General features: G+C 51.4%; 61 protein-coding genes and 1 tRNA gene (1 of these 62 only partly in view). 34 read left to right on the top strand and 28 right to left on the bottom strand.

What is annotated here, in order from left to right; genetic code table 11:
- The 10 genes from csrD to tldD all read left to right on the top strand — a co-directional run.
- Positions 1–70 carry the 3' end of an RNase E specificity factor CsrD gene (csrD, locus tag BZG73_RS10350; RefSeq protein ID WP_046073885.1) on the top strand. Its footprint begins 1,910 nt before the window's first position, so the window shows 70 of its 1,980 coding nt (coding positions 1,911–1,980); its start codon lies beyond the left edge, outside the window; the stop codon is at positions 68–70.
- Positions 67–561: a hypothetical protein gene (locus tag BZG73_RS10345; protein WP_077668242.1), complete on the top strand. Its 495-nt coding sequence runs from the start codon at positions 67–69 to the stop codon at positions 559–561. Before csrD ends, BZG73_RS10345 begins: the two co-directional genes overlap by 4 nt.
- A 173-nt stretch (positions 562–734) precedes the next feature.
- Entirely contained in the window at positions 735–1,778 is a 1,044-nt protein-coding gene (locus BZG73_RS10340; RefSeq protein WP_046073887.1) for a rod shape-determining protein, read from the top strand.
- Between the two features lie 33 nt (positions 1,779–1,811).
- Positions 1,812–2,741 carry a rod shape-determining protein MreC gene (mreC, locus tag BZG73_RS10335; RefSeq protein ID WP_077606033.1) on the top strand — a complete coding sequence of 310 codons (930 nt, stop codon included), beginning with the start codon at positions 1,812–1,814 and terminating at the stop codon, positions 2,739–2,741.
- Positions 2,741–3,229, top strand: a complete 489-nt coding sequence (mreD, locus tag BZG73_RS10330; RefSeq protein WP_046073888.1) for a rod shape-determining protein MreD — start codon at positions 2,741–2,743, stop codon at positions 3,227–3,229. Before mreC ends, mreD begins: the two co-directional genes overlap by 1 nt.
- A gap of 23 nt (positions 3,230–3,252) precedes the next feature.
- On the top strand, positions 3,253–3,819 hold the full coding sequence (locus tag BZG73_RS10325) for a Maf family protein (protein ID WP_046073889.1): 567 nt from the start codon (positions 3,253–3,255) through the stop codon (positions 3,817–3,819).
- 47 nt (positions 3,820–3,866) lie between these two features.
- The gene (gene rng / locus BZG73_RS10320; RefSeq protein ID WP_046073890.1) at positions 3,867–5,336 is read left to right on the top strand and encodes a ribonuclease G; all 1,470 of its coding nucleotides are present in this window, start codon (positions 3,867–3,869) and stop codon (positions 5,334–5,336) included.
- A 3-nt stretch (positions 5,337–5,339) separates the two neighbouring features.
- Positions 5,340–9,197 carry a YhdP family protein gene (locus BZG73_RS10315; protein WP_077668241.1) on the top strand — a complete coding sequence of 1,286 codons (3,858 nt, stop codon included), beginning with the start codon at positions 5,340–5,342 and terminating at the stop codon, positions 9,195–9,197.
- A gap of 2 nt (positions 9,198–9,199) precedes the next feature.
- Entirely contained in the window at positions 9,200–10,018 is an 819-nt protein-coding gene (locus BZG73_RS10310; RefSeq protein WP_046073892.1) for a carbon-nitrogen hydrolase family protein, read from the top strand.
- Between the two features lie 66 nt (positions 10,019–10,084).
- Positions 10,085–11,533 (top strand): metalloprotease TldD, encoded by a 1,449-nt coding sequence (gene tldD / locus BZG73_RS10305; protein ID WP_077606036.1) that lies wholly within the window; start codon positions 10,085–10,087, stop codon positions 11,531–11,533.
- 35 nt (positions 11,534–11,568) lie between these two features.
- On the opposite strand, the gene yjgA is transcribed toward tldD, so the two are convergent.
- On the bottom strand, positions 11,569–12,096 hold the full coding sequence (gene yjgA, locus BZG73_RS10300; RefSeq protein WP_046073894.1) for a ribosome biogenesis factor YjgA: 528 nt from the start codon (positions 12,094–12,096) through the stop codon (positions 11,569–11,571).
- A gap of 128 nt (positions 12,097–12,224) precedes the next feature.
- On the opposite strand from yjgA, the gene pmbA reads away from it, so the two are divergent.
- Positions 12,225–13,565 carry a metalloprotease PmbA gene (gene pmbA / locus BZG73_RS10295; RefSeq protein ID WP_046073895.1) on the top strand — a complete coding sequence of 447 codons (1,341 nt, stop codon included), beginning with the start codon at positions 12,225–12,227 and terminating at the stop codon, positions 13,563–13,565.
- 65 nt (positions 13,566–13,630) lie between these two features.
- Here the strand turns inward: pmbA and BZG73_RS10290 are convergent, their stop codons facing one another.
- From BZG73_RS10290 to folB, 3 genes are read right to left on the bottom strand one after another with little or no spacing between them, the layout of a single operon-like run.
- On the bottom strand, positions 13,631–14,428 hold the full coding sequence (locus tag BZG73_RS10290; RefSeq protein WP_077578657.1) for an undecaprenyl-diphosphate phosphatase: 798 nt from the start codon (positions 14,426–14,428) through the stop codon (positions 13,631–13,633).
- Positions 14,429–14,433: 5 nt separating this feature from the next.
- Positions 14,434–14,931, bottom strand: coding sequence for a 2-amino-4-hydroxy-6-hydroxymethyldihydropteridine diphosphokinase (gene folK, locus BZG73_RS10285; RefSeq protein WP_077578658.1), 498 nt, complete (start codon positions 14,929–14,931; stop codon positions 14,434–14,436).
- Positions 14,928–15,281, bottom strand: coding sequence for a dihydroneopterin aldolase (folB, locus tag BZG73_RS10280; protein ID WP_046073898.1), 354 nt, complete (start codon positions 15,279–15,281; stop codon positions 14,928–14,930). The genes folK and folB overlap by 4 nt, the downstream gene beginning before the upstream one ends.
- Before the next feature lie 170 nt (positions 15,282–15,451).
- On the opposite strand from folB, the gene plsY reads away from it, so the two are divergent.
- Positions 15,452–16,051, top strand: coding sequence for a glycerol-3-phosphate 1-O-acyltransferase PlsY (plsY, locus tag BZG73_RS10275; RefSeq protein WP_046073899.1), 600 nt, complete (start codon positions 15,452–15,454; stop codon positions 16,049–16,051).
- 88 nt (positions 16,052–16,139) lie between these two features.
- On the opposite strand, the gene tsaD is transcribed toward plsY, so the two are convergent.
- Positions 16,140–17,165 (bottom strand): tRNA (adenosine(37)-N6)-threonylcarbamoyltransferase complex transferase subunit TsaD, encoded by a 1,026-nt coding sequence (tsaD, locus tag BZG73_RS10270; protein ID WP_046073900.1) that lies wholly within the window; start codon positions 17,163–17,165, stop codon positions 16,140–16,142.
- Between the two features lie 253 nt (positions 17,166–17,418).
- On the opposite strand from tsaD, the gene rpsU reads away from it, so the two are divergent.
- The 4 genes from rpsU to rpoD all read left to right on the top strand — a co-directional run bounded on the left by rpsU (position 17,419) and on the right by rpoD (position 21,877).
- Entirely contained in the window at positions 17,419–17,634 is a 216-nt protein-coding gene (gene rpsU / locus BZG73_RS10265; RefSeq protein WP_046073901.1) for a 30S ribosomal protein S21, read from the top strand.
- A gap of 24 nt (positions 17,635–17,658) precedes the next feature.
- A complete protein-coding gene (locus BZG73_RS10260) occupies positions 17,659–18,102 on the top strand; it encodes a GatB/YqeY domain-containing protein (protein ID WP_077578659.1) in 444 nt (147 codons plus the stop codon).
- An 82-nt stretch (positions 18,103–18,184) separates the two neighbouring features.
- Complete coding sequence (gene dnaG / locus BZG73_RS10255) at positions 18,185–19,936, top strand: DNA primase (protein ID WP_077578660.1); 1,752 nt, start codon at positions 18,185–18,187, stop codon at positions 19,934–19,936.
- 93 nt (positions 19,937–20,029) lie between these two features.
- On the top strand, positions 20,030–21,877 hold the full coding sequence (rpoD, locus tag BZG73_RS10250; RefSeq protein ID WP_046073904.1) for an RNA polymerase sigma factor RpoD: 1,848 nt from the start codon (positions 20,030–20,032) through the stop codon (positions 21,875–21,877).
- A gap of 97 nt (positions 21,878–21,974) precedes the next feature.
- Here the strand turns inward: rpoD and mgtE are convergent, their stop codons facing one another.
- From mgtE to BZG73_RS10190, 12 genes are all read right to left on the bottom strand, one after another.
- Entirely contained in the window at positions 21,975–23,342 is a 1,368-nt protein-coding gene (gene mgtE / locus BZG73_RS10245; RefSeq protein WP_046073905.1) for a magnesium transporter, read from the bottom strand.
- A gap of 134 nt (positions 23,343–23,476) precedes the next feature.
- Entirely contained in the window at positions 23,477–23,752 is a 276-nt protein-coding gene (locus BZG73_RS10240; protein ID WP_077606039.1) for an HPr family phosphocarrier protein, read from the bottom strand.
- Positions 23,749–24,600 (bottom strand): RNase adapter RapZ, encoded by an 852-nt coding sequence (gene rapZ / locus BZG73_RS10235; RefSeq protein ID WP_046073907.1) that lies wholly within the window; start codon positions 24,598–24,600, stop codon positions 23,749–23,751. Before rapZ ends, BZG73_RS10240 begins: the two co-directional genes overlap by 4 nt.
- A 25-nt stretch (positions 24,601–24,625) precedes the next feature.
- The gene (gene ptsN / locus BZG73_RS10230) at positions 24,626–25,069 is read right to left on the bottom strand and encodes a PTS IIA-like nitrogen regulatory protein PtsN (protein WP_046073908.1); all 444 of its coding nucleotides are present in this window, start codon (positions 25,067–25,069) and stop codon (positions 24,626–24,628) included.
- 3 nt (positions 25,070–25,072) lie between these two features.
- Positions 25,073–25,360 (bottom strand): ribosome hibernation promoting factor, encoded by a 288-nt coding sequence (hpf, locus tag BZG73_RS10225; RefSeq protein ID WP_046073909.1) that lies wholly within the window; start codon positions 25,358–25,360, stop codon positions 25,073–25,075.
- Between the two features lie 25 nt (positions 25,361–25,385).
- The gene (locus BZG73_RS10220; RefSeq protein WP_046073910.1) at positions 25,386–26,861 is read right to left on the bottom strand and encodes an RNA polymerase factor sigma-54; all 1,476 of its coding nucleotides are present in this window, start codon (positions 26,859–26,861) and stop codon (positions 25,386–25,388) included.
- A 172-nt stretch (positions 26,862–27,033) separates the two neighbouring features.
- Positions 27,034–27,759, bottom strand: a complete 726-nt coding sequence (gene lptB / locus BZG73_RS10215; RefSeq protein WP_046073911.1) for an LPS export ABC transporter ATP-binding protein — start codon at positions 27,757–27,759, stop codon at positions 27,034–27,036.
- An 8-nt stretch (positions 27,760–27,767) separates the two neighbouring features.
- Positions 27,768–28,301: a lipopolysaccharide transport periplasmic protein LptA gene (lptA, locus tag BZG73_RS10210; protein WP_046074202.1), complete on the bottom strand. Its 534-nt coding sequence runs from the start codon at positions 28,299–28,301 to the stop codon at positions 27,768–27,770.
- Entirely contained in the window at positions 28,282–28,845 is a 564-nt protein-coding gene (lptC, locus tag BZG73_RS10205; RefSeq protein WP_046073912.1) for an LPS export ABC transporter periplasmic protein LptC, read from the bottom strand. The genes lptA and lptC overlap by 20 nt, the downstream gene beginning before the upstream one ends.
- Complete coding sequence (gene kdsC, locus BZG73_RS10200) at positions 28,842–29,402, bottom strand: 3-deoxy-manno-octulosonate-8-phosphatase KdsC (RefSeq protein WP_077668240.1); 561 nt, start codon at positions 29,400–29,402, stop codon at positions 28,842–28,844. The genes lptC and kdsC overlap by 4 nt, the downstream gene beginning before the upstream one ends.
- Positions 29,402–30,376 carry a KpsF/GutQ family sugar-phosphate isomerase gene (locus tag BZG73_RS10195; protein WP_077668239.1) on the bottom strand — a complete coding sequence of 325 codons (975 nt, stop codon included), beginning with the start codon at positions 30,374–30,376 and terminating at the stop codon, positions 29,402–29,404. The genes kdsC and BZG73_RS10195 overlap by 1 nt, the downstream gene beginning before the upstream one ends.
- 12 nt (positions 30,377–30,388) lie before the next feature.
- Complete coding sequence (locus BZG73_RS10190) at positions 30,389–31,351, bottom strand: calcium/sodium antiporter (protein WP_077668238.1); 963 nt, start codon at positions 31,349–31,351, stop codon at positions 30,389–30,391.
- Between the two features lie 385 nt (positions 31,352–31,736).
- Here BZG73_RS10190 and mlaF point away from each other — a divergent pair, with 385 nt between their 5' ends.
- Genes mlaF through murA form a run of 7 tightly spaced genes read left to right on the top strand, consistent with a single transcriptional unit; the run spans position 31,737 to position 36,312 of the window.
- On the top strand, positions 31,737–32,534 hold the full coding sequence (gene mlaF / locus BZG73_RS10185) for a phospholipid ABC transporter ATP-binding protein MlaF (protein ID WP_046073916.1): 798 nt from the start codon (positions 31,737–31,739) through the stop codon (positions 32,532–32,534).
- Positions 32,534–33,313 carry a lipid asymmetry maintenance ABC transporter permease subunit MlaE gene (gene mlaE, locus BZG73_RS10180; protein ID WP_369795692.1) on the top strand — a complete coding sequence of 260 codons (780 nt, stop codon included), beginning with the start codon at positions 32,534–32,536 and terminating at the stop codon, positions 33,311–33,313. The genes mlaF and mlaE overlap by 1 nt, the downstream gene beginning before the upstream one ends.
- A gap of 2 nt (positions 33,314–33,315) precedes the next feature.
- Complete coding sequence (mlaD, locus tag BZG73_RS10175) at positions 33,316–33,795, top strand: outer membrane lipid asymmetry maintenance protein MlaD (RefSeq protein WP_046073918.1); 480 nt, start codon at positions 33,316–33,318, stop codon at positions 33,793–33,795.
- A 5-nt stretch (positions 33,796–33,800) separates the two neighbouring features.
- Complete coding sequence (gene mlaC, locus BZG73_RS10170; protein WP_046073919.1) at positions 33,801–34,475, top strand: phospholipid-binding protein MlaC; 675 nt, start codon at positions 33,801–33,803, stop codon at positions 34,473–34,475.
- Positions 34,472–34,786 (top strand): STAS domain-containing protein, encoded by a 315-nt coding sequence (locus BZG73_RS10165; RefSeq protein ID WP_046073920.1) that lies wholly within the window; start codon positions 34,472–34,474, stop codon positions 34,784–34,786. The genes mlaC and BZG73_RS10165 overlap by 4 nt, the downstream gene beginning before the upstream one ends.
- 2 nt (positions 34,787–34,788) lie before the next feature.
- A complete protein-coding gene (ibaG, locus tag BZG73_RS10160; protein WP_077578666.1) occupies positions 34,789–35,043 on the top strand; it encodes a BolA family iron metabolism protein IbaG in 255 nt (84 codons plus the stop codon).
- A gap of 9 nt (positions 35,044–35,052) precedes the next feature.
- Complete coding sequence (murA, locus tag BZG73_RS10155) at positions 35,053–36,312, top strand: UDP-N-acetylglucosamine 1-carboxyvinyltransferase (RefSeq protein WP_077668237.1); 1,260 nt, start codon at positions 35,053–35,055, stop codon at positions 36,310–36,312.
- Between the two features lie 84 nt (positions 36,313–36,396).
- Here the strand turns inward: murA and degS are convergent, their stop codons facing one another.
- From degS to zapG, 3 genes are all read right to left on the bottom strand, one after another.
- Entirely contained in the window at positions 36,397–37,467 is a 1,071-nt protein-coding gene (gene degS, locus BZG73_RS10150) for an outer membrane-stress sensor serine endopeptidase DegS (protein WP_077578668.1), read from the bottom strand.
- 149 nt (positions 37,468–37,616) lie between these two features.
- A complete protein-coding gene (locus BZG73_RS10145; protein WP_101494493.1) occupies positions 37,617–38,981 on the bottom strand; it encodes a Do family serine endopeptidase in 1,365 nt (454 codons plus the stop codon).
- 71 nt (positions 38,982–39,052) lie between these two features.
- A complete protein-coding gene (zapG, locus tag BZG73_RS10140; protein ID WP_069363320.1) occupies positions 39,053–39,460 on the bottom strand; it encodes a Z-ring associated protein ZapG in 408 nt (135 codons plus the stop codon).
- Positions 39,461–39,727: 267 nt separating this feature from the next.
- On the opposite strand from zapG, the gene zapE reads away from it, so the two are divergent.
- The 8 genes from zapE to sspB all read left to right on the top strand — a co-directional run bounded on the left by zapE (position 39,728) and on the right by sspB (position 46,169).
- Entirely contained in the window at positions 39,728–40,834 is a 1,107-nt protein-coding gene (gene zapE, locus BZG73_RS10135; protein ID WP_077668235.1) for a cell division protein ZapE, read from the top strand.
- A 278-nt stretch (positions 40,835–41,112) separates the two neighbouring features.
- Positions 41,113–41,541, top strand: coding sequence for a 50S ribosomal protein L13 (rplM, locus tag BZG73_RS10130; RefSeq protein ID WP_046073927.1), 429 nt, complete (start codon positions 41,113–41,115; stop codon positions 41,539–41,541).
- Positions 41,542–41,554: 13 nt separating this feature from the next.
- Positions 41,555–41,944, top strand: coding sequence for a 30S ribosomal protein S9 (gene rpsI, locus BZG73_RS10125; protein WP_046073928.1), 390 nt, complete (start codon positions 41,555–41,557; stop codon positions 41,942–41,944).
- Between the two features lie 379 nt (positions 41,945–42,323).
- Complete coding sequence (gene petA, locus BZG73_RS10120; protein WP_046073929.1) at positions 42,324–42,914, top strand: ubiquinol-cytochrome c reductase iron-sulfur subunit; 591 nt, start codon at positions 42,324–42,326, stop codon at positions 42,912–42,914.
- Complete coding sequence (locus tag BZG73_RS10115; protein WP_046073930.1) at positions 42,914–44,182, top strand: cytochrome b; 1,269 nt, start codon at positions 42,914–42,916, stop codon at positions 44,180–44,182. Before petA ends, BZG73_RS10115 begins: the two co-directional genes overlap by 1 nt.
- Positions 44,179–44,916, top strand: coding sequence for a cytochrome c1 (locus tag BZG73_RS10110; RefSeq protein WP_077668234.1), 738 nt, complete (start codon positions 44,179–44,181; stop codon positions 44,914–44,916). Before BZG73_RS10115 ends, BZG73_RS10110 begins: the two co-directional genes overlap by 4 nt.
- 87 nt (positions 44,917–45,003) lie before the next feature.
- On the top strand, positions 45,004–45,642 hold the full coding sequence (gene sspA, locus BZG73_RS10105; protein ID WP_046073932.1) for a stringent starvation protein SspA: 639 nt from the start codon (positions 45,004–45,006) through the stop codon (positions 45,640–45,642).
- Complete coding sequence (sspB, locus tag BZG73_RS10100) at positions 45,642–46,169, top strand: ClpXP protease specificity-enhancing factor (RefSeq protein ID WP_077639270.1); 528 nt, start codon at positions 45,642–45,644, stop codon at positions 46,167–46,169. The genes sspA and sspB overlap by 1 nt, the downstream gene beginning before the upstream one ends.
- Before the next feature lie 130 nt (positions 46,170–46,299).
- Here the strand turns inward: sspB and pyrI are convergent, their stop codons facing one another.
- The 3 genes from pyrI to argF form a co-directional block, all read right to left on the bottom strand.
- The gene (gene pyrI / locus BZG73_RS10095) at positions 46,300–46,767 is read right to left on the bottom strand and encodes an aspartate carbamoyltransferase regulatory subunit (protein WP_077606047.1); all 468 of its coding nucleotides are present in this window, start codon (positions 46,765–46,767) and stop codon (positions 46,300–46,302) included.
- Positions 46,764–47,708 (bottom strand): aspartate carbamoyltransferase, encoded by a 945-nt coding sequence (pyrB, locus tag BZG73_RS10090; RefSeq protein ID WP_077606048.1) that lies wholly within the window; start codon positions 47,706–47,708, stop codon positions 46,764–46,766. Before pyrB ends, pyrI begins: the two co-directional genes overlap by 4 nt.
- A 214-nt stretch (positions 47,709–47,922) precedes the next feature.
- Positions 47,923–48,930 carry an ornithine carbamoyltransferase gene (gene argF / locus BZG73_RS10085; RefSeq protein ID WP_077668233.1) on the bottom strand — a complete coding sequence of 336 codons (1,008 nt, stop codon included), beginning with the start codon at positions 48,928–48,930 and terminating at the stop codon, positions 47,923–47,925.
- Between the two features lie 319 nt (positions 48,931–49,249).
- Here argF and BZG73_RS10080 point away from each other — a divergent pair, with 319 nt between their 5' ends.
- From BZG73_RS10080 to BZG73_RS10070, 3 genes are all read left to right on the top strand, one after another.
- Positions 49,250–49,468, top strand: coding sequence for a hypothetical protein (locus BZG73_RS10080; protein ID WP_131825349.1), 219 nt, complete (start codon positions 49,250–49,252; stop codon positions 49,466–49,468).
- Between the two features lie 154 nt (positions 49,469–49,622).
- Positions 49,623–49,698, top strand: a tRNA-Ile gene (locus BZG73_RS10075).
- A 1,089-nt stretch (positions 49,699–50,787) separates the two neighbouring features.
- Entirely contained in the window at positions 50,788–51,555 is a 768-nt protein-coding gene (locus tag BZG73_RS10070; RefSeq protein ID WP_077668232.1) for a hypothetical protein, read from the top strand.
- Between the two features lie 33 nt (positions 51,556–51,588).
- Here the strand turns inward: BZG73_RS10070 and BZG73_RS10065 are convergent, their stop codons facing one another.
- From BZG73_RS10065 to BZG73_RS10045, 5 genes are all read right to left on the bottom strand, one after another.
- A complete protein-coding gene (locus BZG73_RS10065) occupies positions 51,589–52,473 on the bottom strand; it encodes a DNA-methyltransferase (RefSeq protein ID WP_077668231.1) in 885 nt (294 codons plus the stop codon).
- Between the two features lie 92 nt (positions 52,474–52,565).
- Positions 52,566–53,759 carry a site-specific integrase gene (locus tag BZG73_RS10060; protein WP_201247897.1) on the bottom strand — a complete coding sequence of 398 codons (1,194 nt, stop codon included), beginning with the start codon at positions 53,757–53,759 and terminating at the stop codon, positions 52,566–52,568.
- Positions 53,760–53,769: 10 nt separating this feature from the next.
- The gene (locus BZG73_RS10055) at positions 53,770–54,129 is read right to left on the bottom strand and encodes a hypothetical protein (protein ID WP_077668229.1); all 360 of its coding nucleotides are present in this window, start codon (positions 54,127–54,129) and stop codon (positions 53,770–53,772) included.
- A gap of 99 nt (positions 54,130–54,228) precedes the next feature.
- A complete protein-coding gene (locus BZG73_RS10050) occupies positions 54,229–54,726 on the bottom strand; it encodes a hypothetical protein (protein ID WP_077668228.1) in 498 nt (165 codons plus the stop codon).
- Positions 54,727–54,733: 7 nt separating this feature from the next.
- A complete protein-coding gene (locus tag BZG73_RS10045) occupies positions 54,734–55,681 on the bottom strand; it encodes an endonuclease/exonuclease/phosphatase family protein (RefSeq protein WP_235606053.1) in 948 nt (315 codons plus the stop codon).
- Positions 55,682–55,914: the final 233 nt, after the last annotated feature.

Genomic DNA, 55,914 nt, shown 5'->3' with positions numbered 1-55,914 from the left:
GCGGCTGCTTGGGGCGGAAATGTCTCCGCACCCAGCACAGAAAAAACGCCGCCGATGGGGGAAGCGATGAGTCAAGTCATCAAGCTCTCCCATCAACAAGGACGCGGGTGGTTAGAAGCCTTACTAGTGGTCAGTATTTTGTCGGTGCTGGTGGTGATTGCGATCCCTAAGTTCTACGATTATGAGGCGGATGCTAATGTATCCGCGTTAAAAGGTTTAAAAAGCGGCATCGACAGCGCCATGACGCAAACACACGCGTTGGCCGAGAAGAAAAAAGTCAGTGATCAGGCGGAACAATCACTGACCGTCAACGGCACGTCCATTCGTGTGTCTTATGGCTACCCTGAGGCAAGTGCTTTGCCTGAGTTAGTGACGGCGCTGAAGGATGCAACGCGTTGGCAGTTGCGACGCTATCCAGAGAAAAATCGGGTCGACTTTATCTGGCGGCTCCCTGATCAGCCAGCGACGGATTGTTACTTAACGTATTACGAGGCAACGGCGTCAACGAAGGCATCGACGCAGTTGGTGATTCATCAGTCATGCCAATCACCGACCCGATAAAGATAAAAGGAATAATGCGTTTTTGATGGAAAAACCATCAAAATGACAGCGCATTGAAAAAAAACACAGATCTCATTCAGGTTTACAGCACCGTATCTTGCCGCTTACCTTGCGCGTTGATACATTTAGCTCAATTTGTCTGATTTCATAGCTTGCAGGATTAATCGACCATCATGTTTAAGAAACTTCGCGGGATGTTTTCCAACGATCTATCCATTGACTTGGGAACCGCCAATACACTGATTTACGTAAAAGAACAGGGCATTGTTCTGGATGAGCCGTCTGTTGTCGCTATTCGCCAAGACCGTGCAGGCTCTCCCAAGAGTGTGGCTGCTGTGGGTCATGATGCGAAGCAGATGCTGGGTCGAACACCGGGGAACATTGCCGCGATTCGTCCAATGAAAGACGGTGTGATTGCTGATTTCTACGTCACCGAAAAAATGCTGCAGCACTTTATTAAATCGGTGCACGATCACAGCTACATGCGTCCAAGCCCGCGCGTCTTGGTGGCCGTACCTTGTGGCTCAACCCAAGTTGAACGCCGAGCTATCCGTGAGTCGGCATTAGGTGCCGGTGCACGTGAAGTCTATTTAATTGATGAGCCCATGGCAGCGGCGATTGGCGCAGGCTTGCCGGTATCAGAAGCAACGGGTTCGATGGTGATCGATATCGGCGGTGGTACCACAGAAGTGGCGGTCATTTCGCTTAATGGCGTGGTGTATTCATCGTCGGTACGTATTGGTGGTGACCGTTTCGATGAATCGATTATCAACTACGTTCGCCGAAATTATGGCAGCTTGATTGGTGAAGCCACCGCAGAGCGCATCAAGCATGAAATCGGCTCCGCTTACCCAGGCGATGAAGTGCGTGAAATTGAGGTACGTGGTCGTAACCTTGCTGAAGGGGTGCCGCGTAGCTTCACACTTAATTCCAATGAGATCCTAGAAGCGCTGCAAGAGCCCCTAACTGGGATTGTCTCTGCGGTGATGGTGGCGCTAGAGCAATGCCCACCAGAGCTGGCGTCTGATATTTCTGAGCGTGGCATGGTGATCACCGGTGGTGGTGCGCTGCTGCGCGATCTTGACCGTTTGCTTACCGAAGAAACCGGCATTCCAGTCGTCGTTGCCGAAGATCCGCTGACTTGTGTCGCACGTGGCGGAGGTAAAGCGCTAGAAATGATCGATATGCACGGCGGTGATCTTTTTAGCGAAGATTAACGTGACTGCGCCTACAAACAGGTCGTTTTCATTATGAAACCTATGTTTGGCAGAGGACCCTCTCTGCAACTGCGCCTGTTTTTCGCTCTTTTACTATCAGTCAGCCTTATGCTGGCTGATAGTCGTCTTGATGCGTTCGCAGGAGTGCGTTATTTCCTAAACACGCTGGTGGCACCGCTACAGTATGCGTCCAACGTCCCGCGCGACACCTTAGATGAACTGGTGATGCAGTTTCGCTCTCATCAACGTTTAGTGGCAGAGAACCGCGCATTGCGAAAACAGGTGTTACAACTGGAAAGTGACCAGCTTCTTTTAGCGCAGACAGAGCGCGAAAATCAGCGCCTACGCGAGCTACTGGGCTCGTCGTTTATTCGTGACGAACGGAAAATGGTGGCTGAAGTCATGGCCGTTGACTCGGACCCTTATAAACATCAAGTCATGCTAGATAAAGGGCGGACCAATGGGGTTTATGAAGGGCAACCGGTAATCAACGAGCACGGGGTGGTTGGCCAAATTGCGTATGTGGGCGCCCACAATAGCCGCGTTCTGCTGCTGACCGATCCCACCCATGCGATCCCGGTTCAGGTCATGCGTAATGATATACGGGTAATTGCCTCTGGGCGCGGGTCGACCCACTACATTGGTTTAGACAATATTCCTAGCAGCACGGATATCAAGGTGGGTGACAAGTTAGTTACCTCGGGACTGGGCGGTGTCTTTCCTGAAGGCTACCCGGTTGGTACGGTGACGGAGTTTTCGTTTGATAATAAGCGCCCATTTGCGCAAGTGCGAGCCACCACAGCAGTGAAGTTTGATCGCCTGCGTTATCTGCTTTTGGTGTGGCCAACACCTGAAAAGGGCGAGAATGCACGCCCGGATCAACCTGTCGCGCAGCCGCCATCAGACACCGCACCATCACCTGATACAGCGCCATCTCCAGATGGTGAGGGAGAATCGCCGTAATGGCAAATGTGACATTTCGCGGCCAGTTTGTAATTTGGCTCTCTTTTATCATAGCGCTGATTTTGCAAGCCGCGCCCTGGCCGGGGGAGCTTGCACCCTTTCGTCCTTCTTGGGTATTGCTGGTGACGTTTTATTGGGTGCTGGCATTGCCCCACCGGGTTAATGTCGGTACCGCGTTAGTACTCGGCCTCTTATGGGATTTGATGTTGGGCTCGACCCTTGGGGTGCGTGGCTTGATGATGGCGATTTTGGTTTACATCGTCGCGCTGAACTTTCAATTGTTACGCAACATGTCTTATTGGCAGCAGGCACTCTTATTGGCATTGCTGACCTTGGCGGGAAAATTGATCGAGTTCTGGGCGGAGTACTTGGTGTCTAACGTACAGTTTAATCCAGAGCAGCTTTGGGCGGGTGTGCTCAACTTTATACTCTGGCCTTGGATCTTCCTATTATTGCGCCGTTTACGTCGTCGCTTTGCCATTCGCTAACGCACTAATCGTAAAGAGGTATCATGAGCTTTGATTTATATCTGGCCTCGGGGTCGCCTCGGCGTCATGAACTGCTCACCGAGATGGGCGTGAATTTCTCCCGTGTCGTGGTCGATGTGGAGGAGCAACAACAGGCCGGTGAGTCGCCTTATGCTTACGTGTCTCGCTTATCGCAAGACAAGGCACGGGCAGGGGTCGTGCAAACCGGTGGCCATACCCCAGTGCTCGGTGCTGATACCATTGTGGTTGACGGTGAACAGGTCCTCGAAAAGCCTCATGATAAAGCGGAGGCGATCCGAATGCTTAAGCAACTGTCAGGGCGCGAACACCAAGTGATGACAGCGGTCACTGTCGCCAATGCCATGAAGCAGATCACCACTGTGGTGACCACCAAGGTGTGGTTTTGTACGCTAAGTGACGAACAGATTGAGGCTTATTGGCAATCGGGCGAGCCAGTCGATAAGGCTGGCGCCTATGCGATTCAAGGGCTGGGCGGTAAATTTGTCACCCGGATTGATGGAAGCTATCACGCCGTGGTTGGTTTGCCACTGTATGAAACCGAGCAGCTGCTCAAACAATTTTCGGTCTGAGCGCACATCTGTCGCTAGACCTCACTTTTGAGAGATTCGGGGAAACCATGAGTGCGGAACTGCTAATAAACGTCACCCCCAGCGAGACCAGGGTGGCGATGATTGAGGGGGGGAACCTCCAAGAGATCCATATCGAGCGAGAAGCCAAACGCGGTATTGTAGGCAATATCTACAAAGGCAAAGTCAGTCGTGTGTTGCCTGGCATGCAGGCAGCCTTTGTCGATATTGGCCTAGAGAAGGCCGCGTTTTTACATGCCTCAGATATTGTTCCCCATACCGAGTGTGTGTCGGAAAATGAGAAGCAACAATTCCAAGTGCGCGATATCTCCGAGCTGGTTCGCCAAGGGCAAGATATTGTGGTGCAAGTGGTCAAAGATCCGCTGGGCACCAAGGGCGCGCGCCTTACCACCGATATTACCTTGCCTTCGCGTTATCTGGTCTTCATGCCAGGTGCGGCCCATGTTGGGGTATCACAACGCATTGAAAGTGAAGACGAGCGTAAACGTCTCAAAAGTATTGTCAGTGATTATTGCGACGAGCTCGGTGGCTTTATTATCCGTACCGCCGCTGAAGGGGCAACAGACAATGAAATGGCGCAAGATGCTGCCTTTTTAAAGCGTTTGTGGAATAAGGTGTTAGAGCGCCGCACGCGTTATCCAGCCAAATCCATGCTGTATGGTGAGCTGGCACTGGCACAGCGCATCGTGCGTGACTTTGTGGGTACCGAGCTGGATTTAATTCGGGTTGACTCCAAGCAAGCCTATGAAAAGCTCCAAGAGTTCACCTCTGAGTTTGTGCCGGAGCTGGCCGACAAGCTGGTGTATTACGACGGTCAGGTGCCGATTTTCGATATGTATGATACCGAAAATGAAATCCAACGCTCGTTGGAGCGCAAAGTCCAGCTCAAGTCTGGCGGCTACCTGATTATCGATCAGACCGAGGCGATGACCACCATTGACATCAATACAGGCGCGTTTGTTGGGCGGCGGAATCTGGATGAGACTATCTTTAATACCAATATTGAGGCCACACGCGCGATTGCTCGCCAATTACGGCTGAGAAACCTCGGTGGGATCATCATTATCGATTTTATCGATATGAGCACGGATGAGCACCGGCGTCGCGTGTTGCACTCTCTTGAGCAAGCGCTCAGCCAAGACAGAGTGAAAACCAACATCAATGGTTTCACTCAGCTAGGGCTGGTGGAAATGACACGCAAACGCACGCGAGAAAGTATTGAACATGTACTGTGTGGTGGCTGTCCAACCTGTGATGGGCGAGGGTCGGTTAAAACCGTGGAAACCGTCTGCTATGAAGTGCTACGTGAAATTACTCGCGTTAACCGCATTTATGAAGCGGATAAATTTGTGGTGTACGCGGCCCCTGCGGTGATTGAGGCATTGGCAGAGGAAGACTCGCACCTTGTGGCGGAGTTAGAAGTGTTTATCGGTAAGCAAGTGAAAGTGAAATCCGAGCCGTTATACACGCAAGAACAGTTTGACGTAGTAATGATGTAATCCATGACCTGGGTGAGAAGGGGTATGCGCTGGCTTACGGTCAGCGTGATCAGTGTGATAGTGATAACCGCCCTACTAGTCGGCGGTTTGCGCTTTCTATTGCCCAATATGGAGATCTTGCAAGCGCCGCTCCGGCAGTGGGTATCGGCGCAAACCGGCTTTAGCGCACAACTGGATGGTATTGCGGGCCAGTGGCGCAATCTGACGCCGTCACTGCGACTCGAAAACGTCGCGCTCGCCACCAGCGACAACGGCCCCCCGCTGTTAACCGCTCGCGCAATCAGTTTGCAACTGGATGTCTCTGCCACCCTCATTCGGCGTCAGCCGGTATTCTCCCATGTCACACTCGACGGCTTGGTGTTTGATACCGGTCAGCTACCAGATAAAAATACCCAAGCGGGCGTACGCGAGCGGCTAGAAGACTTATTCCTGGCGCGGTTAGGGCAATTTTCGATCCCCAATGCCAAGGTGATCCTGGTCACCCCTTCGCTGGAAACGCAGACTCTGGTGATCAGTGACTTGTTTTGGCGCAATAACCAAGGTGAGCACCAAGTACAAGGGCGACTAGGCATGCAAGGCACGCAACTGGAAAAGGTGCGTGTTAATGCTGCCTTCCGCGAAACCGACGGCTTGAGTACGTTAACGGGAGATTTTTATTTGGCCAGTGAGGCGATGGATATTGCCCCTTGGCTGACCCAACAGCTCACACCATCCGCCACCATCAACACCGCGCGTTTAGATGCAAAAGCCTGGGTCAGGGTGGAGCAGGGGCGTGTCGACAATGGACTGTTGTCGATTGATCATTTCGCGTTAGCGTGGCAAGAGGATGAGCGTCAAGCGAAGCAATGGGCGATAAAAGATAGCCATGTTCAGTTGCAGGCCTTGGATGAACAGACATGGCGCCTCGACACGGATGGACTATGGGTACAAACCGGCACGACCACGCAAGCGGCAATGTCACAGCTTTCTTGGCAGGGGGCATTAGACAACTGGCGTCTCAATGCGGCCGACGTCGATATTGCCTCTTTACGGCCTTTGCTTGGGCTTGCCAGTCAATCGGCGCAACAGCACAGTGTGGCGGCCGCGTTGTCCCCATCAGGTCAGATCCGCTCCTTAGCGTTGAGTAAAGCACCCGACGCCCCGTTACGTTATCAAGCCAAGCTCGAAGCGGTCTCAGCCAAGCGCTGGGGCTACCTGCCGGCGTTCAAAGGCTTGAGCGCGACGATTTCTGGGCAAGGCCGACAAGGCCAAGCTGAGCTAGCGCTGGGGGCACAACCTCTGCCGTACGGGGACTTTTTTCAAGCACCGCTCCCGCTTGAGCACGGCAGTTTAACCCTGAATTGGCAGCAAACGGATCGTGGCCTGAGTGTATGGAGTGATAAGGCCAAGGTGCGCGGGGCAGACGTGCAAGGCTCAGGCGCATTTCGTCTGGATATTCCCTCAAAAGGCGCGCCTTTTTTGGCGTTATACGTGCAGGCTGACGTATCTGATGCTGGACAGACATGGCGCTATCTCCCCACTCGAGCATTGCCAGACTCCTTAACCGATTACCTTTCTCGCGCCATTCAAGCCGGACGAGCCAAAGACAGTGAAATTCTTTGGTTTGGAGCCCTCGACGCTTTCCCTTACTCAGATCACAGCGGTATTTTCCAAGCCATGGTGCCACTTCGCGGCGGGGCATTTAGCTTTAACACTGCTTGGCCGACGTTGACGGAGCTCGACGCCCGTTTACTGTTTGAAAATGCGCGCTTAGCGATTGAAGGTGATCATGTTCGTTTGGGCGACGCCGTCAGTCGCCAAGTGCAGGCTGAGATTGCCGATATGACCCAGCCGGACAGTTACCTCGATATTAACGCGTCATTGGCGGCAACCGGATCGGCTGTCCGTCAATACATGCTGGCGACGCCTTTGGTCGATACGGTGGGAGCGGCCTTGACCCATGTGCAAGTCGATGGGCTTGTCAACGCTGACCTAGGACTCGATATCCCGCTCAATGGTGAGCAACCTCATGCAGAGGGGAGGGTTCGCTTTACCGGCAACCAGGTATCGATTCAGGCACCCGATATGCAACTGGATAACCTGTCCGGCGAGCTGGCTTTTAGTGACGATACCCTGACTACCCGATCGATGCAGGCGCAGTGGTTAGGGCAGCCGATCAGTCTTGGCTTTAGTGGAGAAACGGTGGAGGCCGGGTATCAGCTTGATTTAGATCTCGACGCTGATTGGGATGTAGTGCCATTGCTGGACACGCTTTCGTTGCCACTTGACCCCTATCTGGCGGGCGGTGCACGTTGGCAGGCGGGGCTCGATTTAACCTTAAATGACACCGGTTTTGATTATCGGCTCGGTGTGGATGTTGATACCACGCCGCTGCAGTCGACGTTGCCGGCCCCGCTTAACAAGCCACGCTGGCAAAAAGGGCAGGCGCGTATCGAGGCGACGGGAAACAGTGAAGGCTTGACGGGGCGCGTGGTCCTGCCCAAAGTGAGCTATCACGCACGGATTGATACCCAAGGTCAGCGCCCGCAGTTTACAGCGAGTCAATGGCAGATTGGGGAGCCAGGGACCCGGCTATTGGCAACGCGTGATCATCGTTTTGATCTAAAGCTTGAACAACTCGATCTCGCGGCTTGGAAAAACGTCTGGGAGCAAGCCCGTCAATCTTGGCCGAGCGGCAGCGGACAATACCCTGCTTTACCCATGCCTCAGCGTATTAATGCCAAGGTTGATGCTGTCAGTGCCGACCCTTTAGCGTTTCATGATGTGTCTTTAGCCGCGCGACACAAAGCCGATGGCTGGGATGTGTTAATGGGCAGTCGTGAGCTTAGCGGGCAAGCCATGTGGCCGACACAAGGGCGCTTGAATGTTGAGATTGACCATTGGCATATCAATCGCCAGTTGACCGACGACGAGCAACCGACGGATACCCCTCTTTTTGAACCTGTGGATACACGGGCGACCCCGGAAGATAAAGCCTTGCTTGCCGCCATTCCGCCGACACACTTGGTGATTGAGGATCTGTGGTTACAAGGGTATCGGCTCGGACGCATTGAGGCGGTACTTGATAAGAAAGCCTCTCAGGTCGAGCTGTCTTCTCTGACGCTGGAGAGTGGGAAAAACCACGCGTCCATCAGCGGCCATTGGCTAATTGACGAGCAAGGCCACAATCAAACCGCATTGACCCTCGCGTTAGGCGGGGAGAGTACCTCAGATCTCATGGGACGGTTTGGCATCAGTGGTGGGATCCAAGACGCCAGCTTTTCGACTCAAGCCTCGTTAGATTACGCCGGCCTGCCTTGGCAGGTCGATATTGCCAGCCTTAATGGTGACATTCGCTCGGATGTAAAAGACGGCTATTTAAGCGGAGTGGGGGGCGCCGGTAAGCTGTTGGGGCTGTTCAGCCTTGATTCTATCTTACGTAAAATCCAGCTCGATTTCTCGGGCGTATTTGAAGATGGTTTGGCCTTTGATGACATTACCGGACGGGCTGTGATCACAAATGGAGTGGTTGTGACGGATAATATCCGCATGGATGGGATTGCCGGTGATATGGTTATTAAAGGGATTGCCAATTTGGTGACCAATCGCGTCAACGCCGATGTGCGGTTTACGCCGGATATTACCTCTGGGATCCCAGTACTGAGCGCGTTTGCGGTCACGCCGCAGACGGCGCTGTATGTGTTAGCGGTCACCACCGCCATTTCTCCCGTGGTGGACGTTTTCACCCAAGTCCGTTATCAAGTAAGCGGCCCGATAGGGACGCCCGATATCAGGGAAGTGTCGCGTGATAAAGAGGCACTCGCATTGCCGGCCGACGCGACGGAACGATTGCGCCAACAAGCAGAAAACGCCAAGGAGTGAGCATGATGAAAGCAGGTGTTGTCCAGATGACATCCAGCGCCGATCCCAGCCACAACATGAAGGCATTGCAAGCCAGTTTACATCGCTTGAGTGAACAAGGCGTCAAACTGGTGCTTACCCCAGAAAATGCCCTAGTGTTTGGCAGTAAACAAGATTATCAGCGCCATGCCGAGCGATTGGGTCATGGTCCACTGCAGCAACAGCTTGCCGAATTGGCCCATCATTATGACCTTTGGCTGGTGGTCGGCGCCTTTCCAATTCAAAACGACAACGGCATGTTAAGCAGTACCAGCTTGGTGTTTGATAACGCTGGGCATTTACGCGGCAGCTATGACAAATTGCACTTGTTTGATGTGGAAGTGGCCGATGCCCACGGGCGGTATTGTGAGTCTGACTACTTTGAAGCGGGTGACCGTCTCGCAACACTCGATACCCCCTTTGGCTGCCTTGGATTAAGTATCTGCTACGATGTGCGCTTTGCCCCCATGTATCAAGCGCTGCGTGCCCAAGGTGCCGACATTATCACTGTGCCGGCGGCCTTTACCCGCGTGACCGGTCAAGCACACTGGGAAACCTTGTTGCGGGCGCGAGCGATAGAAACCCAATGTTGGGTGATTGCGGCAGGGCAGTGTGGTGAGCACAGCAAAGGGCGCCAAACTTGGGGGCACTCGATGATCATCGACCCTTGGGGGCAGGTTGTGGCGTCACTGGGGAGTGAGCCAGGCGTTACCTGGGCTGAGCTTGATTTAAGTGTGGGGGAATCCATTCGGCATAAGATGCCCGTACTGTCTCATACCCGGTTGCAAAGCCAACTGAAATAGCGCACCCTCGGCGCGTTATCTTTTTTCTCGGCTGCCAGTTCGGCAGCCACAACCAAGAGTAAACGAATGAGTCTGGAACAGGTCGAAGAAACCTTGCTGCGCCCGGCGGGCGTAAGTGAGTCGCAACTGCATGCGACACTGGCGCACCTGAGCGGTCGCCAGATTGACTACGGTGATATTTTCTTCCAATCCACCTGGCATGAATCCCTCGCCTTGGAAGACAGCATCATCAAAGACGGTTCATTTAATATCGACCGTGGGGTCGGTGTCAGAGCGATCAGCGGTGAAAAAACCGGGTTTGCCTACTCGGATCAGCTCACCCCGGACGCCTTGATGCAAAGTGCCACCGCAGCACGCGGTATTGCTCCGACAGGGGGACAAGGCAAAGTGCGTGCTTTTTCAGCCGTACAAGCCAAACCTTATTATGGCCCGACGGATCCGCTTGCGAGTTTAACGCGCGAGCAAAAAATCGCCCTACTCAAAGAAATAGACAGCTATATCCGTGCCAAAGAGCCTCGAGTGAAAGAGGTAAATGCCAGCTTGAATGGCCTGTATGAGCAAGTGCTGGTGGCGGCTACTGATGGTACTTATGGCGCCGATATTCGCCCGTTGGTTCGCTTATCTGTCTCTGTGTTGGTTGAACAAGATGGACGCCGTGAACGCGGCAGTGCGGGAGGCGGTGGCCGTTATGGCTATGACGTATTCTTGCAAGAGCATGCAGGTAAGTCACGCGCGCTGCAATTTGCCGATGAAGCGATTCGTTTAGCCCTGGTCAACCTGCGCGCCGGCGCGGCACCGGCAGGCACCATGCCCGTGGTATTGGGTGCGGGGTGGCCGGGCGTACTTTTACATGAAGCTGTTGGTCACGGCCTTGAAGGGGACTTTAACCGTAAAGAGTCATCGGTATTTACCGGTAGCCTTGGCGAGCAGGTGACCTCTTCGCTGTGCACCATTGTCGATGATGGCACCATGAATGATCGCCGCGGCTCACTGAGCATCGATGATGAAGGGGTCCCGGGCCAGTACAATGTGTTAATCGAAAACGGTGTGCTCAAAGGCTATATGCAAGATAAGCACAATGCCAGCCTCATGGGCGTTGCGCCCACTGGCAATGGCCGACGAGAGTCTTATGCGCACCTGCCTATGCCACGGATGACCAATACCTACATGCTGGGTGGCGAGAGCTCGCCAGCGTCGATGATTGCCAGTGTGGAGCGTGGCTTATATGCGCCAAACTTTGGTGGCGGTCAGGTCGATATTACCTCGGGTAAGTTTGTGTTCTCCACTTCAGAGGCTTACCTGATTGAAAACGGTGAAATTACCACCCCAGTGAAAGGGGCGACCTTAATTGGCAGCGGTATCGAAGCGATGCAGCAAGTCTCAATGGTGGGGAATGATTTGGCCATTGACCCAGGTGTGGGGGTATGTGGTAAAGCCGGACAAAGCGTCCCTGTGGGGGTTGGACAGCCGACCTTGAAACTGGATGCGATGACGGTTGGAGGCACTGAGTCCTAAGTCTGCACGCCAGTGCGGGGCACTGGCGTGGCAGTTTACAGGCTTTGGTCGTAAAAGCTTTTGAGATACTGGAAAATTTCGCGATACGCCTTGGGCGGTTTGTTTTGTTGCTGCTCTTTTTTCGCCTGACGAGCCAGTTGACGTAACCGTTGACGATCGGCATCAGGATACTGCAAAAGCACATCGCTAATCGCACTGTCGCCTTGGTCAATGATGCGGTCACGGAGCTGCTCAAGCTTGTGAAGCTCGACCGTTTGCTGAGCATGCTTGTTTTGCAACTTATCAAGCGCAGCCTGAATCGGTTCAGGGTCGCGAGAGCGCATAAGCTTGCCAACATATTGCAGTTGGCGACGGCGCGCTTCGTTTTTCAAACGTTGTGCGTCGGTAATCGCGCTGAGCAAGTCATCGTCGAGCGGGAATTTTTCTAACACGGCTGGTTTGAGTTTGACCAGTGCTTCGCCAAGTTCTTGCAAGGCAAGCATATCGCGTTTCATCTCGGACTTGCTGACCCAGATGATCTCTTCCTCTTCCTCCCAGGGAGCGGGTTTATTTTTACGGCCCATGTTCAACCTCAGTGAGAATGTGCAATGACACGTATGTTAACAAGAAATGCGCCCAAACGCGGGCTTTTTTATCATAGGCGCGTGGCGCTGAGTGTGTCGAACTTGAATGCGAATCAAAAAGGTCAACTATGAGTGTGAAACAACAAGTCGCCGAGCAAGAGCAGCAACTTCGTCAAGCTGTCAGCCGTGCGCTCGACATGGCATCGGCCAAAAGTGACCAGGCGGAAGTGGCGATTACCAAAAGTACCGGCATCAGCGTCAGCTCGCGGATGGGCGAAGTCGAAAACGTGGAGTTTAATCAAGACGGTGCCCTTGGGATCACCGTATACTGTGAGCAGCGCAAAGGCAGCGCATCCACGACTGATTTGTCAGAAAAAGCGATTGCGAAAACCGTTGAAGCGGCGCTTGAGATTGCAAGCTATACCTCGCCTGACCCCTTTGGCGGCCCTGCGCCTAAAGCGTTAATGGCGTTTGACTATCCTGATCTCGATTTGTTCTATCCCGATGAGCCCGAGCCTGATACCGCCGCCGCCTTGGCGATTGAAGCCGAGCAAGCGGCGCTCAATCACGACAGCCGCATCAAATTCAGTGATGGTGCCAGCTATGACAGTCATTATGGTGTGCGAGTGTATGGCAACAGCCATGGCATGCTGGGCAGCTATCCCTCGAGCCGCCAAGCGTTAAGCTGCTCAGTGATTGCGGAAAGTGATGCAGGGATGGAGCGTGACATGAGCTACACCGTGGCGCGTGACAAAGCGGACTTATGGACACCAACATTTGTGGGAGTCGAAGCGGCCAAACACGCCGTGGCGCGCTTAAATCCACGCAGTGTCTCCACATGCCAAGTGCCAGTGATGTTCGATCGCAGTGTGGCGACCGGGCTGTTTGGCCATTTGGTGATGGCCATCAGCGGTTCAGCACTTTACCGCAAGTCCTCTTTCTTGCTCGATAAGAAAGGCGAGCAGATCTTCCCAGATTGGCTCACCATCAATGAGCTGCCTCATGTACGAAAAGGCTCCGCCAGTGCGCCTTTTGATAGCGAAGGGGTGATCACGCAAGACAGGCGTATCATTGAAAAGGGTGTACTAAACACGTATCTCGCCACCAGTTATGCTGCGCGTAAGCTGGGCATGGAACCAACCGGCCATGCAGGCGGTATTCACAACTGGTACGTTAGCCACACCGGCCAAGATGCCGATGCCATGCTAAAAACCTTAGGTACGGGATTATTGGTGACTGAGTTGATGGGACAAGGGGTGAACCCAGTGACTGGGGATTACTCACGGGGCGCGGCAGGCTTTTGGGTGGAAAACGGTGAGATCCAATACCCGGTGAGTGGGATCACCATTGCCGGTAATCTTAACGAGATGTTCGCTAACATTGTCGCGATTGGCACCGATATCGAAACGCGCAGCCAAATTCAAACTGGCTCAGTGATCATTGATGCAATGAAAGTCGCGGGGGAATAACGCTTAGGCCGCTAATCCCCCTCAGTGTGAGATCACCAAGCACGTATATCGTGCTTGGTGTTTTTTTATCCGGCGATAAACGCCAGCAATAGCACACCCAATACCAAGCGATAGATCACGAAGGGTAACATGCCCACCCGTGTCACCAGCTTTAAAAAGGCGTGAATACACGCATAAGCACTGACAAACGATACCAATAACCCAACCCCAATCGCGTCCATCGCCACCGGTTCTGGGCTGGTCGCAAGCTGTAGGCCTAGATAGGAGCCGGCGAGTGTGATGATAGGAATCGACATCAAAAATGAAAAACGTGCCGCGGCTTCGCGTGTATAACCGAGCATTAAGGCTGCGGTAATGGTCGCCCCCGAGCGCGAGGTGCCAGGAATGAGGGCAAGGGCTTGCGCAACGCCTATCAGTACCGCGCGGTAGGGCGTGGTTTGATATTCATCGCATGTTTGGGTCGCTTTGCGATCCGCCCACCACAATAAACCACCAAAAATCAGTGTGGTTGCCGCGATCACCCAGGCTGCTCGCAGGTAAAGCTCGATCACGTCTTTTAAGAACAAACCGGCCACACACGCCGGGATCGTGGCTAACACGATCATCCATGCCAATTGACTATCCGAGCTGTGCTCCCCTTTGAGTGAGGCAAAAAAGGCCTTAAGCAGACGCCACACTTCACGGCGAAAATACCCCACCACTGCGGCCAGTGTGCCGACGTGTACGGCAACATCAAAGGCGAGCCCCTGATCGGCCCAGCCAAAAAGCTGTGAAGGCAGAATAAGGTGTGCGGAGCTGGAAATAGGAAGAAACTCGGTTAACCCTTGAATCAAGGCCAGAAAAAAGGCTTCAAAGAGGCTCATGGTGCTTAAATATCCTTCAAATACGTTGGCGTCTCAATCGGCCATAGTGGTTGGTCTTGGTCAAAGGTCTGCCAAAGCTGGGCGAAGGTACGGCCATCGCCAGGAATAGCTTGGTTAGGGCAGAGCTCGGCGAGCGGACGGAGCGTGAAGGCAAACTTATAGATATCGTCTCGAGGCAACATGGGCCCTTTTGCCTGGCAATGCTCGCCAAACGTGAGTAAGTCGATGTCTATGGTGCGATCGCGGCATTTAGGATCGTTGCGCTCGCGGCCTTGTTGCGATTCAACGTCACGAACGGCTTGCCAAAAGTCCTGCAACGAAAGCGAGGTGTGAAGCTCGGCAATGAGGTTATAAAAATTGGGGCCGTCGAATCCCACCGGTTCGGCTTCAAAAATGCGTGAAAAGCGACAGTGAGGGTCGAGTTGACGTAAGGCATGAACGGCCTGTTCGATATGACGATCGCGCTCAATGTTAGAGCCAATACTAAGTAATGCTTGTGTCACCGTGTGCCTCGCTCTATGACTACACCCACGTTGTTGGCCTGCGCGACTGCGCCTGGCTTGGCTACCCGCACTTTAATCCAGCGGACGCCAAACTGGGTTTGGATTAAGTGAGCGACCTCTTCCGCGACACGTTCGATCAACGCACAGCGGCTGGCTTGTACATGGGCGATGACCGCCTCACTGATACTGGCATAATCAAGCGCCAGCGCCACGTCATCCTGTTGGGCGGCGGGTTGATTATCGTGCGCCATTTCAATATCCAACACCAACTTTTGCTGGATGGTTTGTTCCCAATCGTAGACACCGATAGTGGTGTACACGTCGAGTTGCTCTATGAATACGGAATCCATGTTTTTTCACACTCCGTGACAGGTCGGATACCACTGTGGTAAGAAAGTTCGTATTATTGGATGTGTTCATTGACAGATGGATACGCAATGCGTTCCGATCCATGATAGGTTTATCGATGAACGTCGGCGCACTATAGCAACGAATGCGGCACAAACTCTAGGGATTTCACATGACTGCACTGGCCATTGCCATCATCATCGCTGCCTACTTACTTGGCTCTGTGTCCAGTGCCGTGTTGGTTTGTCGAGCGTTTGGCCTGCCAGACCCAAGAGATCAAGGGTCGAAAAACCCAGGTGCGACTAACGTTTATCGCCTTGGTGGGCGTTTTGCCGCGGCATGGGTGCTGCTGTGTGACATGCTAAAAGGGATGATCCCCGTTTGGCTAAGCTACCTGATTGGCATTAACCCATTCCTGCTGGGCCTGATTGCGATTGCTGCCTGTCTTGGACATATTTATCCGGTCTTTTTCCATTTCCGTGGCGGTAAAGGGGTGGCGACCGCACTGGGCGCGATGGCGCCGATTGGTTTGAGTCTAACCGGCTTGCTGGTGGCGACCTGGGGACTGGTGCTTGTGTTGACGGGCTACTCCTCACTGAGTGCGATTGTAACAGCGATCGTCGCTCCCCTATTTACCTGGTGGATTAAGCCGCAATTTACCATGCCCGTCGCCATGCTTTCGTGTTTGATTTTGTTTCGTCACTACGACAATATCCGGCGCTTGTTGGATGGTGACGAAAAACCCGTGCTTCTTGGTTGGTGGCGACGTTAGCGACAGGGAAGAGGCAGGTTATACGCTGGTGCGTTAGTAGCAAAAAGGCAGCGTAAGGCTGCCTTTTTTCTATCAGGTTTGACCAATGTTAGGCGTCGTTGTCGACCGCGGCAAGCGTGTCGAGTGGCCAACGTGGCTGCGCTTTCACACCCAGCCCCATATGCTCGCCGTTTTTAAGCCGCTGCATGCCCGCATAGGCGATCATCGCGCCATTATCGGTACAAAACTCAGGGCGAGGATAGAACACATCGCCACCCCGTTTTTGCGTCAGCGCTTCGAGCTTTTCCCGCAAATGACGGTTGGCACTCACGCCGCCCGCGACCACTAAGCGATTTAGTCCGCACTGGTCTAGCGCACGCTTACACTTGATAGCCAGGGTATCGACCACGGCATCCTGAAACGCATAGGCAATATCAGCACGGGTTTGCGCATCCGTCTCATTGGCGGCAATGGTATTGGCGGCAAAGGTTTTTAACCCTGAGAAGCTAAAGTCTAAACCGGGACGGTCGGTCATCGGGCGTGGAAAGGTAAAACGGCCGTGGGTGCCGTTTTCTGCCAGTTTCGACAGCAAGGGCCCTCCTGGATAGTCAAGTCCCATCAGCTTGGCGGTTTTGTCAAACGCCTCACCGGCGGCGTCGTCAATTGACTCACCAAGAATGCGATACTGACCAATCCCTTTCACTTCGACCAATTGTGTGTGTCCGCCAGAGACCAACAAGGCGATAAACGGAAACGGCGGCGGGTTGTCTTCTAGCATCGGGGCGAGAAGGTGACCTTCCATATGGTGAACGCCTACCGCGGGGACTTGCCAGGCATAGGCGAGGCTTCGGCCAATGGTTGAGCCAACCAGTAAGGCACCGACCAATCCTGGACCGGCGGTATAGGCAATACCGTCAATCTGGGCGGGGGTGAGGTTGGCTTCTGCCATGGCTGCTTTAATCAGTGGCAAGGTTTTTTTAACATGATCGCGCGAGGCCAGCTCGGGTACCACGCCGCCATAATCGGCGTGCAGTTTTACCTGACTGTAAAGTTGGTGTGACAAGAGACCTGCGTGATCGTCGTAGATCGCAATGCCGGTTTCGTCACAAGATGTCTCTATGCCTAAAATGCGCATCATAACCTCAGGTTAACAGCCGATAGATTGTGTATTTAAGATCATTGCCCACATGATATAATGTGACAATCGAAGTGGAGAAGAGAGGGTCAGAACAGACTGACCGTGCGCGCAATCTTACATGGCTTAGAAGTAATTCGCCAGATGCGCTTTACATTCACCCCTTCTTCGGATTAGAATTTCGCACCATTTTTAATCAAGGCTGGCCAATTGTTCGCCAGCAGTAACTGACAACCCCCGAGGTGAAAGGCACATGCCAGTAGTTAAAGTACGTGAAAACGAACCATTTGACGTAGCACTGCGTCGCTTTAAGCGCTCTTGTGAAAAAGCCGGTATTCTTTCTGAAGTTCGCCGTCGTGAGAACTATGAAAAGCCAACTACCGTTCGCAAACGCGCTAAAGCTGCCGCTCAGAAGCGTCACCTGAAGAAGTTGGCACGCGAAAACCAACGCCGCGTACGTCTGTACTAATAAAGACAGATTCAGGAAGGTGCTATGGAATTGCTTGAACGTCTAAAAGACGCCCAGAAAACGGCGATGAAACAAAAAGACAAGGCACGTCTAGGGACGCTTCGCCTTGTTATGGCAGCCATTAAGCAGCAAGAGGTGGATACCCGTCAGTCGCTGAGCGACGACGAGATCCTGGCTGTGCTGACCAAAAATGTTAAGCAGCGCCGTGATTCCGTAGCCCAGTACCAAGCAGCCGGTCGTGATGATCTTGCCGAGACAGAGCTCGCTGAGATTGCGGTGATAGAAGAATTTCTACCCCAACCTCTAAGCGATGACGAGGTCGATGCATTGGTGAAAGCAGCGGTTGAACAATCCGGTGCATCGTCAATGCAAGACATGGGCAAAGTGATGGGGGTATTAAAACCCCAAGTTCAAGGCCGTGCTGATATGGGAAAAGTAAGCCAGCGTGTTAAAGCACACCTAGGCTAGCCTTTTCCCACTCTATAACAAGCCGTGCTTTCCTATTTGGACGGCGCGGCTTGTTTGCTTCTCTCCCTATAAATTTCAGGTTATGGCAGGCAGAATCCCGCGCGCATTCATTGATGACTTGCTTTCACGTCTCGACATCGTTGAGATCATTGATGCACGGGTCAAGCTCAAGAAAAAAGGCAAAAACTACAGTGCCTGTTGCCCTTTCCATAACGAAAAGACGCCTTCATTCAGTGTAAGCCAAGATAAGCAGTTTTATCACTGCTTCGGATGTGGTGTGCACGGCAATGCCATCGACTTTGTGATGGAGTTTGAACGACTCGAATTTCCTGATGCCATCGAAGAGCTCGCCAGCACGTTAGGCTTAGAGGTACCTCGTGAGCAAACAGGAGGCGGTAACACGCGTCCGAGTATGCCCAGTGATGACAAGCGTCAGATCTACGAGATGATGGAAGCCATTGCCCGAACCTACAGTGGGGAATTACGCACTGATGCAGGGCAAGTGGCCATTGATTACCTCAAACAGCGTGGTCTATCCGGCGAAGTGGTTAAACAGTTTGGTATCGGTTTTGTCCCTGATAAATGGGACACCATTAAGCGCCGCTTTGGTCGCAATCAAGCCGATATTCGCCAGTTGCTTACCGCAGGCATGTTGATTGAGAACGATAACGGCCATAGCTACGACAGGTTCCGTGGCCGCGTGATGTTCCCGATCCGTGACCGCCGCGGGCGAGTGATCGGTTTTGGTGGGCGTGTATTAGGCGATGGCACCCCTAAATACCTCAACTCGCCAGAAACGCCGATTTTCCATAAAGGCCGTGAGCTATATGGCTTGTATGAGGTGATGCAACGCTATCGCCATCCAGAGCGTATACTCGTGGTAGAAGGGTACATGGATGTGGTCGCATTGGCGCAATTTGGCGTGGATTATGCGGTCGCCTCCTTGGGCACCTCGACCACGGGAGAACATATTCAAACCCTTTTCCGGCAAACCGGTACTATACTGTGTTGCTACGATGGCGATAGAGCCGGGCGCGATGCCGCTTGGCGGGCGATGGAGCAAGCGTTGCCTTATATTCATGATGGTCGCCAATTAAAATTTATGTTTTTGCCGGACGGTGACGACCCTGACTCCATGATTCGCCAAGAAGGCAAAGAGGGGTTTGAGCAACGTTTAGGTGAGGCACAAAGCTTATCGACCTTTATGTTTAATACGTTGCTCAAGCAGGTGGACACCAGTAGCCAAGAGGGCAAAGCCAAGCTGGCGAATTTGGCGGTGCCGCTGATTGAAAAGGTGCCGGGTGATACCTTACGTCTTTACTTGCGTAATACCCTAGGACAGAAACTGGGTATCATGGATGACCATCAGCTCGATACCCTGATTCGTCGTCAGGGCCAGCCGGTAAAAGTCCATGGTCAGCAGGATATTAAACGCACGCCGATGCGTGAGGTGATTGCGCTATTAGTGCAGTACCCTAAACTCGGCCAAGAAGTGCCGCCGTTACCATCGGCCGACACCATTGATTTACCTGGGTTAGCGTTGTTAAACCCCATCCTTGAGATTTGTCGACAGCGCCCCCATATCACTACCGGTCAGTTGCTTGAGCGCTGGCGGGGAACCAAACAAGAGCCCTTGCTAGCCCGCTTGGCTGGCTGGGATCTACATGTTGACGATGAAAATGCGTCAGAACTTTTTTGCGATTCACTGGATAAAATACTCGCCCAGTGTGTCGAACAACAAATAGCCAAGTTGCAAGCGAAGTCAAATACCGTCGGCTTATCAGTCGAAGAGAAGCGGGAACTGATGCTACTGATACAGAGCCAGTCCGTTTAGAAAGTAGCCAGCAAAGGTGACATTTGTTAAAATTGGCGGTTTGCGTTTCCGCATACTAAATTCTTCACTCAGACCCGAAGTTGGATATCGTCTATGGATCAAAATCCGCAGTCACAGCTAAAGTTGCTTGTCGCAAAAGGCAAGGAGCAAGGCTATCTGACCTATGCCGAAGTTAATGACCACCTCCCGGAAGACATTGTCGATTCCGACCAAATAGAAGACATCATTCAGATGATTAACGACATGGGCATTCAAGTGGTGGAAGCCGCCCCTGATGCCGATGAGCTAATGATGTCAGAAACCGTGGCCGACGAAGACGCAGCCGAAGCAGCGGCGGCAGCACTTTCTAGCGTGGAGAGTGAAATCGGTCGCACCACGGATCCTGTTCGCATGTATATGCGAGAAATGGGCACGGTTGAGCTGTTGACCCGTGAGGGTGAGATCGATATCGCCAAGCGTATCGAAGACGGCATCAACCAGGTGCAGTGTTCGGTGGCAGAATATCCGGCCTCGATTGCCTCACTGCTCGATCAGTTCGATAAAGTGGAAGCAGAAGAGCTTCGCTTAACCGACATTATTTCTGGTTTTATCGATCCAGACCAGGATGACGTCGCACCTACGGCGACCCATATCGGCTCCGAGCTCAGCGAAAAAGAGCTTGATGACGAAGATGATGAAGACGAAGACAAAGACGATACCGACGAAGACGATGAGAGTGATGAAGATGTTGGTATCGATCCTGAACTGGCGCGTGAGAAGTTCAGCGAGCTTCGTCGCACCTATGCGGCGATGGAAACGGCGATCCAACAGTACGGCCGTTATGATGAGCGTACGAAAGAATCGATCGATGCGCTGTCTGAAACGTTTAAGCAGTTCCGTCTGATCCCCAAACAGTTTGATCGTCTGGTTAATGACATGCGTCAAACCATGGACAAGGTGCGCACCCAAGAGCGTTTGGTGATGCGTCTTTGTGTCGATCAGGCCAAAATGCCGAAGAAAACCTTCGTTCAATTGTTTGCGGGCAATGAGTCATCGGATGCATGGATTGACGAAGCACTGAACTCTGGCAAGCCTTACGCAGAGCGTGTGGCGCGTTACGAAGAAGATCTTCGCCGCTGTGTGCAGAAGCTGAAGATCATCGAGGAAGAAACGGGCTTGTCGGTCGAGCGTATCAAAGATATCAGCCGTCGTATGTCTATCGGTGAAGCGAAAGCACGCCGTGCGAAAAAAGAAATGGTTGAGGCCAACCTACGTCTGGTTATTTCGATTGCTAAGAAATATACCAACCGTGGCCTGCAGTTCTTGGACCTTATCCAGGAAGGTAACATTGGCTTGATGAAAGCGGTCGATAAGTTTGAATATCGCCGTGGCTATAAGTTCTCAACTTATGCGACCTGGTGGATCCGTCAGGCAATCACGCGTTCGATTGCGGACCAAGCGCGAACCATCCGTATTCCGGTACACATGATTGAGACTATCAACAAGCTCAACCGTATTTCGCGTCAGATGCTTCAGGAAATGGGGCGTGAGCCGCTGCCTGAAGAGCTGGCTGAGCGGATGTTGATGCCGGAAGATAAAATTCGCAAGGTATTGAAGATCGCCAAAGAGCCGATCTCGATGGAAACCCCAATCGGTGATGATGAAGATTCACACCTGGGTGACTTTATCGAGGACACGACGTTGGAGCTACCGATGGATTCGGCAACGTCGAACAACCTCAAAATGGCAACCAATGACGTGCTAGCTGGCCTGACACCGCGTGAAGCGAAAGTACTGCGTATGCGCTTTGGTATTGAAATGAATACCGACCATACGCTGGAAGAAGTGGGTAAGCAGTTTGATGTGACCCGTGAACGTATTCGCCAGATTGAGGCGAAAGCGCTGCGTAAGTTACGTCATCCAAGCCGCTCTGAGACATTGCGTAGCTTCTTGGACGAGTAATAGCTCGGTTTCAAGCGACCTGATGAGAAAGGCGAGCCAGATGGCTCGCCTTTTTTTATGCTACCGAGGCTAGTTAATAGAGGCTAGTTAATAGAGGCTAGGTAATAAATAAGGTGGCCAGTCCCAAAAACGCGAGCAGGCCAACCACATCGGTGACGGTGGTCAGGGCCATCCCACCGGCCAATGCCGGATCGATATTGTACTTTTTCAGCAACGTGGGGATCGCCACCCCAGCAATACCTGCGACAAACAAGTTGACCATCATCGCGCCTGAAATGATCAACCCCAGCTCAAGACTGCCTTTCCATAACACCACTACACCGCCAATGATCAGCGACCAGACAAGGCCGTTAATCATGCCAACGGTGGCTTCTTTGGCCAGCAGCCAGCGGGTATTGGAGTCACCAATATGGCCAACTGCTAGGCCGCGAATCACCAAGGCGACGGTCTGGTTGCCGGCCACGCCGCCCATGGAAGGAACAATGGTCATCAATACCGCGATGGCTGCCATTTTATCCAAGGTGCCTTCAAACATGTTGGAGACCGATGCCGCGGTTAAGGCCGCCAATACATTGATCCCCAGCCAGATGCTACGACGACGCGCACTTTTAAACGCGGGGGCAAAGGTGTCTTCTTCGTCATCAAGGCCTGCCATGCTCATCATCGAGTGCTCAGCGTCTTCACGAATAATGTCCACCACATCATCAATGGTGATTCGACCGACCAAATGGTTGTGCTCATCCACCACGGGGGCTGAGACCCAATTACGGCGTTCAAACAGGCTGGCGACATCACCGTCGTCCATGGTGACACTGATCGCCTCATCCGGTGCATCCATGATATCAGCGATATCGGTATCCGGTTGGTTAACCAACAGGGCACTGATCGGCAAATTACCAATTAAGCGGCCGTTTGGGTCGATCACATACAGGGTATCTGTGGTGTCGGGTAACTCACCGCGCATCCGCAAATAGCGTAATACCACATCCACGGTCACATCATCACGAATGGTGATGACGTCAGTATTCATGATCCCGCCCGCGGACTCCTCGGGGTAGGAGAGGGCTTGCTGTACGCGCGTCCGGTCTTGGGCATCCATTTCCGCCAGCACGTCTTGGGAAACGTCTTGCGGTAGGCTACGGAGCAAGTAAGCGACATCATCGGTTTCCATCCCTTCCGTCGCTGCCGCGAGCTGATCAGGGGCCATGCGAACCATGATGCCGTCTTTCACATCTTCTGAGAGCTCATCAAGGATCTCACCTTGATCTTCCGGGTCGGTGAGCTGCCAAAGTACCAGACGTCCTTTCGGCGGAGAGGCCTCTAAAAGGTGAGCAGTGTCTTCTGGCTCCATGTCCTCGAGCATACGGCGTACGCGCACAAACATGCCTTGCTCAAGCAATTGAGTGACTTCTTGGAGCCGTTGGTGGGTTAGGTTACTTTGTTCTTGTTCTAATGTGTCTGCCATCGGCCACTCCCCCAAATGCAATGACTAAAATTCTAACCTAATCAGGGGAGTCTGTCGCATGACAAATCGGTGATAGAGGGGATTTAGCGCCATTCACCGCGCTGGTCAGCGCAGTGGTTGAGGAGGAGGGACCGTTAGCTGTCTTCGTCGAAGCCCGACTCAAATAAAGCTTTCACCGCATCAAGCGCTGTTGTTGCCTGTGGGCCGCTGGCCGATACCGTGATGGTTTCGCCTTGCGCTGATTCCAGCATTAGCATGGCCATTACACTGTCAGCAGTGGCGGATTTATCTGTGCTTTGCAGCACCACATCGGCATCATACTCTTGCACCAGTTCAACCAGCTTGATGGCGGCGCGTGCATGCAAGCCTAAACGGTTACGAATACATACTTGAGTCGATACCGAGGTCACTGTTTTTGCTCCAAGGTACGGTGACGCGTTTGCACTTGCTCGCCCAGCTCCTGAAAATAATCCGACAAGTATTGCGCGACATACACCGAGCGGTGTTTGCCCCCGGTACAGCCAATCGCCACGGTCACATAGCTACGGTTATTGTTTTTAAGTGCAGGTAGCCACGACTCGAGGAAACCTTTTATTTGCGCCACTAACATGGCCACGTCAGGTTGGGCGGCGAGAAACATACGCACAGGCTTCTCGAGCCCAGTATGAGGGCGAAGCGCGGGCTCCCAGTGTGGATTGGGGAGAAAACGGACATCAAAGACATAATCGGCATCGGCGGGCAAACCATGCTTAAAGCCAAAGGATTCAAACACCATCACCAAATCGCTGCTGGTGCGACCCAGTACCAGTGAACGTACGGACTCACTCAAGTCGTGAATCGACAAGCCCGTGGTGTTAATTACCCGATCCGCGTGCTCTTTAATTGGCGCCATTTGCTGCTTTTCAGCTTGGATGGCCTGCTCTAATGAGAGGTTGTGTCGAGAAAGGGGATGCAGACGACGGGTTTCACTGAAGCGTTTAATCAGATCTTTATCGTCGGCGTCTAAATAGTACACAGTGACATCGCAGATTTCGCGCAGTGCAGCCAAGGTGTCGGCAACCGGCTCTTTGGCGTTGGGGAGATTGCGAATATCGAGACTGACGGCAATTTTTGCGTCCGCATCGTCTTGCGAGACAACAAAGTCACGCAGTAAGTTGACGGGCAGGTTATCCACGCAGTAATAACCAAGATCCTCCAGTACCCGCAATGCCACTGACTTTCCTGAGCCGGAACGGCCACTGACAATTTTTAGCATCATAGTTCGCTCCCGTCAGCGTTGCCCATTATTGGGTAATGATATTGTACAGCTCTTGGTCTGAATTGGCATTGCGCAGCTGACGACACAGCTTTTTGTCATTCAACTTCTCGGCAATCGCAGACAGGGTTTGCAGGTGTACCTTGCACTGTTCATCGGGCACTAGCAGCGCAAACAGCAGATCGACAGGCCGTTTGTCCACCGCATCAAACTCGATGGGCTCGGCGCATTGTAGCAGCACGCCTACGGCATGTTGGCTGTCGAGCGTGCGGCCATGGGGAATGGCAATGCCCGCCCCAATGCCGGTCGTCCCCAGCTTTTCGCGGCTTAGCATGCATTCAAACAAGGTTTGTGCGTTGGTGCCCAGCTTGTCCGCAGCAACCTGGCTGATGATTTCCAGGGCGCGTTTCTTGCTAGAGCAGTGGACGGCACTGCGGGTGCAGTCCACTGACAGTACTTCTTTCAGTTCCATAGCTTAGTGCTGTTTGAGCTTTTCTTTGTGTTTACTCAGTTGCTTGACCAGCTTATCGGTCAGCCCATCGATGGCCGCATACATATCATGCGATTGTGCTTTTGCATGGATCTCCCCGTTGTTCACGTGGAGCGTTGCTTCTGCAATCTGGTCGAGCTTTTGGACATTCAGTACAACATGGACATTATTAATGTGCTCGAAAAAGCGCTCGAGTTTAGCAAACTTGGTCTCCACATACTCGCGTAGTGGTGGCGTGACGTCGACAGACTGTCCGGTCAGATTGATTTGCATACACACTTTCCTTCTGTTGAGGCGCCTATAGCAGACGCTTACGCTGGTTTGACGGCGCAATACCCAGTGACTCTCGGTACTTAGCAATGGTCCGTCGTGCAACTTTAATGCCTTGCTCGGCCAGCAATGTGGCAATCTTACTGTCGCTAAGCGGCTTATTAGCCGGCTCGTCAGCGACCAATTTTTTGATCAGTGCGCGAATTGCTGTGGATGAGCACTCGCCGCCATTGTCGGTACTGACGTGACTAGAGAAAAAGTACTTCAGCTCGAAAATACCGCGCGGCGTATGCATGAACTTTTGTGTCGTGACACGGGAAATGGTTGACTCATGCATATCGACATCCAAGGCGATGTCGTTAAGCACCATCGGCTTCATGGCCTCTTCCCCGTACTCAAAGAAGTCGTGTTGATGTTCGACAATACAGCGTGCCACCTTCAGCAAGGTGTCATTACGGCTTTCCAGGCTTTTGATCAGCCACTTGGCTTCTTGTAGGTGTGAGCGAATAAACTGGCTATCAGAGGGGCTACAACCATTACGACCATAGGCAGCGTATTGCTCGTTCACTTTCAGTTTGGGCACGCTATCTGGGTTGATTTGGACCACCCACTGCCCTTGATGCTTAAACACGGAGACATCAGGCACCACATATTCGGCCTCGTTGGTCACAATCAAGTTACCTGGGCGTGGCTCGAGGCTATGAATCAATTGCATCACTGACTTAAGCTCAGGCTCTTTTAGCCGGGTTTCACGCATCAACTGGCGATAATCACGGTTGGCGAGTAAGTCCATGTGTTCAGTGAGCACTTTACGAGCCTCGTTGAGCCAAGGGGTATCGGCGTCGTAGGTTGCCAGTTGCAGCATCAAACACTCTTGCAGTGAGCGAGACGCCACACCCAGCGGATCAAAATGTTGCACGCGTTTGAGCACCGCTTCGACTTCGTCAAGCTCAATCTCTTCGCTTCCTAAGCTGTCGAGGATCTCTTCGGTGCTGACCGACAAGTAACCTTGATCGTCCACCGCATCAATGATCGCCATGGCGATCACCTGATCGTTTTCCGAAAAGGGCGTCAGTTCGAGCTGCCATTTTAAATAGTCGTAGAGCGTTTGGGTGGTTTCCCCTTGGTAAACGGGTTGGTCGTCGTATCCGCTGGCCCCTGCGCCTGTGTTGCCGGTACCGGCAGAGTAGAGATGATCCCAAGTCGTATCGACCGGGAGATCGTCCGGCATTTCGTTCTTTTCAAACGCGTCCGAGGTTTCCATGGTGTCCGCGCTGGCGGTTGCTGTTTCTTGCTCAGCGGTATCTTGATCATGGGATTGCTCGTGCTGACTGGCCTCCTGCTCTTGGCCTTCGTCATGTTCCAACAGCGGGTTGGTTTCCAACGCTTCTTGGATCTCCTGTTGCAAGTCCAGCGTCGACAATTGCAGCAGACGGATAGCCTGCTGCAATTGCGGTGTCATTGCGAGCTGTTGTCCAAGCTTAAGCTGAAGCGTGGGTTTCATAGAGGCGGTACACCTTTCCTTATTTCAACGACCGAAGAGGTTAAAAACGCTTGCTCTGGCTAACAGGGCAAGCGCTCTTTATTAACTATAGCCTTGATTGGCAGTTTGTAGCGTGAGCCAGTCCACTATATTTTATCCGAACACGCTCACCGAGTTGGCGTAATCAGGTGCATTAGAGTTTGAACTGATCACCCAAATAGACCCGTTTGACATGCTCATCATTAAGCACTTCATCAGGGGTACCGTGTGCAATCAAGTGTCCTTGGCTGACAATGTAAGCATGTTCACAGACACTGAGTGTTTCGCGCACATTGTGGTCGGTAATCAGAACGCCCAAGCCACGATCACGTAAGTGCTCGATGATTTTCTTAATATCGATCACCGATATCGGGTCGACCCCTGCAAACGGCTCATCCAGCAAAATAAATTTTGGGTTGGCGGCCAATGCACGCGCGATCTCTACCCGACGGCGCTCACCACCGGATAAGGCCATCCCCAGGCTGTCACGGATATGCTGAATATTAAACTCATCCAACAGATCTTCTGCCTTGTCTTGGCGCTCTTCTTTGCTTAACGACTTACGGGTTTGTAACACCGCCATTAGGTTATCGTAGACGCTCAGCTTGCGAAATATCGAGGCCTCTTGCGGTAAGTAGCCAATCCCCAGGCGTGAGCGGTTATGCATCGGCTGAATGCTAATGTCTTTGTCATCGATATAGATGGCCCCTTCGTCACGAGCGACCAAGCCGACAATCATGTAAAACGACGTGGTTTTACCTGCACCGTTAGGGCCTAAAAGACCAACAATTTCACCGGATTTCACTTCCAAGCTGACATCGGCGACCACCTTTCGCCCTTTATAACTTTTGGCCAAATTGGCTGCTGTGAGTGTTGCCATGTCGCCTCTTATTGCTCGTCTGACGTGGATGCATCCTGAGAGGATGACGATTTGGTGCTCGGCTGCAAAATCGTGGTGACGCGTTTGGTACTATCACTTTCTGCTACAAGTTGTTGCTTGTCGATTTCATAGGTGATCACGTTACCTTCCACCTGATTGCCACTTTGCTCAAGCATCGCATTGGTCGACATTTTAAGAAATTCATTGCCCACTTCGTAGCGCAGTTTGTTGGCTTCGCCATGAATCTCTTTGCCATCGTCCATGGTTTGCTCAAACGTCGCCGGCTTGCCATACGCCTCGATGGTTTCATCACCTTCTTGGCCTTCTGGGCGAATCACGATCAGTTTATCGGCCAAGATTTTAATGCTGCCTTGGGTCAGGACCACGTTTTGGGTAAAGGTTACCGTGTTGGTCGCCATATCCAGGTGTTGGCTTTCTGACTCTATATAAATAGGTTGCTCAGTATCACTGCTCAGAGCCAGTGAGTAATGCGACAGCAGCAACATGGCACCTGCCAGCGCTTTAACGAGGGGTCGTTTCATATCGGCCTCTAACATCGTCTAACAATTCCATCTGGTGGTTACCGAAATTTCCTTTCACCCGTTTACCTTTGGTTTGAAAACGGGTGCCGGTGATCGTCGTCGGACTCTCTGACCAAAAATCTCGTGTGGTGAGATTCAGGGTCACCGAATCAGTGGCTACCGAATCAATTTGCGCATTCGGTAGTAGGTTAAAAATGCGCACGTTGCCCGTCATGGTCAACAGGTGGTCATCGGACAATATCGCGTAGTCTGCACTCACGCGCCATTCTTCCTCTTTGCCTGCTTTGTACGTCCACAGAACGGGCTCATTAAAGTGGGTTTCATCAATCTTGGCATAATGCTCAAGATGTTTGGCGTGCACCGTGTAGCTGCGCACGCCGTCCGCATCATATTGCACGGTTTGAATCGCTTCGCCAGTAAACAGCGGTTTTTCGGCATCAGGCGTGACCTGCTGTACCCGCTGCCAGCCATGCTGAACCAATAAATAGTAACCGGTTACCGCACAAAGCACGACCAATAGAAGCAGGCCAAGCCGCCGGATCATAAACTCAAGCCCTTGTGTTGGTCGAGTTCGCCACGCGCCTCTAACATCAGATCACACACTTCACGCACGGCACCAAAGCCACCGCCTGTTTGCGTGACAAAGTGCGCGCGACGCTTAAGGAGTGGGTGACCATCGGCCACACAGCAGGCAAGCCCGACTTTCTCCATCACCGGCCAATCAATTAAGTCATCGCCAATGTAGGCCGTGTGTGCGGGTAAAACATCAACATGGCGGCACAAGTCTTTATACGCGGTAAGTTTGTCACTTTGTCCTTGATAAACATGTTGGACACCGAGGGCTTGCATTCGGTTCGCGACAATCTGCGATTGGCGGCCTGTGATCACCGCGACCTTGATGCCGGCATTCATGATCGACTTGATGCCATACCCATCACGGGTATGAAATGCTTTGAGCTCTTCACCCTGATTGCCCATGTATACGCGGCCATCGGAGAAGACGCCGTCAATATCGCAAATCAGCAGTTTTATCGCCGCCGCACGTTGAAAAACGTCGGCAGCCACAGGGCCATAGAGGGTGTCAATCACAGTGGAGGCCATTAGATAACTCCGGCTTTTAAAAGGTCATGCATGTTAAGGGCGCCGAGCAGCTGGCCGTTTTTAGCAACCAGCAGTCCGTTAATTTTACGCTCTTCCATGAGTTTGAGTCCTTCTGCCGCAAGCAGTTCCGGTTCAATGGTCACCGGGTTTGTCGACATCACTGAGCCAATGGTGGTGGTATGCAGGTCAATGCGCATATCCAGCAAGCGGCGCAAATCGCCATCGGTAAACACGCCCGTTAGTTGCCCGTGACGATCRACAATCGCTGTCATGCCCAGGCCTTTTTCTGACACCTCTAAAAGCGCATCACGGACGGTGGCGGAGTCCTCAACCACGGGTAAGCGCGCGTCTTGGTGCATTAAATCACTGATACGTAATAATAGCTTACGCCCCAGTGCGCCGCCGGGGTGGGAGAGAGCAAAGTCGTTCGCGGTAAAGCCTCTGGCTTGCATCAACGCCATCGCGAGGGCATCGCCCATCACTAGGGTGGCGGTGGTGCTGGAGGTGGGGGCCAAGGCCAATGGGCAGGCTTCTTGCGGGACATGAATATTAAGATTCACTTTCGCGAGCTGACCCATGCTGGAATTAGGGTTGCCGGTCATACAGACCAAGGGGATCCCGAGGCGTTTAATCACGGGCAGCAGGGTTAAGATTTCACCGGCTTCCCCCGAGTTGGAAATGGCCAGTACCACATCACCTTGGTTTATCATTCCCAGATCGCCGTGGCTGGCTTCCCCTGGATGGACAAAAAACGCGGGCGTCCCCGTGCTGGCCAATGTCGCGGCGATTTTTTTACCAATATGGCCGGATTTACCCATGCCCATCACCACCACTTTCCCCGTGGCATGTAAGATGAGTTGGCAAGCGGCCGCGAAGTGGTCATCGATCGCCGTTTTTAGCTGCGCAATCGCATCTTGCTCAATGTTGAGCACATCAAGCCCTGCGCGGCGAAAATCAAAACTGTAATCACTCATACTTGTGTCCGTTTAGGCTGCTGCGTTAACAAACAGGTAGCCTTGATAGCCGATATAACAAAGGAGAAAAACAGCGCCTTCAATGCGGTTGATGCTACGTGATTTACCGAGCGCAAAAATCAGTAACATGATGGAAAGCACCAACATAATATAATAATCGCGGCTCATGGCATACTCACTGATCTCTGAGGGGTTGAGTAATCCTGGGATCCCCATCACCGCGAGAATATTGAACACGTTTGAGCCGATAATATTGCCGACGGCCAAATCATCTTCCCCTTTCATTACCCCCGCTATCGACGCGGCGAGCTCAGGCAAGCTGGTGCCAATGGCGATGATGGTCAAGCCGATCACCAAATCGCTCATGCCAAAGTACTGCGCGATGGTCACCGCCGAGTCAACCACTTGATCGGAAGAGACCAGCAGCAATGGCAAACCAATGATGATCCACAGCACCGCTTTCAGGTTACTGACATCATTAGGAATATCCGATTGTTGGTCGGCCAGTATTGGATCGGTGCCACCCGAGTCTTTGCCGATTTTTAGCATCATTAGGATGAAAATCACAAACAGGGTGAACAGCCCCACGCCTTCAAAAAAGCCCAGGTGGTTGTTCCAAAGCAGCACCCCAGCCAATACGGTGACCCCTAGCATCAGAGGCAGCTCGCGACGAATAATAGTCGAGCCAATAGAAAGGGGCTTGATCAGTGCGGTGAAACCGAGGATCAGCGCAATATTAGCGATGTTGGAGCCCAACACATTACCCACGGCGGTGTCGGTTTTATCCGCTAAGGCGGCGTTGGCCGAGACCATCATCTCTGGGGCAGAGGAGCCCATGGCCAAAATAGTCATCCCGATCACCAGCGGAGAGACCCCGTAGTTTTTCGCGATTGCTGCCGCGCCGAACACTAATCGGTCGGCACTCCACACTAGCACGATGAGTCCAACAATGAGTATGGCAACCGCTATGACCATGACACCTATCCTTTGCGTTTTTTGATTGGGTACAAATGAGGTGCAATTCTGACGGCTAACGGGGTAAATGTGAAGCGAAAAGCCCGTGCTTTAGCGATGAAATCGGTGATTTCATTCATCAACATGAGGGTTGTCGCCGTGAAACGGTCGCCATGAAATGGTCGCCATGAAACAGTCATCGTGAAACAGTCGCTATGAATGGCAGCGTTACATTAGTCGGACGTAAGCTGACCTATGTCTGACAAGAAAAGCGAAGATAAGCTGCTATTATCAGGGATAAGTCACGTCCTGTGGGCGCTGAGGTGCGGCGTGGCTTGTGTTAGGGTGGGTGACGCCTTATTATCAGCCACTTAATTTTGTTCCTTTCTAACCATGAGATGCGGCCATGGCAGCACAGAGCCTGATAGATATCAGTGGGATGACCTTCTCACGGGGCAATCGATGCATTTTTGACAATATTGATTTGCAAGTGCCACGTGGCCAAGTAACCGCGATCATGGGGCCATCAGGGATAGGCAAAACCACCTTGCTGCGTTTGATTGCCGGTCAGCTTAAACCCGATGCGGGCGAGATTGTGTTTGATGGCCACGCTATTCCTTCCCTAGGACGACGCAAGTTGTTTGAAGTCCGTCAGCGTATGAGCATGCTGTTCCAATCAGGGGCGTTATTCACCGATATGTCGGTGTTTGATAATGTCGCTTTCCCGCTGCGCGAACATACCGACTTGGACGAGTCGCTTATTCACACCATCGTGATGCTCAAGCTAGAAGCGGTGGGCTTACGTGGCGCGCAAGGATTAATGCCCAGTGATTTATCGGGCGGTATGGCACGTCGAGCAGCTCTTGCACGCTCGATTGCGCTTGACCCTGAATTGATTTTGTTTGATGAGCCCTTTGTCGGCCAAGATCCGATCACCATGGGGGTGCTGGTGACCTTGATTCGTCAGCTTAACCAAGCACTGGGATTGACCTGTGTGGTGGTTTCGCACGATGTGCCAGAGGTCATGAGTATTGCCGATCAGGTATATTTGCTCGCCGATAGCCGCATTATTGCCAGTGGTTCGCCCCAATCGCTGCGTGACAATCCTGACCCGTGGGTAAAACAGTTTTTAGAAGGGCATGCTGATGGGCCGGTACCTTTTCGCTATCCCGCTGGCGAGTTAACGCAGGAGATTTTCCGGTGATCAGAACACACATCGAAGACGTGGGCCGCCGGGCCATGCGCGTGGCCGAATCCATGGGCCGCGCAACCTTTGTGATGACAGGCGCACTGATTGGCCGTCCGCAACCGAGCAAAACCTTCCCGCTATTGGTCAAGCAGCTCTATTCGGTCGGGGTTCGCTCACTGGCGATCATCATGGTCTCTGGCCTGTTTATTGGTATGGTGCTGAGCTTGCAAGGGTATCTGGTGTTGTCAGACTTTGGCGCGGAAACCAGCCTTGGACAAATGGTGGCGTTGTCGCTGCTACGTGAGCTTGGCCCTGTGGTGACCGCCTTGCTGTTTGCTGGCCGAGCTGGGTCAGCACTGACCGCAGAAATTGGCTTAATGAAAGCCACCGAGCAGTTATCAAGCCTAGAGATGATGGCGGTTGACCCGCTACGCCGAGTGATAGCACCGCGCTTTTGGGCGGGTGTGATTGCCATGCCACTGCTGGCAGTGATTTTTATGCTGGTGGGCATTTGGGGCGGCGAGCTGGTCGGCGTCGACTGGAAAGGCATTGACCACGGCAGTTTCTGGTCGGTGATGCAAGCGTCGGTCGATCTGGGCTATGACGTGGGCAACGCACTGATAAAAAGTGTGGTGTTTGCGGTGGCTGTGACCTGGATTGCGCTTTTTAACGGCTATGATGCCACGCCGACATCGGAAGGGATCAGCCGCGCCACCACGCGTACTGTGGTACATTCATCGTTGGCCGTGCTCGGCCTAGACTTTGTCCTTACTGCACTCATGTTTGGGAATTAATCATGCAACAGAGTCGTAAAACAGAATTTTGGGTAGGTTGTTTTGTCATTGCTGGCATTGCAGCGTTATTGGTCTTGGCGTTTCAAGTGGCCGATGTCCAGCGTTGGGGACGGGCGGATACTTACACGCTAACCGCTGAGTTCGACAATATTGGTGGCTTAAAAGTGCGCTCACCGGTCAAAGTGGGTGGCGTGACCGTTGGCCAAGTGACCGACATTGCGTTGGACGCCGAGACTTATGTCCCCCAAGTCACCCTGCAAATCAATGCTGACGCCGGACGTTTTCCGGAATCAAGCTCGGCATCGATTTATACCGCAGGTTTATTGGGTGAACAGTACATTGGTATCACCCCAGGTTTCGTGGATGAAGCGCTGGGTATTGGCTATTTAGACGCCGGCGACAAGATTCAGGACACCAAATCGGCACTGGTACTCGAAGATTTGATTGGTCAGTTCCTCTATAGCGTTGGTGACAAGGAGTAAACAGCATGAAAAAGACATGGATCGCACTGAGCAGCGCCGTTTGCCTGCTGGTTTCAAGCCTTGGCACTGTGGCACAGGCGAGCGAGCCGGTTGATCAATCCAACCCTTATCAGCTCATCGAGCAAGTGGCGGACAACACCTTTACCCGCCTGCGTAAAGACCGCACCTTATTCCGCGCTGATCCTGACTTGCTGCGTGATGTGGTCAAAGATGAGTTACTGCCTTATATTCATACTCGGTATGCCGCATCACTGGTGTTGGGCGCGCAGTACTATCGCAAAGCCACGCCCGCGCAGCGTGACGCCTTTACCGAGGCATTCACGGAATACATGATTGCCTCTTACGCGCAGATCTTGCTTGAGTACGATGACCAAGATGTCGAGGTACAAAAAGATCAGCCGATTGCCCCTGACGATAAGATTGTCAAAGTGCGGGTCGATATTACCGATCCGTCACGGCCACCGATTCGCCTCGACTTTAGCTTACGTAAAAATACTCGGACAGGAAATTGGCAAGCCTATGACGTCACCGCCGAGGGCGTGAGTATGATCCAGTCTAAGCAGTCGGAATGGAAAGCACCGCTACGTCGCGATGGTATTGATTCAGTCATTGAGCAATTAAAAACCTTGGCTGAACGCCCCATCCGTCGCGAAGACAAACAAAAGCAGGACGCCTCATGAGCGTGAGCTTCACCGCCGGCGACGGGCAACAGTATCACTTGTCAGGGCGGCTAGATCGTGACACAGTGCCTGACTTTTGGCGCCAGCGTGACCAGTGGCTCCCCACTGACACTGCCTTGAGCCTGGATTTAAGCGCGCTATCACGTGTAGATTCCGCCGGCATGGCGATGTTGCTACACCTGGATAAGCAACTGCGTGAGAAAGGGCAACAGGTGCGTTATCAAGGGGTGCCAGAGCAACTTAAGTTGCTCTTATCGCTGAGCAATGTAGAGACATTTTTGGACGATGCTGAGCATCAAAAAGGGGTTTAAACGTGGAAGCAAGCGAAGTTAAAGCCATTTTAGAGGCAGCTTTGTCAGTGGACGAGCTGCACGTGAAAGGCGATGGCAGCCACTTTGAAGTGATTGCCGTGGCAGAGATGTTTGACGGGATGTCACGTGTGAAAAAGCAACAAACGATTTATGCACCGCTGATGGCGCATATTGCACGCAATGATATCCATGCCGTCAGTATTAAAGCGATGACCCCAGCTGAATGGGCGCGCGATAAAAAGCTGATGCAGTTGTAAGAGGGTCTGATGCAAAAGTTTCGAGTGACGGGCAATGGCCCGCTAAAAGGTGATGTGGCCATTTCCGGCGCGAAAAATGCCGCCCTCCCGATTTTATTTGCTTCACTACTGGCCGAAGAGCCGGTCGAAGTGGCGAATGTCCCTAAGCTGCGTGACATTGATACCACTATGGCACTGTTATCTCGCTTAGGTGCCAAGGTTAATCGCAACGGCTCTGTGCATGTCGATGCCAGTGACATTACTGAGCTGTGTGCCCCTTATGATTTGGTCAAAACCATGCGCGCGTCTATTTGGGCGTTAGGGCCCTTAGTGGCGCGTTTTGGTAAAGGCGAAGTGTCATTGCCTGGTGGCTGTGCCATCGGTGCCCGCCCGGTCGACTTGCACATCAATGGTCTAGAGCAACTCGGTGCCACCATCACCTTGGATGAGGGCTATGTGCGCGCGACCGTGGATGGCCGCTTGCAAGGGGCGCATATTGTGATGGACAAAGTCAGCGTTGGCGCGACGGTCACCATCATGAGCGCAGCCACCTTGGCTGACGGTACCACAGTGATCGAAAATGCCGCCCGTGAGCCAGAGATTGTTGATACCGCGAAGTTCCTCAATATGCTGGGCGCGAAGGTGTCAGGTGCAGGCACTGACCGGATTGAAATTGAAGGGGTGGAGCGCCTCGGCGGCGGCAAGCACTCAGTCGTGGCCGATCGGATTGAAACCGGCACCTTCTTGGTCGCCGCGGCCGTGTCTGGCGGGCATATTGTCTGCCGTCATACCTCGCCGGAGTTGCTCGAAGCGGTATTGCACAAGCTCGAAGAGGCGGGGGCTAAAGTGGTGACCGGTGATGACTTCATTGAGCTCGACATGACCGATCGCGAGCTAAAAGCGGTCAATGTGCGCACGGCGCCACATCCGGGCTTTCCGACCGATATGCAAGCCCAATTTAGCTTGCTCAACTTGGTGGCAAAAGGCACGGGCATTATCACCGAAACCATCTTTGAAAATCGCTTTATGCACGTGCCTGAACTGCAGCGCATGGGCGCACATGCAGAAATTGAGGGCAACACAGTGATCTGTGGTGATACCGACAGCTTAAGCGGGGCACAGGTGATGGCCACCGACTTACGCGCCTCAGCAAGCCTCGTGATTGCTGGCTGCATTGCCAAAGGTGAGACCATTGTTGATCGGATTTATCATATCGATAGAGGCTATGAGCGTATCGAGGATAAACTCCAAGCCTTGGGAGCCAAAATAGAGCGGATTGACGCGGAGTAACCTGCCTCTCACTCGACACAAAAACGCCAGCATCTTGCTGGCGTTTTTTATAGCGTGACGCGATAAGCGTCGAGAGCGATTGTATTAGCGGCGCTGCCTTTCATCGCCCACTTTGACCGGCAGTGTCAGGGTCTCACCATCACGAATAAGGGTCACATCTAGCGTTGAGCCTGGGCGAGTATCGGTGACCATATCCATGGCACTGCGCGCCCCGCGTACGGACTGACCATCAATCTTAATGATTAAATCTTGCGGTTGGATCCCCGCTTTATCCGCCGGTCCCCCTTGGTCAACACCAGACACCATGACGCCTCGTTGCTGCTCGGCATCCAGCAATCGCGCCATCACTGGGTTGACATCGCGTCCATCAATCCCGATATAGCCTCGGATCACTCGGCCATCGGCAATCAGTTTATTCATGATCTTCTCGGTCAAGCCGTAGGGGATAGCAAAGGAGATGCCGTAGGTTTCCAAATCGGTGGCTTGCTGGAACGAGGCGGTATTAATCCCCACTAACTCGCCGCGACTGTTGACCAAGGCGCCGCCGGAGTTGCCCCGGTTAATTGCGGCATCGGTTTGTAAAAAGTCTTGGCGGCCATAAAAGCTCATCCCGGTACGCCCAGTCGCGGAAATAATGCCATAAGTGGTGGTTTGGCCGAGGTTATAGGGGTTGCCAATCGCGAGCACCGTATCGCCCACCGCAGGCTGATAACGCTCGTTGACCGGGATCACGGGTAAGTTATCGGCTTGTACCTTGATCACTGCTAAGTCGGTGCGTTGATCTTTGCCCACCATTTGGGCGGTAAAAATACGGCCATCTTGCAAAGCCACAATCACCTGATCGGCCTCGGCGACCACGTGGTAGTTAGTAACAATATAGCCTTTGGCGCTCATGATCACCCCAGAGCCTAACCCCTGAGTGTTGAGGGCTAATCGTTCGTTGCCGGTGTAGTTGCGGGTGTAAATATTGACCACCGCCGGCGATGCGCGCTTAACCGCGTAATTAAACGACACCAGCTCCACGGGATCGTCCTCGATGCTGTCTGCAATTGAAAAGCCTGATAGCAGACCCGAGCGTAAGTCCGGCACCGCCACCAACAATAAGGCAGCCGTCACCAAGCCAATAATCACAGAGCGAATCAATAACGCCAGCATAAATAATGCCATCCTCAAGCAACTTAACGCGGAGCTAGAGAATAGCATTGTCAGCGAGGGTTGGGGAAATCATCACCGCGCTCTGGGCAAAAAAATGCCTGCCGAGGAGGCAGGCATCAATCGGTGTGCGCCAGGCGCGCGTGCGCGGACTAGCGGATCACCAGATACAAGGAACTGTTGTCGCGGACGATATTGAGCGCTAACACGCTGGGCTTGTCTTCAAGCAACTTGCGCAAATCGCCGAGGTTCTCAATCTTGTGGCGGTTGAGGCCGACAATTACATCCCCCTCACGCAGCCCGTAGCGCGCGGCGAGTGAACCTTCTTCAATGGCCGTCACTTCTACCCCTGCCGGCTCGGTGTCGTGATTTTTCAGCTCGGCACCGGTGAGGGCTTTGTGTAAGTTATCGGCCTTGGTTTGCGTCTGGCTCGCTTCTTTGAGGGTAGTGTCCATTTCTAGGTTTTCACCGTCACGGATAACCCCCAAGGTGACAGGCTTGCCCGCGCCCAAGGTGGCAATTTTGGCGCGTAATTCACCAAAGCTGCGAATACTTTTGCCGTTGACCGAGACGATGATGTCACCGGCTTCTAACCCCGCTTCTTCCGCGGCCGATTCCGGCATCACCTGGCTAACAAACGCGCCGTGTTGCGTGGCAAGACCAAAGGCATCGGCGAGCTCCGATGTTAGCTCGCGCCCGGTGACACCCAGCATGCCACGGCGCACCGAGCCATACTCGATAATTTGATCGACCAGGCTTTTCGCCATATTCACCGGAATCGCAAAGCCAATCCCGACGTTCCCGCCATTGGGGCCTAAAATGGCGGTGTTGATCCCCATCAACTCACCATTAAGGTTCACCAGGGCGCCCCCCGAGTTACCACTGTTGATCGCCGCATCGGTTTGAATAAAGTTCTCAAAGTTTTCCAAATTCAAACCACTGCGTCCCAGTGCTGAGATGATCCCTGATGTAACGGTTTGTCCCAGTCCAAACGGGTTACCAATCGCCACCGCAAAATCGCCCACGCGGAGTTCGTCAGAGTTGGCCAGTGGGATCTGTGTGAGGTTATTGGCATCTTCATCCAACTGGAGGAGGGCGATGTCAGACATTTCGTCACTGCCAATCAAGGTAGCATCGTACTCGCGACCATCTTTGAGTTGTACTCGGATTTGGTCAGCATCATCAATCACATGGTGGTTGGTGACGATATAGCCTTTATCCGCATCAATGATCACTCCCGAGCCTAATCCGCGAAATGGGCGCTCTTGGGATTGTTCGGGCGGTAGATTGGGGCCAAAGAAAAAACGAAAGGCTTCTGGAATACGCTGCTTCGCGACTTTATTGCCTTCAACGGCAATACTGACGACGGCCGGAGAGACCTTCTCCAACATGGGTGCCAAACTCGGCATGGCTTCGCCGTTTACGGTTTGCGGTAGGGCAGCGTGGCTTGGGAGAGGGGAAAAGGCCGCGCCAAGAGTCAGCGCGGCGATACTCATCGCTAGTAAAGACTTCTTCATCATAGACTCACACTCCGATTGTCGAGGTATGAAGTGAGAGTGGGGGCAATCTGAAAAAGTTCAATCCTCCATCAACTCGTCGCGCGTGAACCTTCACCGCTTTTGAGCAGCCCTGAGGCACTGCCTGAGTAGTCTCTGGGCGGCTCACTGGTTGTTTCGGCTTTCACTTCGGTGATTTTACCCAGCCGTTTAGCAAATGGATTGTCCTGATCGGGCAAATTCGGCATCAAATCGGTCGAGGTCTTTGCCATGTGCTGATAGAGCTTGTTGTAATCTTTGGATAGCGTATCGAGCAGCTCTGCGCTTTGGGCAAAATGATCCACCAACTCTTGGCGATATTGCTCCAGCTCGTAACGTGACTTTTCTAGCTCCCTTTTCATGTTTTTTTGTTGTTTCAGATCGCGCGTCGTCATGCGGGCAATAAAGAAGCCTACCGCGATACCGATGACGAGAAAGATCAGGCTATTAATCCAGGCCATAACTGCTCCTTGTAGTCACAAGTTGACTGTCCACAGATACCACTGACGGGTCAGTCAAGACAAGTAAAATCACTTGCCTACCTAATAATATCGTACATTCCCCAATGACTCAGCAAGGGAAGATTTAGCTCACTATACACGTCGCTTTCCGCTTGGGATACTGTCTTACGTGTTTGGTCTGTTGTGCGCGGTGACGCCCGACGTGTGACGTTTTCACGGGGCGTGTTACTATGCGTGCGAGGCGATAACCAATGAGGCTTTCACGGAATGACGCCACTCGAGCATTATAATAACGATCTGACCCACAACGATTTTATTGAAGACCCGGCGCAGCGTATGGCAGTGGAGAAACTCGATGATCTCTACCATCGCTTGGTCGCCAATCCCATTGTCCCCACCATGCCCGAAAAGCGCAGCTGGCTGCCTTGGCGTAAGCGCGAACCCGCGCCAGTGACCCCAGTAAAAGGCTTATACTTCTGGGGTGGGGTGGGGCGCGGCAAAACCTACCTAATGGATACGTTTTTCCACGCTTTGCCGTTTGAAAACAAGATGCGGATGCACTTTCACCGCTTTATGCATCGCGTTCACCAAGAGCTCAAAACCCTGGACGGCGAGGTTGACCCTCTGCCACAAATCGCTGATAAGTTTGCTCAAGAAACCCGAGTATTGTGCTTTGATGAGTTCTTTGTCTCTGACATCACCGATGCGATGATTTTGGGCACCTTAATGGAAGCCCTATTTGCGCGTGGTATTACCCTAGTGGCCACCTCCAACATCGTGCCGGATGAGCTTTATTGGAATGGATTGCAACGTGCGCGTTTTTTACCTGCGATCGCCTTGATTAATCAGCATTGTGAGGTGGTCAATGTCGACTCAGGGGTTGATTACCGCTTACGCACGCTAGAGCAAGCGGAGATCTTTCATCATCCTTTAGATGACGCCGCCACCGCGCAAATGCATGCCTACTTTAAAAAGCTCAATGGCGAGGGCGGGGTGAAACAGGATGTGATTGAAGTGAATCATCGGCCGCTGCAAACCCTCGAAAATGGCGACGGCGTGGTGCACTTTAGTTTTGCTGAGCTTTGCCAATCGGCACGTAGTCAAACCGACTACATGGAGCTGGCACGCCTTTACCATACGGTGCTGCTGGCTGATATGCCTCAGCTAACCGGGGCGCAAGACGACGCCGCACGGCGCTTTATTGCCTTGGTGGATGAGTTTTACGAGCGTAGCGTGAAGCTAATCATCTCGGCGGCGGTACCCATGGATAGCCTCTATCAAGGCGAACGGTTGGCGTTTGAATTTAGGCGCTGCCAATCACGCCTCATTGAGATGCAAAGCCATGACTATCTTGCGTTGCCGCATTTGCCCTAAATCGGATAGAACGCGGGGCGCAAGCTCGCTAACGGCGCGCGTCCCGCAACACAATGGTGTGCAGTAGCCAAACAATCACCAACTGAAAAAAATCCACCGAATTTTTTTGCCAAAAGGAGGTGATTTTTTCTCCACTCTTCCCTATAATCTCGCGACCCACCGTTACTGTTGAAAGGCTTAGGCCGAGTGTACCACCACTCGAAGGGGTGATGTATGGGCGCTTAACAGTGGGAGCTTAGGCTCCTGAAGTGAAACTTATTAATCGGGTAATCATTAGCATGAAAACTTTCGTTGCTAAACCAGAAACTGTAAAACGCGACTGGTTCGTTGTAGACGCTGAAGGCAAAACGCTGGGCCGTCTGGCCACTGAAATTGCAACGCGTCTGCGTGGCAAGCACAAGCCAGAATACACTCCTCACGTTGACACCGGTGACTACATCGTTGTTATCAACGCTGAGAAAGTGGCTGTTACTGGCCGCAAGAAGTCTGACAAGATGTACTACAGCCACACTGGCTACATTGGTGGCATCAAGTCAATCAGCTTTGAAAAACTGATCGCGGAAAAACCTGAACTGGTTATTGAAAAAGCCGTTAAAGGTATGTTGCCACGCGGTCCTCTAGGTCGTGCTATGTACCGTAAACTGAAAGTTTACGCAGGTTCTGAGCACAAGCACGCGGCACAACAACCGCAAGTACTAGACATCTAAGAGGAATAAAGCAATGGCAGAACAATACTACGGCACCGGCCGTCGCAAAAGCTCCGCAGCGCGTGTCTTCATCAAGCCGGGCAGCGGTAACATCGAGATCAACAAGCGTTCTCTCGAGACTTATTTCGGTCGCGAAACCGCTCGCATGGTCGTTCGTCAGCCGCTTGAGCTGGTAGAAATGACCGAGAAGCTAGACCTGTACATCACCGTTTCTGGTGGTGGTATCTCTGGTCAAGCTGGCGCAATCCGTCACGGCATCACTCGTGCCCTGATGGAGTATGACGAGTCACTACGTCCTGCGCTACGTGCAGCTGGCTTTGTTACGCGTGACGCTCGTCGCGTTGAGCGTAAAAAAGTGGGTCTACGCAAAGCACGTCGCAGCCCGCAGTTCTCGAAGCGTTAATCGACGTTCCAGTCAGATTTGCTGCAAAAAGCCTGGTGGCAACGCCAGGCTTTTTTTATCCATCAATTTATCCGTCATTCTTGGGTGCAATACTCATTTATTTCCTTTCAAAACAGTGTATAAGCACTCACTTTCCAACATTTTTATTACCCTTTCCTCAATTCTGTGCACACCGCTCACATTTGTTACAAAAAGGTAGCTTTATCTTGTCAAAAAGTAGGGTTTTCTCTATCATCTAGCCGACGTAATAGCAGCTAAGATTTAATCGAACTGATCCCAGTCAGCCGTTATTACATATTCGTTTTTAAGTAAGCCGTACGCTCCATGGACGCAAAGGACACAATAAAAATCCAAGCGGGAGCACATGGGAGAATGTTGGATGAGCAATGCGCCAGTGAATACCGGCCGACGCCGTTTCCTGACTGCGACGACGTCAGTTGTTGGCGGTTTAGGGGCCGTAGCAGTTGCCGTACCTTTTATTAAGTCTTGGAACCCAAGCGCGAAAGCCAAAGCGGCGGGCGCGCCTGTCGAAGTCGATATCAGTAAGCTACAAGACGGACAAATGATCCGTGTTGAGTGGCGAGGAAAACCTGTATGGATCGTGCGTCGTAGTGACGCGGTCGTCGAAGAGCTGTCTAGCTTCGAGGACCAGCTTCGTGATCCCGGTTCGGCACAGCCGCAACAGCCAGAATACGCAGCCAACCAGACCCGCTCTATTAAACCTGAAATTTTTGTCGCGGTTGGTATCTGTACCCATCTAGGTTGTTCGCCAACCTACCTGCCTGACAGTTTCAGTGAGCAAGTGAGTGGGGTGAAAGCCGGGTTCTTCTGTCCGTGTCATGGTTCCAAATTTGACATGGCAGGACGCGTATTCCAAGGCGTACCTGCACCACTAAACCTGGTCGTTCCACCTTACATGTACTTGGACGACAAACGGGTACTCGTGGGACAAGATGAGGGGACTGCGTAATGGAAAACTTGCTGAACTGGGTTGAGAAACGCATTCCAGCGATGAATGCGTATCGCAAACACATGACTGAGTACCCCATGCCGAAGAACTTCAACTTCTGGTATATGTTTGGGGTGCTCGCAATGCTGGTTCTGGTTAACCAAATTCTTACTGGGATTTGGCTAACCATGAACTACGTACCTTCAGCGGAAGGCGCATTTGCGTCTGTTGAATACATCATGCGTGATGTGGAGTACGGCTGGCTCTTGAGGTATATGCACTCCACCGGGGCCTCGGCCTTCTTTGTGGTGGTCTATCTGCATATGTTCCGTGGCCTGATTTACGGCTCCTACCAAAAGCCACGTGAGCTGTTATGGCTATTTGGTATGCTGATCTTCCTGGTGCTGATGGCTGAGGCCTTTATGGGCTATCTGCTGCCATGGGGACAAATGTCGTACTGGGGCGCACAGGTTATCATCTCCTTGTTCGGGGCCATCCCAGTGATTGGTGATGACCTAACACTGTGGATTCGTGGTGACTACGTTGTCTCTGGCGCGACCTTGAACCGTTTCTTTGCTCTCCACGTGATTGCACTGCCGATTGTGCTCTTGCTGTTGGTGGCATTGCACGTGCTTGCACTGCACGAAGTGGGCTCAAACAACCCGGATGGTATCGACACTAAACTACCGAAAGGTGAGGCAGATGACGATGGCCAGCAGTCACAGTTCAAGTTCCACCCGGATTACACCAAGAAATATAAGATCATTGATTCGATTCCTTTCCACCCTTACGGGACAGTGAAAGATTTGATTGGTGTGGGTGTGTTCGGCATCTTGTTCGCCTACGTGATTTTCTTTAATCCCGAAATGGGCGGTTATTTCCTTGAGCCACCCAACTTTGAAGCGGCTAACCCGCTGAAGACCCCTGAGCACATTGCCCCTGTTTGGTACTTCACGCCGTTCTACGCGATTTTGCGTGCGATCCCAGACAAGCTAATTGGTGTTATTGCCATGGGCGCGTCGATTGTGATGCTGTTCATCCTACCGTGGCTTGACCGCTGCCGTGTGCGCTCATACCGCTACCGCAGCAAGCTGCACTTGGCGAACATCGTCCAATTTGTGATTGCTTTTATTGCTCTGGGTATTCTGGGCGCGTTGCCAGCAACCCCAACGTACACCTTGCTGGCGCAGATCTTCAGCTTCTGTTACTTCATGTTCTTCGTGCTGTTGTTCTTCTACAGCAAAAATGAGGCAACAAAACCGCTACCAGAGAGGGTGACATTCAAATGAGAAAATGGATTGTAATCTTGTGCGCGCTGTTGCCCTCTTTGGCGATGGCCGCCGGTGGCAATGTCCACTTGGACAAAGCCAACAATGATTTGACGGACAAAGCCTCATTGCAACGTGGCGCCAAACTGTTCATGAACTACTGTTTTGGTTGCCATGCTACGCAGTATCAGCGTTATCAGCGTGTGGCCGAAGATCTCAATATTCCTAAAGACTTGATGGAAGACAACCTGATTGTCGACAAGAATGCCGATTACGGCGAGTTGATGAAAAACGCCATGACGCAAGAGGCGGGCGCGCAGTACTTCGGTGCACCCGCTCCCGATCTGACTTTGGTGGCACGTGTGCGTGGTGTGGACTGGCTATATACCTATTTACGTTCGTTCTACGTCGACCCATCTCGCCCATTTGGCGTGAACAACACCGTGTTCCCGAACGTGGGTATGCCACACGTGCTTGAAGAGCTGCAAGGCACACCCCGTAAAGTGTACGAAACACGTATGGTGGACGGTGAGCCGGTGGAAGAGTTTGTGGGTCTCAAGTCTGACGGCAACGGCGAACTCAGTGCCAGCGAGTACGATAATGCGGTGCGCGATCTGGTTAACTTCCTTGAATATTCAGGGGAACCTGTGAAGCTAGAGCGCCAGCAACTGGGCTGGTGGGTGATTGGTTTCTTCGTGGTATTCTTGATTTTGGCGTACTTCCTCAAGAAAGAATATTGGCGCGATGTGCACTGATCGGTTAATCTAGTGTGTTGCTAATCCGCAATGGGGACTTTAAGTCCCCATTGCTTTCTATTGTTATTGAACATCCTGGAGGGGTTGATGGCTGTTGCTGCCAATAAACGCTCGGTGATGACGTTATTCTCTGACGCATCTGATCTCTATAGTCATCAGGTACGCATCGTCCTCGCAGAGAAAGGTGTCAGTGTAGAAATCGAGCTGGTGGATCCGAATAATCTGCCAGAAGATCTGGTTGACTTAAATCCTTATAACTCTGTTCCAACCTTGGTAGACCGTGAGTTAGCGTTGTACAACGCGGATATCATCATGGAATACTTGGATGAGCGTTTCCCTCACCCGCCATTGATGCCGGTATACCCTGTTGCCCGTGCACAAAGTCGTTTGATGATGTATCGCATCAAGCGCAACTGGTATACCTTGGTTGACCAAATTATGGAAGGCAGTGCTGACGACGCCGACAAAGCGCGTAAGCAGCTGCGTGAAGAGCTTCTGGCGCTGGCACCGGTATTTGCCGAAGATCCCTACTTCCTAAGCGAAGAGTTTAGCTTGGTGGATTGCTACTTAGCCCCGTTGCTGTGGCGTTTGCCGGCACTGGGTATTGAGCTAACTGGCCCAGGCGCGAAGCAAGTAAAAGACTACATGACGCGTCTGTTTGAGCGTGATTCGTTTCTCGCCTCACTGACAGAAGCTGAACGTGAAATGCGACTAACAGGTCAATAATGTCTACATCAGAATTTGCGATGACACCACGCCGCCCCTATTTGGTTCGCGCGTTCTATGATTGGTTACTGGATAACGATCTCACCCCACACATGGTGGTGGACGCGACGTTACCTGGGGTACAAGTCCCGTTTGACTACGTCAAAGACGGACAAATTGTTCTCAACATTGCCCCGCGTGCGGTGGGAAACTTAGAGCTTAGCAACGACCATGTGTGCTTTAATGCCCGCTTTGGTGGCAAGCCTCAACAAGTGCTGGTGCCTATGGCCGCAGTGCTCGCCATCTATGCGCGTGAAAATGGTGCCGGCACCATGTTTGATATGGAGCCCGCCTACGCGCAGGCCGATGAGGAGGAAATGTTTGAACAATCTCCCTCATCCAGCGAGGTAGAAGACGACGACGAGCCGCCTTTGGTGTCGGTTGACAGCGTTGACGACCCAGACGCGTTGCCGCAAGCCGATGACGAAGACGACACGCCGGCTACGCCAAGCAAAAAAGGCAAGCCGACGCTAACCGTGGTGAAATAACCGCGTCGCAAGTTCTACCTGAAGGTTAGACACAAAAAACCAGCACCCAAGTGCTGGTTTTTTTTATGCGCAGGGGCCTGCCGCACAGAAAAGGCGCCCGACTCGACGCCCTCAATGTACGGCGTCTGAATCAATGACGCTCGGTCATGATCTCGCGCGAGAACACTTTCTCACAGTATTTACAGCGCAACTTCACATCGTCTGCTTCACTCAGCACGCGGAATGAGCTATCAACCGCCGGCTCCCCGTGAGTAATACAGTTAGAGTTTGGGCAGCGGAACACGCCTTGAATCACCTCAGGCAAGGTCAGCGGCAACTTAGCGACCACTTGGTAATCTTCAATTTGATTCACGGTTGCCTGTGGGGCGTACAACGCGAGTTGGCTGGCCTGATCTTCGCTGATCACCACGTTCTCGATTTTGATCAGATCTTTGCAGCCTAACGCCGACGATGGCAAGTTAAGGCCAATGGTGATCCGCTGATCGCTGCCGTGCATTTGAAACAGGTTTAAGATCTTAAAGCCAATGTGCGCGGGAATATGATCGATCACCGTGCCGTGACAGATGGCTTCAACTTGTAGTTTGTTATCCGTGCTCATTTTGCAACTCCTTCAACCTGTTCGTTTAATACCAGTGCCAGCAGGGCTTCTCGCGCATAGACGCCGTTCTCAGCTTGCTCAAAGTAATAGGCGTGCGGGGTTTTATCGACATCCACAGTAATTTCATCCACACGGGGCAGGGGATGCATCACCTTCATGTTGGGTTTGGCATCACGCAGCATCCCCGCATTTAAAATGAACGCCGCTTTAATGTGCGCATACTCTGATTCATCAAAGCGCTCTTTTTGTACCCGCGTCATATACAATACATCCAGCTCAGGCACCACATCGGTGATGCTACTGTGCAGGCTATACGGGTGGCCCGCGGCAGTCAGCTCATCTAACAAATACTCAGGCATCGCCAAGGCATCCGGGGCGATATAGAAAAAGCGGTTACCCTCGAATTTTGACAAGGCTTGCGTCAGTGAATGCACGGTTCGGCCATATTTCAGATCGCCCACCATGGCAATGTTGAGGTTATCGAGCCGGCCTTGGGTTTCGTAAATCGAGAACAGGTCGAGCAGGGTTTGGGTTGGATGCTGGTTAGCGCCATCACCACCGTTCACTACAGGCACACCTTCAGAGAACTCCGAGGCCAACCGCGCTGCGCCTTCTTTGGGGTGGCGCATCACAAAGCCATCGACATACGAAGAAATCACCCGCACTGAGTCGGCCAAGGTTTCGCCTTTTTTACCTGACGAGGTATTGCCACCGTCGGGGAAGCCGATCACTGAGCCGCCAAGGCGCTGAATCGCGGTTTCAAACGACAAACGTGTGCGCGTCGACGCCTCAAAAAAGCAGCTGGCAATCACTTTATTCTTCAACAGCGTCGGGTTAGGGCGCGCTTTTAGCTCGCCCGCCGTGGCGACGATTAACTCCAGCTCGTCGCGGCTGAGCTCGGGAATGGAAATAATATGTTTGTTATAAAGCGTATTGGCCATAACGCGAGTCCCTTTCTTTGCAGTGTGCTACAGGCAAAAAAAAACCTCCGAAACGGAGGTTTTTACGATCACGACCAATGCGGATACCGTCCCGCAATGGGGCGGATAAATCGCTGTTTGTGGGTGGAATAACCAACATAACTTCTGGCCGTGTAGTGAAATCTGGCCGAATTATACGCCCCTATTTATGTCGTGCAAGCAAAAGTGCAATCGTTTACGTGCTTGCGTTGACGAGTGTGGCAACCATCACAGCCTTGATGGTATGCATACGGTTCTCTGCTTGGTCAAAGACGATCGACTGCTCAGATTCGAACACCGCGTCGGTCACCTCTAAGCCATTAAGCCCGTATTGATCGGCGATTTGTTTACCCACACCAGTCTCATCGTTATGAAAGGCAGGCAAACAGTGCATAAACTTAGCGTGTGGATTCGCGGTGGCGGCCATCAAACTGGGGTTAACCTGATAAGGGGTGAGATCGGCCACGCGCTGCGCCCAGACCGATTCGGGCTCACCCATCGACACCCAGATATCGGTGTACACAAAATCACAGCCGTTCACCGCTGCGGTGTCTTCGGTTAAGGTGATCGTCGCGCCGGTATTGGCGGCGACATCTTGGCAGGCGGCAATCAAATCAGCCTCAGGCCAATAGGCTTTGGGGCCAATCAGGCGCAGATCCATGCCCATTTTCGCCGCACCGACCAATAGCGAATTGCCCATGTTGTTGCGCGCATCTCCCACATACGCAAACGCGATTTGATCAAGCGGTTTGTCACTGTGCTCTTGCATGGTGAGCAGATCGGCCAACACCTGGGTAGGGTGAAAATCATCGGTTAAGCCATTCCATACTGGCACCCCGGCATGCGCGGCGAGCGCCTCGACCACTTCTTGGCCAAAGCCACGGTATTGAATGCCATCGTACATTCTCCCTAATACCCGCGCGGTATCCTTCATGGTTTCTTTATGGCCAATTTGGGTGCCGCTAGGGCCGAGATAACTGACCTGCGCGCCTTGATCAAACGCCGCCACCTCAAAGGCACAGCGCGTACGGGTCGAGGTTTTCTCAAAAATCAGCGCAATGTTTTTGCCTGTTAGCTGCGGCGTTTCCTCACCGCGAGCTTTGGCCGCTTTAAGTGCGGCGGCATCATCAATCAGATCGTGGATTTGCTGAGGTGACAAGTCGAGTAAGGTGAGCAGTGATTGCTGGTAGAGGTCGCTTTTCATATCTATCCCTAAATAACCCACTAAAATGAATATTAAATCGATATTTGTGTTTAATTATTCTTTGATGGTAAAGCGCGTGCTAGCAATATGCAAGCGACAAATCCGAGCGTAAAGGCCATAAATTGACCAATAACACACCGTTTTGATGGTTTTCTGACCGCGGGAGGGGGATTTAATCAAGCACTGACAATGCTGATAAATTGGCGACAAACTAGACAATCCTTTTACTGCCTTATAGCGGGAGAATGACAGGGCCGCGCGATGAGTGCGAGATAGTGTTTATGTCCTCAAGGGCAACGACAATACTAGGAAGGAGAACATGATGAAAACACAAAACAAAGCACTGACTCTTAGCGCACTCATGATGATGGTTGGTCTCGCCGGCCCCGCGATGGCCAACGAAGCCAGCCAACCACAAGGCGACCAACCCGTGGTAACCTGCCCAGACGGCGGCACGGATTGCGACACGCAACCAATGCCAGAAGACGACAACAGCACCTGGCCGGCTGAAGACAGCCAAGACCCCGCCATGCAATAAGGCGGTCACCTCCTAAGCAAGCAAAGCGTGAGTGCCGCCACATTGGCGGCGCTTGTTTATCCCGCAGCACGCTAAGTGCTCAAAAAGCATACTGAATTCGCCCCCCTTACAGCTAGACACCCTGTGAGCCTTCCCCTATAATCCCATTCCATTCGGCCCCTTAGCTCAGTGGTTAGAGCAGTCGACTCATAATCGATTGGTCCCCAGTTCAAGTCTGGGAGGGGCCACCAAATTTCGAAAGGTTTATGGAGAAATCCGTAAGCCTTTTTTCGTTCTAGTCCGGTCTATATCCGGTCCGCAATTACTTCCGGTAAGCTCTGGTCTGTTCGCAACCACATGAACACTTCAAGTCATCATCACAGGGGCACATCTTCTATCTACCCCCGTTGAGGCTTCTCTAACCTGTATAGCGTGAATCAGAGCGGGTACTCACTCCTTAACTGTCCCGCTGAATACATATCAATATAATCAACAGCCTACTAATCGGATACAGTTACTATAAAGGCATGGATGTTTGGGTAGGTCTGTAAGGAGAAAACGGTACACATTGATGGCCGATTACCCTTAGCGGTAATCGGCCATCAATGTGTACCTTACGTTAGCTGTCATCGAAATCTAATCCTAAGTACCAGCACCTTACTGTTGAGCATGATGCTGGTATAAGTACCTTCAACGTAGACAAGGTCACAAGATACATTTTCTAGATAGGTCATCGGTAAAAATCCACAACCCCAAATAATCCTAAAATCGAACCGAAAGACCGGAATAGGACCGGATGAGCCACATCATCGACAACATGGCCGAAACTACATCGTGCAGAAAGTTAGGTTGGATAAGGCCTAGAGTACGATTACAGGGTCAGTCTGATGTGACCGACCCAGCGATCTGGGATTTGTGGTTGTTGAAATGTAAATAAAAAGGAGTAATGTATTTATCTTATTCGGCACACCATCTAGTTAAAGACCCTATGCGTTTACATCATTTGAAATTTGGTTGGTGGAATGTTTCTCTGACCCCCCCAAAAGCGAAGGGCAAGGGGACTCCCGAAAATTTTCTAGATAGGTCATCGGTAAAAATCCACAACCCCAAATAATCCTAAAATCGAACCGAAAGACCGGAATAGGACCGGATGAGCCACATCATCGACAACATGGCCGAAACTACATCGTGCAGAAAGTTAGGTTGGATAAGGCCTAGAGTACGATTACAGGGTCAGTCTGATGTGACCGACCCAGCGATCTGGGATTTTAGGTGGGTGTTGAAAGAACCGATAATGTACAATGCCTACACTTTTAACACCCCTGTAGGTTTTTGTAATCATGAGCTTTATTCCTTCAGAGATAATTACTCAATGTACAGATGATGTAATTGTAAATATCAAGCGGACACTAGGTAGCCGGTGTCGTTTTAAATCATATAATGACCGTGATTTTAACTCAGTTCTAAGTCAAAAAGCTGTTGCTTACCTTGGCTCAAAAATCATGATTCATACTCATCTAACAAACTCTCCATATTCAAAAATACATTTTGAGTATGGGTTAGAGGAGGCAATTAATTTAGCAGCGGATAAAAGCGGAAGAAAGGCACAATTAGCAACTATAGGGAACCCTGGGCATGATATAACAATTAATGGAGAACGTTATTCTCTAAAGACCCAGGCTGGAAAGTCGACCAATTTCCATTTCATACATATCAGCAAATGGATGGAGCTAGGCAAAAATCCAAACTGGGGGCAAGATGAAACAGTTCTCACTGAATTGAGAAAGGAATTTTTATCTCATTTACAAGGGTACGAGAGGATACTAGTTTTGAGATACTTACCAGGGCGAAAAGCAAATAGCGAATATAGCCATTACTACGAACTTATAGAAATACCAAAAACTCTTCTTATAACATGTCAAGATGGTTGGTTCGAAATGAAATTTGACAGTCGTCAGAATCCAAAGCCGGGGTACTGCTATGTAGTAGAAGGAAAAACAAAACTTTTTTCACTTTACTTTGATGGAGGCGGTGAAAGGAAGTTACAAATTAAAAGTATAATCAAGGAACGCTGTATTCTGCATGCTACATGGGAATTCGATGTGTAAATTAACATTAGAAGAAAAGGAGCAAAGCTCCTTTTATATTCTAATTTCAACTTGATTTTCCGTATGTTGGAGTCGCTCTTCAGCGATCATTGCGTATTCAGAGTTAAGCTCTATACCATAGTATGATCGTCCCAGTGAACGGCTAACAACTCCAGTTGTTCCTGAACCAAAAAACGGGTCCAAAACAATATCGCCCTCTTTACTCCCGGCTTTAATACAAATCTCAACTAGTTCGGGCGGATAAACAGCAAAGTGAGCCCCCTTGAATGGCTTGGTTCTAACTTTCCACACTGTACGTCGGTTTCTCACCTTTTTACCATCAATAGCGGGTTCTTTAACCGATTCATAGTCGTAGTAATACTTCTCACTTTTCGACAGCAAAAACACATATTCATGAGAACGAGTTGGACGATCTTTTACTGACTCAGGTTGACAATTCGGCTTATACCATATGTTGTCAGACCTCAAGTACCAACCGTCATCCTGAAGTGCTAGTGCCAACCGCCATGGAAGACCTATTAGATCTTTAGGTTTCAAACCATCCGGTGTTGAGGCCCGATAGCTCATACCTCGAGCCGGGTTCTTCTTGTCTTTGTCTCGCCAAGTTCTCCCCCCGCTAGTGTATGAATCACCAATATTCAACCAAAGGATTCCATCATCTTTTAAGGTTCGTCTTACCTCTCTAAAAATTGCAACTAGGTCGCTAATAAACTCATGAATCGTTTCTTCCGCACCGATCTGACCGTTCATATTGTAGTCACGTAACCCCCAGTACGGAGGGGAGGTAACGCACATTTGAAATGTCTTATCCGGGACTTGCGTGAGTGCTTGCCTTGAATCTGCAATGATCAATCTGTCCCTGTACTCATTTTGCATCATATGCTGTTGTTCTATATGCGGATATACGTCTGTACTCATTGGAAACTCTTAAAATAAAAACAGGCTATACAGGGTGGTCGCCGATTGTAGCACAATGTGACCACCTATAATGTGCAAGAATCAAAGGGGGATTACTTAGGTAAAGTAACACCTTGTACAAGTTCTGAGATATTAGCGCTCACCTCTCTCAACCTACTAGAAGCAAGATGCGCATACCTAGTACTAGTCTGAGGCGACTGATGTCCCAGCAAATGCTGTACATCATAGAGCGTTGCGTTGCCTGAGTTAATCAGTATTGATGCAAAGCTGTGTCTCAAATCATGAATTCGGAAGTTGTCAGTAATCCCGGCAGCTTTCTTGATCCGAGCAAATGCCTTCTTCGGATGAGCGATAGGTCTACCGGGCGCATCTCCGGCAAAGATATAGGGGTTCTTCGGTTGTTGAAATTGTCTTTGATCATGGATGACTTCCTTAGCTAGATGGTTGAGCAGGACCGTTCTCGACAGCCCTGACTTAGTATGGGGTAGAAATAGATTCCAGTTACCGTCGTCGTCGACGGTAAGCCACTCCCATTTCGAACTAGTGATTTCTCCGATCCGCATCCCTGTTAGCAGTGCAAACTTGAGGGCATTAGCTTGGGTGCGATTAGGTTCTTCGTCACAAGCTTTGATGAAGGCTGAAACCTCGTTTCGTGATAGGAATCGTTGACGAACATTGTTTTCCTTCAACTTCCTGATGTACTGACCAGGATTAGAATCTACATACCCCCATTCCATAGCCAATCTGAACATACGAAGTACTAGCGAGCGCAGACGGTTCACTGTTGCGGGTTTTCTACCTTCGAGTAACCCGTCCAACAACTTCTGAATATCTTGCTGTCCGATATCAGTGAGGAGTTTCTTACCCCATTTCGGATAGAAGTGTAGCTTGAGGCTGCCCGCATCACTTTTGGCTGTGAGCTTATTCATCATTGCATACGGTAAGTAATGCTGCTCAGAGAACTCCTGGAACGTGAGTACGTCGCGCTTCTCATCACGAACAGCCTTGGGATCATTGCCTAGAGCAATTTCCCGTTTATGGTCATTAGCAATCTGACGAGCAGTGGGGACATCTAACGCTGGATACTCACCTAGCTGGATGGATTTTTTGGTTCCGTGGAGGGTATATCTGAACAAGAAACGCTTCCTGCCTTGGCGATTAACGATCATCTTGAGGCCAGAACAGAGTTCGTCTGTGTATTCCGTTTCCTTACTTTTGCTTGTCGTGGGCGTTGGTGGTAGTGCGTCAAGTTGGCGCTTATTGAATTTGAATTTTCGGGATTGCATCGCCGCCTCCTTAGTCATTTTCAATGGAGAAGTATTGGCGTAACTCGATGAGCAGTGTCTTAGGCATCAGCATGTAGATACCCTTCCCGGAGTCCTCGACAATGCTCAGGATGAGTACTGCTCCGTAGTCCAGCTCATCTTCGAATTCGTTGTACGTGAGCGCTCGCTTTAGCATTTCGATATCGTCGACGACGGTAGAGAGTTCGGATTTTGATGTGAGGAACCAAAGTTCACATTGCAGTTCATCCCATGTCTGTTGGGTTTCTGCCTCATCGTAAAATGGCTCGGTGAGGATGGATTTGATTTGTTCTTGTAGGGTGGTGGTGATAGGTAGGATTGAGATTTGTTGAAGATTGTTTAGCTTAATCATATTGAACTCCATGGTATTGATATCATGGAGTTAATATGTGTTTATTAATGCGGGTGATTCGGTTTGTATCTCCGCTATCCGCATGAATAAGTGTGATTTTTACTCACCTTCTGAAGCTGATGATTCTTGCTTTGCGCGTTCCACACTACTCTTAAAATTTATTAACTCTAAATTTAATCTAGAGTTCTCAAGTACTTTTTTCACTGCATCGGCGAACTCTTCTTGATCGTAACACAAAAATTTATCCTTATTAAAAAGTACAGTCACTGGATAAACATCATCACTTTCTTTGTATTTAAATAGTGTTAGTTTATTAACGCTATCACCCTCTACACCTAGTGATAGAATAGTGTATCCAGTTGCGACCTTCTCAGGATTTGCCCAAGCATTAATAGCAGCTCCCAACGCCCTCAAGGTATTCGAGGAATCTACATCTCTAAACTCTTTCCGGGGAGTTAGCTCCACTTCGAAACCGAAATGTTCACTTAAAGCATTAGTAAGTTCTGTATATATTTCTTTAAGCTCTTTTTTGTTTTTATTCACAAGGGATGCCCCTTCCTGCCCCTTTATTAAACTTTCTTGAAATTTGAAACTCATATTAACCTCACGGATGCTTAACTATTTCACATACTACGGGTAAGTGATCAATGATAGACTTACTATCTAATATACTGGATATAAGGTACTCACTAGACAAAGCTCCTGTTGTTGACTCGTTCAGGTGCCATTCACCATTCCCTATGAAGTTCCCCGAAAAAATAATCTGATCAAATGTATGCCAGTAATCTCCGTATCGGTCCTTGTAACGATGTGAACCGGATGGAAAGTGCTTTTTATCTTTCATTGTATAGTTGTAAATTTCTTTTGGTGACAAATCTCGCCAGAAAGGATTGTAGAACAGCTCTGTAGGGTACTTTCTAACAGACTCATGGCATCTTGTGGCTTTAAGCCCCTCTAACATCTCTTTATCATATGGGCGGGCATTAAAATCACCCATAATAATAATATGATCACTTTTACGCATCATATCACTGGTAGCGTCATATAGGCCCTGCGCAGCCATATGACGTTTAGGTTCCCCACTGGTATCTATTCTACTAGACCAATGACATAAAATTATCTTGAACTTATCTCCGTCTTTTCGATCAACGACTTGAAGAACCTGACCTACTTTTATTGTCTGATTTCGTGGAAACCTTTTTAAATCTTCTAAGTGTGATACTGCTACAGTAAGTGAGTTATAAATAACGGCAGTATCGTATCTAGTGTTTCCTACGCTGTGATCTAAAGACAGGGCTTTGTAAGGCGTTCCATCTAAGTAGCGCTCGATCTCCGCCACATCTGTTGAAGATACTTCACATATAGCTATGAGAGATAGTTCGTGACTTTTGAGAGTCTCAACTAGGGTATTACATATTAGTTGATAATTTTCGGGAGTCCCCTTGCCCTTCGCTTTTGGGGGGGTCAGAGAAACATTCCACCAACCAAATTTCAAATGATGTAAACGCATAGGGTCTTTAACTAGATGGTGTGCCGAATAAGATAAATACATTACTCCTTTTTATTTACATTTCAACAACCACAAATCCCAGATCGCTGGGTCGGTCACATCAGACTGACCCTGTAATCGTACTCTAGGCCTTATCCAACCTAACTTTCTGCACGATGTAGTTTCGGCCATGTTGTCGATGATGTGGCTCATCCGGTCCTATTCCGGTCTTTCGGTTCGATTTTAGGATTATTTGGGGTGGGTTGTGGATTTTTACCGATGACCTATCTAGAAAA

Source organism: Salinivibrio siamensis, assembly GCF_001996005.1.
GTDB classification, from domain to species: Bacteria; Pseudomonadota; Gammaproteobacteria; order Enterobacterales; family Vibrionaceae; genus Salinivibrio; species Salinivibrio siamensis.
The sequence above is the reverse complement of the archived record's forward strand: the minus strand, read 5'-3'. Positions and strand labels throughout refer to the sequence as shown.

What these genes read in the sequence shown, in the direction of transcription:
- BZG73_RS10260 (WP_077578659.1), top strand. Translation starts at nt 17,659, where the DNA reads ATGGAATTGCTTGAACGTCTAAAAGACGCCCAGAAAACGGCGATGAAA.
- murA (WP_077668237.1), top strand. Translation starts at nt 35,053, where the DNA reads ATGCAAAAGTTTCGAGTGACGGGCAATGGCCCGCTAAAAGGTGATGTG.
- mlaC (WP_046073919.1), top strand. Translation starts at nt 33,801, where the DNA reads ATGAAAAAGACATGGATCGCACTGAGCAGCGCCGTTTGCCTGCTGGTT.
- argF (WP_077668233.1), bottom strand. Translation starts at nt 48,930, where the DNA reads ATGAAAAGCGACCTCTACCAGCAATCACTGCTCACCTTACTCGACTTG.
- BZG73_RS10055 (WP_077668229.1), bottom strand. Translation starts at nt 54,129, where the DNA reads ATGATTAAGCTAAACAATCTTCAACAAATCTCAATCCTACCTATCACC.
- mlaF (WP_046073916.1), top strand. Translation starts at nt 31,737, where the DNA reads ATGGCAGCACAGAGCCTGATAGATATCAGTGGGATGACCTTCTCACGG.
- BZG73_RS10110 (WP_077668234.1), top strand. Translation starts at nt 44,179, where the DNA reads ATGAGAAAATGGATTGTAATCTTGTGCGCGCTGTTGCCCTCTTTGGCG.
- BZG73_RS10145 (WP_101494493.1), bottom strand. Translation starts at nt 38,981, where the DNA reads ATGAAGAAGTCTTTACTAGCGATGAGTATCGCCGCGCTGACTCTTGGC.
- tldD (WP_077606036.1), top strand. Translation starts at nt 10,085, where the DNA reads ATGAGTCTGGAACAGGTCGAAGAAACCTTGCTGCGCCCGGCGGGCGTA.
- tsaD (WP_046073900.1), bottom strand. Translation starts at nt 17,165, where the DNA reads ATGCGCATTTTAGGCATAGAGACATCTTGTGACGAAACCGGCATTGCG.
- pyrI (WP_077606047.1), bottom strand. Translation starts at nt 46,767, where the DNA reads ATGAGCACGGATAACAAACTACAAGTTGAAGCCATCTGTCACGGCACG.
- mreD (WP_046073888.1), top strand. Translation starts at nt 2,741, where the DNA reads ATGGCAAATGTGACATTTCGCGGCCAGTTTGTAATTTGGCTCTCTTTT.
- BZG73_RS10220 (WP_046073910.1), bottom strand. Translation starts at nt 26,861, where the DNA reads ATGAAACCCACGCTTCAGCTTAAGCTTGGACAACAGCTCGCAATGACA.
- folB (WP_046073898.1), bottom strand. Translation starts at nt 15,281, where the DNA reads ATGGATTCCGTATTCATAGAGCAACTCGACGTGTACACCACTATCGGT.
- mlaD (WP_046073918.1), top strand. Translation starts at nt 33,316, where the DNA reads ATGCAACAGAGTCGTAAAACAGAATTTTGGGTAGGTTGTTTTGTCATT.
- rpsU (WP_046073901.1), top strand. Translation starts at nt 17,419, where the DNA reads ATGCCAGTAGTTAAAGTACGTGAAAACGAACCATTTGACGTAGCACTG.
- sspA (WP_046073932.1), top strand. Translation starts at nt 45,004, where the DNA reads ATGGCTGTTGCTGCCAATAAACGCTCGGTGATGACGTTATTCTCTGAC.
- hpf (WP_046073909.1), bottom strand. Translation starts at nt 25,360, where the DNA reads ATGCAAATCAATCTGACCGGACAGTCTGTCGACGTCACGCCACCACTA.
- pyrB (WP_077606048.1), bottom strand. Translation starts at nt 47,708, where the DNA reads ATGGCCAATACGCTTTATAACAAACATATTATTTCCATTCCCGAGCTC.
- zapE (WP_077668235.1), top strand. Translation starts at nt 39,728, where the DNA reads ATGACGCCACTCGAGCATTATAATAACGATCTGACCCACAACGATTTT.
- yjgA (WP_046073894.1), bottom strand. Translation starts at nt 12,096, where the DNA reads ATGGGCCGTAAAAATAAACCCGCTCCCTGGGAGGAAGAGGAAGAGATC.
- BZG73_RS10190 (WP_077668238.1), bottom strand. Translation starts at nt 31,351, where the DNA reads ATGGTCATAGCGGTTGCCATACTCATTGTTGGACTCATCGTGCTAGTG.
- BZG73_RS10070 (WP_077668232.1), top strand. Translation starts at nt 50,788, where the DNA reads ATGAGCTTTATTCCTTCAGAGATAATTACTCAATGTACAGATGATGTA.
- rng (WP_046073890.1), top strand. Translation starts at nt 3,867, where the DNA reads ATGAGTGCGGAACTGCTAATAAACGTCACCCCCAGCGAGACCAGGGTG.
- BZG73_RS10310 (WP_046073892.1), top strand. Translation starts at nt 9,200, where the DNA reads ATGATGAAAGCAGGTGTTGTCCAGATGACATCCAGCGCCGATCCCAGC.
- BZG73_RS10315 (WP_077668241.1), top strand. Translation starts at nt 5,340, where the DNA reads ATGACCTGGGTGAGAAGGGGTATGCGCTGGCTTACGGTCAGCGTGATC.
- zapG (WP_069363320.1), bottom strand. Translation starts at nt 39,460, where the DNA reads ATGGCCTGGATTAATAGCCTGATCTTTCTCGTCATCGGTATCGCGGTA.
- BZG73_RS10340 (WP_046073887.1), top strand. Translation starts at nt 735, where the DNA reads ATGTTTAAGAAACTTCGCGGGATGTTTTCCAACGATCTATCCATTGAC.
- petA (WP_046073929.1), top strand. Translation starts at nt 42,324, where the DNA reads ATGAGCAATGCGCCAGTGAATACCGGCCGACGCCGTTTCCTGACTGCG.
- BZG73_RS10045 (WP_235606053.1), bottom strand. Translation starts at nt 55,681, where the DNA reads ATGTATTTATCTTATTCGGCACACCATCTAGTTAAAGACCCTATGCGT.
- sspB (WP_077639270.1), top strand. Translation starts at nt 45,642, where the DNA reads ATGTCTACATCAGAATTTGCGATGACACCACGCCGCCCCTATTTGGTT.
- lptA (WP_046074202.1), bottom strand. Translation starts at nt 28,301, where the DNA reads ATGAAACGACCCCTCGTTAAAGCGCTGGCAGGTGCCATGTTGCTGCTG.
- rplM (WP_046073927.1), top strand. Translation starts at nt 41,113, where the DNA reads ATGAAAACTTTCGTTGCTAAACCAGAAACTGTAAAACGCGACTGGTTC.
- mgtE (WP_046073905.1), bottom strand. Translation starts at nt 23,342, where the DNA reads ATGGCAGACACATTAGAACAAGAACAAAGTAACCTAACCCACCAACGG.
- kdsC (WP_077668240.1), bottom strand. Translation starts at nt 29,402, where the DNA reads ATGGCCTCCACTGTGATTGACACCCTCTATGGCCCTGTGGCTGCCGAC.
- rpsI (WP_046073928.1), top strand. Translation starts at nt 41,555, where the DNA reads ATGGCAGAACAATACTACGGCACCGGCCGTCGCAAAAGCTCCGCAGCG.
- lptB (WP_046073911.1), bottom strand. Translation starts at nt 27,759, where the DNA reads ATGGCAACACTCACAGCAGCCAATTTGGCCAAAAGTTATAAAGGGCGA.
- pmbA (WP_046073895.1), top strand. Translation starts at nt 12,225, where the DNA reads ATGAGTGTGAAACAACAAGTCGCCGAGCAAGAGCAGCAACTTCGTCAA.
- BZG73_RS10065 (WP_077668231.1), bottom strand. Translation starts at nt 52,473, where the DNA reads ATGAGTACAGACGTATATCCGCATATAGAACAACAGCATATGATGCAA.
- BZG73_RS10325 (WP_046073889.1), top strand. Translation starts at nt 3,253, where the DNA reads ATGAGCTTTGATTTATATCTGGCCTCGGGGTCGCCTCGGCGTCATGAA.
- plsY (WP_046073899.1), top strand. Translation starts at nt 15,452, where the DNA reads ATGACTGCACTGGCCATTGCCATCATCATCGCTGCCTACTTACTTGGC.
- dnaG (WP_077578660.1), top strand. Translation starts at nt 18,185, where the DNA reads ATGGCAGGCAGAATCCCGCGCGCATTCATTGATGACTTGCTTTCACGT.
- BZG73_RS10290 (WP_077578657.1), bottom strand. Translation starts at nt 14,428, where the DNA reads ATGAGCCTCTTTGAAGCCTTTTTTCTGGCCTTGATTCAAGGGTTAACC.
- BZG73_RS10060 (WP_201247897.1), bottom strand. Translation starts at nt 53,759, where the DNA reads ATGCAATCCCGAAAATTCAAATTCAATAAGCGCCAACTTGACGCACTA.
- rapZ (WP_046073907.1), bottom strand. Translation starts at nt 24,600, where the DNA reads ATGATGCTAAAAATTGTCAGTGGCCGTTCCGGCTCAGGAAAGTCAGTG.
- BZG73_RS10080 (WP_131825349.1), top strand. Translation starts at nt 49,250, where the DNA reads ATGATGAAAACACAAAACAAAGCACTGACTCTTAGCGCACTCATGATG.
- ptsN (WP_046073908.1), bottom strand. Translation starts at nt 25,069, where the DNA reads ATGGAACTGAAAGAAGTACTGTCAGTGGACTGCACCCGCAGTGCCGTC.
- mreC (WP_077606033.1), top strand. Translation starts at nt 1,812, where the DNA reads ATGAAACCTATGTTTGGCAGAGGACCCTCTCTGCAACTGCGCCTGTTT.
- rpoD (WP_046073904.1), top strand. Translation starts at nt 20,030, where the DNA reads ATGGATCAAAATCCGCAGTCACAGCTAAAGTTGCTTGTCGCAAAAGGC.
- lptC (WP_046073912.1), bottom strand. Translation starts at nt 28,845, where the DNA reads ATGATCCGGCGGCTTGGCCTGCTTCTATTGGTCGTGCTTTGTGCGGTA.
- BZG73_RS10115 (WP_046073930.1), top strand. Translation starts at nt 42,914, where the DNA reads ATGGAAAACTTGCTGAACTGGGTTGAGAAACGCATTCCAGCGATGAAT.
- degS (WP_077578668.1), bottom strand. Translation starts at nt 37,467, where the DNA reads ATGCTGGCGTTATTGATTCGCTCTGTGATTATTGGCTTGGTGACGGCT.
- BZG73_RS10050 (WP_077668228.1), bottom strand. Translation starts at nt 54,726, where the DNA reads ATGAGTTTCAAATTTCAAGAAAGTTTAATAAAGGGGCAGGAAGGGGCA.
- BZG73_RS10165 (WP_046073920.1), top strand. Translation starts at nt 34,472, where the DNA reads ATGAGCGTGAGCTTCACCGCCGGCGACGGGCAACAGTATCACTTGTCA.
- BZG73_RS10345 (WP_077668242.1), top strand. Translation starts at nt 67, where the DNA reads ATGAGTCAAGTCATCAAGCTCTCCCATCAACAAGGACGCGGGTGGTTA.